This is a genomic window from Nocardia sp. IBHARD005, from assembly GCF_052814245.1.
This window is the reverse complement of the sequence record NZ_CP199935.1, coordinates 3,606,635-3,663,915: the sequence shown is the minus strand read 5'-3', so window position 1 is coordinate 3,663,915 and position 57,281 is coordinate 3,606,635. Positions and strand designations below refer to the sequence as shown.

Here is a 57,281-nt window from a genome sequence, read left to right as displayed (position 1 = left end):
CCGCCAACACAATTCCGCAGGTCATCCCAGCTATCACTGAGATTCGCGGTTATCCCGTGTTCGGGCAACCCGCGCGGGTCTGCAACCCCTCGTTCCGACAACGTTCAGCAAACATCGCAGGTGTGCCGTCTGCCGGGCGGCGGGGTGGGGGAAGGGTGGGGAGCGGTGGGGAGGTGGGGGACCTGCCCTGGCCATGCGCTTCGGCGTCAGCGGGCCACAAACACACGATGGCGGCGCCACACCCGGTGGTGGGTGTGGCGCCGCCAACGTAGTCGGCTAGGTCTGAGCTATTCCTGCTCGAACCGTCGTCGGAATCGGTCTTCCATGCGCTCGGAGAAGCCACCGGACTTGCGCTGGCGACCACCTCGGGCGGTGGGTCCCGTCGTCGGGCCGCTGCCCGCCGCGGGAGACTCGGTCGCATCCGGTCGGGCGGTGCGACGCGAGTTGCCGATCATCAGCAGGACACCAGCGCCGAACATGGCGATGAATCCGACGAGACTGATGATCGGGAAACCGCCCGGCTTGAACGGGGCGGCGATGCCGGCGACGAGCAGAAAGAGGCCGACGGCGAACAACGCCGCAGCCTGGAGTCTGCGTCGACTCGACGTGGAGCGAAGTCGTCCGCCGCGGACGGACGAGGCGAACTTCGGGTCCTCAGCATAGAGAGCGCTCTCGATCTGTTCGAGCATGCGCTGCTCGTGCTCGGAGAGTGGCACGGTACCTCCCCCGGCACTAGGCGTGGCTGGTCGCCTCCGGGTAGGCGACGGGTAGCCGACCTTGGCGGCTATCTGCTCCCCATGATACGAGTTCGATCGGTGGCGTACCACCTACTCGGTCATAACTAAGCGGTCATGTCGCGGCCACGACTCGGCCGCGGGAGGCTCTTAGCCGCGGCTACCAGCGCATCGTCGACGTCGTAGAGGAATGCGCCCACCCGTGAGCAGAACTCGTCAGCTTGTGTGTCGGTGATCGCACGGTCCAATCCGGCCTCCAGCGCGGCCCGTAATTGCGAGTGCGCCTCGAAGTAGTCGGCCCACATCACGAATTCCGGGCTGGCGCGTCTCAGTAACACCCAGGCGCTGCGCGACCGCGCTCGCGGTGCGCGGTCGGCGCCGGTGAGCGCGATCATCGAGCCCGCACCGCGCAGCGCGGCCAGATAAGCGGTGCGGAACCGCTCGCCCGGTTCGTGCTCCCAGGCGGAGTCGGTGAGCAGAGCATCGGCTTGGCGTAGTAGTCCGCCGGCGCGCCCATCGTGGCCCGCGTGCGCTCGACCATCGTTGTGACCAGCCATCTGCTGCCCCTTTCGCCCCTCGCACTGATCGAACTAACATTCGAACGTTTGAATTGAGATTGAATATAGGGACACCCACCGACAACTTTTGCGCGTCCGCGCGCCACCGACGAGAGCCATGACAGCCGTCAAGCCGAATCACACCCCCGCACCCGTCATCGTCGACCTCAGCGTCGCCGACCTGCGCGCACGCCTGCACGACGCCCTGTCGGTCTATGTCGCCGCCATGGATTACCCGCGTGGCACCGAACACCATCGCGCCCCGATGTGGACCGAACACACCACCAGGACGGGCTGGCGGGCGGTCGCCGCGGTGCTGCCCGACGATTCGGGCGGCGTCGACCTGCGCACCGCGCCGATCGTGGCCATCGCCTACGGCTACAGCGGCGCGCCGCGCCAGTGGTGGCATCAGCAGGTGCAGACCGGGATGCGCCGCTGCGGGTGGCCCGATGCCGCTGCCCGCGACCTGCTCGCCGACTACTTCGAGCTCACCGAGCTGCACGTCCACCCGGCCGCGCAGGGGCGTGGGATCGGGGCGCGGCTGCTCGAGCGATTGCTGGCCGACCGCGCCGAGGCGGCCGTGCTGCTGTCGACGCCGGAGGTCCCGGAAGAGGCGAACCGGGCCTGGAAGTTGTACCGGCGGGCCGGATTCACCGATGTGATCCGCAATTTCGTCTTCGCGGGCGATACACGTCCGTTCGCCATCCTCGGGCGCAGGCTGCCGATGCCCCCCGCGCACCGGTGACTACGGTAGTGGTCGGCTCCGGCCACAACGCACTGGTCGCGGCCTGCTATCTGGCGCGGGCCGGACAGCGGGTACAGGTGCTCGAGCGCGACGAGGTACCCGGTGGGGCGGTGTCGACGGTCGAGCGGTTCCCGGGCCATCTCGTTGATCGCGGATCTTCCGCGCACATCATGATCCGGCACACCGGGATCATCGAGGACCTCGAGCTCGAGCGGTTCGGGTTGCGCTATCTCGACTGCGATCCATGGGGGTTCACGCCGTCCGACGGCGTGCGCCCGCCGATCGTGTTCCACCGTGATCTCGGCGAGACATGCGCGTCGATCGAGGCGGCCTGTGGTGTCAAGGACGCTGACGCGTATCGCCGATTCGTCGGGGTGTGGGGCGAGCGCAGCGCACGGGTGATGCGGTCGTTCGGTGGGCCGCCGACGCCGGGCAGGCTCGTTCGCTCGTTCTGGGGGCTGGACGCGCGGGCCGGTGGATCCGCGTTGTCGCGGGAGTTCTTGCAGTCCGGTGACGCGCTGCTGGACTTCTGGTTCGACGACGAACGGCTCAAGGCCTCGCTGGCGTGGTTCGGCGCGCAGTCGGGGCCGCCGATGTCGGAACCTGGGACGGCGCCGATGGCCGGGTTCGCCGCGCTCATGCACACCCTGCCGCCCGGGCGCGCGGTGGGCGGAAGTGGGGCGCTCAGTGCGGCGTTGATCGCGCGCCTGCGTGCCGACGGTGGTGAGCTGCACACCGGCGACGCGGTCAGCTCGCTGCGCCGATCCGGCAGCGGTTGGCTGGTGGCGACAGAGTCGGGCCGGACTCTGCGCGCCGACACGGTGATCGCGGGCTCCCACATTCTGTCGACCCTCGACCTGTTGCGCGCGGGCGATTTCGACCCCGCTGTCCTCGACGACTGGCAGCGCCGCATCCGGGTTGGCCCCGGCATCGGCATGGTGGTGCGCCTGGCGACCGATCGGCTACCCGAATATCCCGGTGTCTCCCCCACCGAATCCGCCCGTGGTCTGCAGTTCCTCGTCTCGGACCGCCGGCAGCTCAGGCTGGCACACGGTGCCGCGCTCGCCGGTTCGCTGCCGCCGCGCCCGGTCGTGCTCGCGATGAGTTTCAGTGCGCTCGACCCGTCCATCGCCCCCGCAGGCGAACATCAGCTATCGCTGTGGGCGCAGTGGCATCCCTACGAGCTCGCCGATGACAGCGACTGGGCAGCGCACGCCGAGCCGGAGGCGGATCGGATCGTCGCCGAGGTCGAACGGTACGCACCGGGTTTCGCCTCGTCGGTGCGTCAGCGATTCGTGCAGACGCCGGTCGATCTCGAGCGCGAGATGGGTCTGCGCGGCGGCAATGTGATGCATGTCGAGATGTCTCTCGATCAGATGATGCTGTGGCGTCCACTGCCCGAGTTGTCGGGCCAGCGCGTCCCCGGCGCTCCCGGCCTGTATCTGACCGGCGCGTCCACCCACCCCGGCGGCGGGGTCTCCGGAGCCAGCGGGCGCAGCGCGGCACGGTTGGTCCTCGGTGATCGCCGCAAGCCACGGTTCATGCTGCCTCGTCAGCGATGAAGACCTACCGGTCGCATCGGCGGAGTCCGCTCGAGTACATTCCGCGGCCGCCCTGCCGCGCCCACTTCCCACACCCGGCTCGACGCGCACTGCCTCGGCCGGTTCGGCACACGGGCGCGGCAGTCCGCCGAATCCACACCGGAGACGTTCATTCGACGGACAGCGCCGGGTCGACTCTTCGGCGGTTCCGGTGAAGAACGCTGGTCTCGATCTGTATACGGTGCTGCGTGGTGTCGCCGGTTGGTTTCGCGCCGATCCCCGCCGGGCGATTCCCGCCGTCACCGCGATCGCCCTGGTGCTCGTGCAGATCACCTACCCGTTGAGCGCGGGGGTCACGCGCGATCGAATCACCGTTGTGGTCGTGGTGCTGTCGGCCGCGACCGCCTTGCTCCACGCGGCGACGACTCGCGGATTGCGGTGGGCCACCGGATTCTTCGTCATCGTGTCCGGTCTGGGGCTCACCGCCGAAATCGTCGGCACCGCCACCGGGTTCCCGTTCGGCAGCTACGCCTATGCCGTCGATCGGCTCGGGCCCTCGTTCGCCGATGTTCCGCTGGCGGTGCCGTTGGCGTGGACGGGCGGGCTGTACCCGATCTGGATCGTCGCGGGTGTGCTCGTGTCCCGTACGCACCGGGCCGCCCCCTCGTACACGCGGAGCCCGAGTCGGTCCGAATCCTCGAATGACCGGCACCCGGCGGTCCACAGCGCATCTAACGCCGGACTGCTCAGCGGCCCGAACGCCCGGCGTGTGGGACTGTTCGTTCTCGGCGCGGTCGGCTGGGATCTGTTCCTCGATCCGCAGATGGTCGCCGACGGTCAATGGGGCTGGGCGGTCACCGACGCCGGGCTTCCCGGTCTGCCCGAGATCCCATACACGAACTACTTCGGATGGGCGCTCGTCGCCGTAGTCATGGCGGTGCTGCTCACCCTGCTCGATCGACTGCTCGCGCCACCGCGTGACCCCTCGGTGGCGGTCCCCGTCGCGGTGTTCGGGTGGACCTGGCTCGGCTCGACCCTCGCGCATGCGGTCTTCCTCGGCCTCCCGGCGTCGGCGATCTGGGGTTTCGCCGGTCTTGGCTTGCTCGGAATCCCCCTGTTTCTGCGGGCGCGGGCCGGGCTACACGTGTTCTGAGCGGCCGACCGTGCCGCGACACACCCCCGATTCGTGGCGAAAACGCCTGATCGGCACGGGTGAGCGGGGCGCGGTGGGCCCGTCGTGTGGGCTCTGAGCCCTGAGCCTGGCACGATGTCAACCGTGCAGCCGAGTCCCGTCGCCGACATGCCCGTTCCCTCGCCGCGTCGTTTCGTGCCCGCGCGGCGCGTAGCGGCGGTTGCCGTCCTGCTGGCACTGCTCGTGCCCGCGCTGGCCGGGTGCCTGCGGGTGCAGGTGTCGATGGGGGTGTCGTCGAACGACCGGGTGTCGGGGCGGATCGTCGCCGCGGTGGTGCCGACGGGTCCCGCGGACAAGGGGCCGCAGCTGAAGGCGCCCGAGCAGCTGGCGGCGAAGGTGCGGGTGGAGAACTACAACCAGGACGGATACATCGGCACCCAGGTGTTCTTCGACGACCTGTCCTTCGGCGAGGTCGGCCAGCTCGGTGGGCTGTCGGATCAGACGCAGGGCATGTTCACCCTCGACTTCCAGCGCAATGGCGATCTGGTGAGTCTCACCGGGCGCGTCGACCTGGAATCGTTGCCACCGCAGGGCTCGGATGTGCAGTTCTCCGTCGCGTTCCCGTCCCGGGTCGCCAAGACCAACGGCACTCGCGAGACCACCGACAGCGAGAACACCGTGTCGTGGAAGCTGCCCGCGGGCGAGGTGTCGACCCTGCGCGCCGAGGTGAAGTACGCCGACCCCAACACCCGTTCGTTCGCTGGCTGGGCGGGCATCGTCGGCGGTATCACCCTCGCGGTGGCCGCGCTGATCGCGGGCTTGGCGTTCCGTGATCGCAACCCCGGCCCGCCGAACGCGCCGCGCGGCGGCTTCTCCCCCTCCGAGATGTGGCGCGAGATCACCAGTCGCAGACTGGGCCGCTGAGATGGGCGCGGCGGCCCGCTACCTGACCTGGGCGGGCACTGGTCTGGCCGCGCTCGGCGCGAGCACCGCCGCCTACAACCTGGTCACCTTGCGCACCCTGCCGCGCGGGGTCGCGGGCGTGATCGAACCGGTCACGGTGTGCGTTCCCGCCCGCGACGAAGCCGCGCGCCTGCCCGCGCTGATCGCCGACCTTCGCGCCCAAACCGGCGTACCCCGCATGAACGTGCTGATCCTCGACGACGCGTCCACCGACGGCACCTACGAAGCCGCACTGGCCGCGATCGCCGGTGACGAGCGCTTCACCGTGTTGCGCTCGGCCGCTCACCCCGCCCCCGGCTGGACCGGCAAGGCCGCCGCGTGCGCGCGCCTGGCCGCCCGCACCGACGCGGCCGCCCTGGTCTTCGTCGACGCCGACGTTCGCCTGGCTCCGTACGCCGTCGCCGCGGCGGTAACCGAATTGCGCAGGCGCGGAGCAGGTTTGGTCTCGGCCTGGCCGGTGCAGGAGGCAGGTTCGACCACCGAGCGCCTGGTCCAGCCGCTGCTCGCCTGGTCGTGGGCCTCGACCCTGCCGGTCGGCCACGCCAACCACAGCCTGCGCCCGTCCACCGCCGTCGCGTGCGGACAGTTCCTCGCCGTCGACGCCGCGGCCTACCGCGCCGGTGGCGGTCACGCGGCCGTAGCAGCCAGCGCCACAGAAGATCTCGATCTGGCGCGCGCCGTGCGCCGAGCGGGCCACCGCACGGCACTGGTGACCGCGGGCCCGGCCGCGAAAACCCGAATGTACACCGGCACAACCGAACTCACCGACGGCTACACCCGATGGCTGTGGTCGGCATACGGCGGCCGTCTCGACACCGGCGCCGCCATCGGAATCCTTGCCGCTCTTGCCTATTGGATTCCCCCACTGGCAGCGATCTTCGGCCGCGGCCGAACCCGCCGTGCGGGAATCCTCGGCTACCTCGCGGGTGTCACCAGCCGCCTCACCGCCCGCGCCATCGAAACCCGCCGCCCTCCAACGAGTTCCGACCTCACCTCAGCCCTGGCCCACCCTGTGGCGGTGGCCCACTACCTGACCCTGTGGACCCGCTCTCACTACCGGCACCAGACCGGCCGCCTCCGCTGGAAACAACGACCCCTGGTCACTCCCGACGACCCCATCGCCCGCCGCGCCTGACCAGGCAGGTCCAGGCGGCGGGAATCCGATGACGCCTGTCGCCAGAGTATCGATTCCTGCCACTCACCGATTGGGTCAGTGCGCCGTGGCGGCGAGGAAAGGTGGTCGATGACGACTATTCGATGTCGAGATCCAGGTCCGCCCAGGGGATTTCGACCTTGACCGGGTCGATAGCCGTCACTGCGATGACGGGGTCCTGGCCTCGTAGGCCGATTCGCTCGGTGACGTATCTGCCGTCGGAAGTGAGACGTAATTGCTCGACGGAGGAGACCAGCCCGTCGTCGTCGACCATCCGAACGATCCAGTATTGGGCGATGCCGAGCTTGGCGTATTCGGCTCGCTTATCGACGCAATCGGCGGTGATCGTGCCAGGTGAGACGATCTCGACCACGAGCAGCGCGTCGGCGGCGGTCGGTTTGCGGCGCCATCGGCCGCGGTCGGCTGCTACGCAGCGGTAGAGGATCGCGTCGGGGCGGCGGAAGCCGAACGGAACTTCGGATACGAGCATGTCGAGGTCCCCGCTGGCGCGCAGGCACGGAGCGTCAGAAGACCGGTCGCGCACGGCGTCCCGCAGCGCGGCTTCGATCACGCGCGCGACGGAGATGTGGTTGGGTGACGGTGACTCGCAGTGCACGAGCATGCCGTCTTTGACCTCGATCGTTCGAGCAAGCTCCGTCGGCATCTCTAGGTAGATGTCCAGGCCGATGACGGGCATGTCGCTCCGCAGCCACGACCAGTCGTAGGCTTCGCTCATACCGCTGAGCCTAACGCTGACCGGCGAGTTTCAGGCGACCTCGGTGATGCCGATGGTCGGGAAGAAGAAGCAGGAGCGGCCTGCGTTGTCGGTGGTGCCGAAGACGGCGGCCAAGACGGTGCCGCGGCCGGTGTCGATGGGGACGGCGCGGACGCCGCCGACGGGGATGGCGGCGAAGAGGAAGTCGCGGATGGCGGTTTCGGCCAGGGGGCGCAGTTCGGCGGGGACCTCGGGCGGGACCATGGCGCGCACGATGTCGGCGATCGGGCCCATCGAGGCCATGCCGCCGCGGCCGGTGCTGATATTGAGCCAGGCCACCTGCATGCCGGAGGTCTTCGTGGCGGCGGTGTCGGGGGCGAGGCCGTAGGGCAGGAAGGTGAACAGGGTCTGGCCCGATTTCACGGCCGAGAGGTCCACGCCGGGGATCGGGAGGGTGTTCGTCGGCCACGGACCCGGTACCGCGCCCGCGACAGCGGGGACAAGGCCCGTGCCGTCACCGGTGCAGTTCGCGGCGACCGTGGGGTAGAGGAAAGGCTGGATACCCATGGCCGTCAGCGTCTCGACGACGGTTTGGTAGGCGCCGAGGAGATCACCCGGGCCCGCGGCAGGCGTGCGGTTCGGTGCGTCCCGGGTGACGGCGGGCGTCACCGGCGCGGCCGGTTCGGCGGCAGCCGGTGAAACGGCCAGCAGTAGCGCGGCGGCGCAGGCCGTCAGCGCGGTCAGTGTGGTGGAATGACGCGGCATGATCACGACGTACTCCTCATCGACGCAGAGAAGGCCGACGCTACCGCGTGCGGTGGGTGAATCCGGACAGGTGAAGTAACCGGCCGTTCGGCGCGTCGCAATCTCGCAGCGAACCCACCGCCGCGGCACAGTACCGGTCCGCTGCCCGGTACCCAGCCCGGCGACGAAGGCACCGGGCCCACCCAGAAGGTTGCCGAGAACACTGGTCACCCTGGCCCCGGCAATTACCTCCAGCCAGTGCCCGCGCGGGTCTGCGACCACACCGAACCGGGGCAATTGTGCCGGTGCCCCCTGCCGGTTCCAAGCTCTGCGCTCACGCTGATTTCTACCGTTGTGCGCAGTCACGCCTGTGCCACATGCTGATTCAGCTCGGGCCCGACAGCCGGGGCACAACCATCCAGAGCAACCGAGAGACCTGGCTCTACGACGTCGCAGCAACCCGCCCCGTTCCGGGGTACGGGTGCTTCCGCCGGGATCGATGGAGGAGATCGTTGTGATGACTGTGGGATATCGCCGCCGGCATATCGACCAGTGCCGGGTTACCGCGACGGCCTGTCCGGCCTGAGCGCCGCCAGATCGCGAACCCGTTGCTGGCCGGGTGGAGGTCACCGTGCCTCGTTCCAGCGCCACCCCACCACACCATCGCCGAAGGAGCACGCGCGTCATGACGATCACCGTCGAGAACCACACCCCCACCACGACATTCGCCGACGACTGGGCGCGCTGGCATCATGCCCGCGAGGACGGCCTGCGCGACCCACTCGGCTGGCTCAGCCTGGCCGGGCTGCACTGGCTCACCGACAGCCCGCAGCGCCTGGACGGCGTCCCCGGCACCTGGTGGGTCACCGACGACAAGGTATTCATCACGGCGCAGCCCGCGGACCGGCTCGATGTGGACGATGAGCGGATCGGCGGCGTGCAGATCGTGACGCCTGTGGAGGGCGCGCCGGGGGTGAGCGTGCTCAACGAGGAGAAGGTCCTCGAAGTGATCCGCCGCTCCGGGCAGTACGCGGTGCGCGTGCACGATCCGGCCGCGCCGACGCTGACCGCGTTCACCGGGGTCGCGGCCTATCCCGCCGACCCGCGCTGGGTCGTGACCGGGCGTTTCACCGCGTTCGGACAGGCACGCACCGTCACCACGGGCGCCGTGGTCGACGGGCTGGAGCACCACCACAGCGCCGCGGGCATCATCGAGTTCCAGATCGGTGACAACCACGAAGCGCTACTCGCCTTCGGCACCCCCGACGACCTGAAGGTGCTGTTCACCGACGCCACCAGCGGCGTCACCACCTACCCGGCCGCCCGCTCGCTGGCCGTCGGAGCGGTCGAGGCCGACGGCACCGTCACCCTCGATTTCAACCGGGCCGTGAACCTGCCGTGCGCGTTCACCGATTTCGCCACCTGCCCGGTGGCACCACGTGAGAACAGGCTGCGCGTGGCGATCGAAGCGGGAGAACAGGATCCGAAGCTATGAGGGTTCCGCTGTCGATCCTCGATCTGTCCCCGATCAGCGAAGGGTCCAGTGCCGCACAGGCATTGCGCAATACTGTCGATCTGGCCCGGCAGGCCGAGCGGTGGGGATACACCGTTCCGGGTGAGGGCATCGATGCCGAGCTGTGGTTGTTCGGTAGTTCGGCGGGCGAAAGTGCCGAGCTCGCAGGCAAATCGGGGCTGCCGTTCGCCGCGGCCTACCATGTCGCGCCGGGCACCGCGCTGGACGCGGTCGCGGCGTATCGGGCGGCGTTCCGGCCGTCGGAACTGCTGGCCGAACCGCACGTCATCGTGTCGGCCGACGTCGTGGTCGCACCCGATAACGACACCGCCCGCCGGCGCGCGAGCACCTACGGACACTGGGTCCACAGCATCCGCAGCGGCGGTGCGGCCGAATACCTGTGCGCGGCGCTGCTCGTTCTCGCCTTGGCCACCACCGCATTCGTCAAACCCGAACGGCACGAGTAGCACCACGAGGGGCCGCGGACTCGTTCCGCGGCCCCCGCGCTCACCCGCTCGTCAAGCCCGCATCAGTCACACTTCCCCCATCTATACGTAGGCGTATATCAGCGGTAGTCTCGACCTATACGCCGCCGTACACATGGAGGTTCCAGCTATGCGACTACCCGAATCGGCCCACACCGACCAACCCTGGCGCATCCACGAGATCGCCCCCGACTTCGACGTCGAGGACATCTGGCAATTCCGCACCCCGGGCGGCGGCGCCGACGACTTCCCCGCCCTGCTGGCCGCCCTCCGAGCCGAACGCGCCTCCGAGTCCACCGGCATCAGCGGCCTGCTGTTCAAGATCCGCTGGAAGCTGGGCGAACTGTTCGGCTGGGACCGCGAGGACGCGGGCACCGGCAAGCGCGTTGCCTCCCTGCGCGACCGCCTGCCCGCCGACCTCCGCGACACCGACATCCCCGACGAGGACGGTCCCCTCACCACCCTCTACGTCCTCGGCAACGAATACGCCGCCGAGATCGCCAACAGCACGATGCACGGCATCATGCACCTGGGCTGGGTCCCCGACACCACCGGCTACCACCTACAAATGGCCGTCTTGGTGAAGCCCAACGGCTGGTTCGGCCGGTTCTACATGGCCCTGATCAAGCCCTTCCGCTACGGAATCGTCTACCCCGCGATGACCCGCAGCTGGGAACGAACCTGGAACGACCTCGCCATCTCGCGGTAGTCAGCACAATAGTTAGGAGCACTCCGCTAAGGACTGTGCTCCTAACTATTGTGCTGAGGGTCTCGCTCGGCTTCGGTACGCGCAAGAGATCGACTGCATCCGCAATCCGCGCGACACACTTCGCGGGGTAGCTGAAGGTCTACCCTGTTGTCAGCGACGACGCGGCGGGCGGGACGAGCGGGGGTTGGAATGGCAGTCACCGGTTGGACCGGCGTCGAGGTTCGCGCAATGCGTTCAGCGGCATTGCGGATCACCCAGGCAGAACTTGCCGAACGCCTCGGGTTCACCGAATCGGTCGTCCGCAAATGGGAAAAGCGCGGTGCGACAATCACACTCACGCACCAGCATGCAGCAGCGATGGACACACTGTTGGTGCGACTCGGCGACGATCAACGCCGGAGATTCGAGTCGGCGTGTTCTGCGGTGCAGCCGCCGCCAATGGTGACCACAAACGTTGATCCATTCGGTCGACCAGACACGGTTGTCGGCCAGCTCCAACAGCCGGCCGAGCTTCGTGGTGATAGCGAACTCGTTGAGGCGCTCAGCCTTGCGCTCGGATCGATAGTCGACCGCTACGAGGCGGAGGGCCCGCGTCACCTGGCGAGCGAAGTTCAGGACCTTCGTCAGCGAGTGAATCTTCTTCTCCAACAGCGTCGTCACCCGGCTCATGTCGAGCAGTTGAATCGGATCGCGGCGCGGTTGTCGGGGGTTCTGGCATACATGGCAGTGAACTGTGGCCGGTTCGGTAGCGCCCGGATGTACTGCCGCGAAGCGCAGGTACTGGCGTCGCTGATCGAGGATCCCGAGATGCTCGCTTGGACCAAAGCTACCGAGAGCTTTTGTGCCTACTATGCGGGCGATTTCGTGCGTGCGGTGACGTTGGCCGATCACCAGAATACTGTTCCAGGCTTGACTCCCGCCTTGACATTCCAGGCCTACGGCACAGCGCGTCTCATGGCCAACACCGCCACCGCGTTCCTCTCAGCTGGTCGATTCGACAAAGCCCTCGAGTTCGGAGGATTGGTCGAGGACCACGTTTCACGGTCTGACTCGGTGTGGAGCCGAACCTTGGTGCACCTGGATGTGGCGACTGCTCTCGTCCTGCAGCGCTCACCCGACGTCGAACACGCGGTTCAGCTCGGCATCGAGGCTCTGGACGTCTCGGCCGATCGCCCCATCCGTTCGGTATGGCAGCGGGCGAAAACTCGGCATGCTGTTGGACTCTCGACAGCGAGCGCCGTCACGTGATTACGCCGAGCACTCGAGGCACTGGCAGCGTTCGGCGCAACCACTGATCGCCCCAGAGAGCAACCGCTAGCCACCAAGAGCAAGGACCGCGCGGGTGTCCCAGCGGTAGCTGTGGCCGTCCCTTCTGAGCACGACCAATTCGACCTGCTTCACTCGAACGCTGACACATCGTGCCCCACGCAACGCTGTTACGGCGGCGATGACGTGAACAGCAGCGCGGTCAGTGTTGTTGTAGGCGATGCCCAAGTGCGGCCGGAAGCGGGAAGGTCCCGACACCGCCCCTGCCGACGAGTTCGGCAACACTGCTGCCGTACAGGTCGACAGAACCTGATGCAGATCGAGCAGCTGATCCCACGGTGCAACCGAGAACCTGATCGCGCTACGCGAGCCGCTCAGCGGGCCGACACTGAGATCGAACGGCTTTGCGTCCGAAAGGCATTTGCCGGCAAGCGAAACCAGGCGATCGATCTGCTCGCTCGAGACGACCGTTGTGGCGCCGATCCCCATCATGGTGATGTGCAGGGCATCCAACGGCACCGGATCGATCCCTCCGATCGCCAGCGCCTTCTGGCAGTCGGCAGCGAGTTCGATCAGTTCGGAGTCGTCGAACGTCAGGTACCAGTAATAGCCGGTATGCCCTGGCGCCCACTGCTTCACGGTCCAGTGGTCGCGAAGGACGTCGATCTCGGAGAAGGCGTTCCAGTCATTCCGTGCGATGGCTTCCGGATCCGACGTCGAGTCCGGCTGCAGCTCGGGGAACGGGCCACTCGATGTCATGACCGGCTGATCTGCCTCTCCATGTCGAAATCCTTGTCGGCGAGTTTGCGTATCGGCGGCCCGGACGCGACACCGAGGCGGAGTGCGTCCGGCCAGACGATCACATCCGTTGCGGTGCCGCGATTCCCAATTGCCCCAGACCGAGTTCCAGAGTGCGAGCAGTCAACTGGCACAGTGCAATTCGATTCGATCGAATCGGTTCGTCAGCCGCGACGACTGGGCACGAGTCGTAGAAGGAGGTGTAGGTGCGGGCGAGATCGTAGAGATAGCCCGCCAATCGGTGCGGCTCCAGCGCGTCAGCTACCTCCTCGAGGACCGTGCCGTAGCCGTCCAACGCCAGTGCCAACTCTCGCTCGGCGGGTTCCAGTGGACCAGCACTGTCGACCGTGGCTCGCGCCGTGGCATCGGCCCTGCGCAGGATCGAGCGCACGCGGGCGTGGGCATACTGCAGGTAGACGCCGGTGTTGCCGTTGAGTGTTGTCATCCGGTCGAGGTCGAAGGTGTAGTCCTTGACCCTGGACGTCGACAGATCCGCGTACTTGATCGCACCGATTCCCGCTTGCTCGGCGATGGTGTCGAGCTCGGCAGTACTCAGGTCCGGGTTCTTCTCAGCGACAACTGCGCGCACGCGCGCGGCAGCCTCGTCGAGTAGGCCCATCAACCGAACCGTCCCTCCCGCACGGGTTTTGAACGGTTTGCCATCGGGTCCAAGGATCGTGCCGTAGGCGACGTGATCGACCCCGATCGCGTCGGTGAGCCACCCGACTCGCCGCGCAGCTTCGAAGATCAGCTGAAAATGCAGAGCCTGCCGGGAATCGGTGACATACAGCAGTCGGTCTGCGTGCAGCGATGCGATGCGGTACCGGATGGTGGCCAGGTCGGTGCTGTCGTAGCCGTAGCCACCGTCGCGTTTGCGGACCATCAGCACGACCGGCTGATCATCAGGACCGTTGACCTGCTCGGACAACACGACGACGGCGCCGTCGCTATCGACTGCTACGCCCTTGTCGATGAGTTCGGTGACGGTGTCGGCCAGTTGGTCATTGTAGAACGACTCGCCGATGTAGTCATCGGGTGTGAGCAGGACCCCGAGCCGGTCATAGATCGCGCCGAAGGCTTTCTCCGACTCGGCGACAATCTCCCGCCACCGCGCAACGGTGTCGGGGTCGCCGGCTTGCAGAGCAACGACCCTGGTCCGGGCTCGGTCAGCGAAGTCAGGATCGGAGTCGAACTGGGCGCGAGCTGCCTTGTACAGGCTGTCCAGCGCCGATACCGAGCTGGTCTCGGAGTCGAGTTCTTCGGTGTGCCAGGGCGATTCGGGGTGCTCATCAATGTATTGGATGAGCATCCCGAACTGGGTACCCCAGTCCCCCAAATGGTTCGCACGCACGACGTCCGCGCCGAGGAACCCGAAAACTCGGGCGAGGCTGTCACCGATGATCGTGGTCCGAAGATGCCCGACATGCATCTCCTTGGCCACATTCGGAGCGGAGTAGTCGATGACCACCCGACGCTCGTTCTCGGTGGCCGGCACGCCGAGCCGATCGTCGGCCAGCCTGGCTGACACACTCTCCCAGATCGCCCGATCGGCCAGTGAGATATTCAGGAATCCCGGACCCGACACCTGCACATCGGCGATCACACCACCGGTGAGATCGAGAGCGGCCGCAAGCTCACCGCCGAGTTGCGCCGGCGGCATTCCAATCTTCTTCGCCAGCGGTAGCGCGGCGTTGGATTGGAAGTCGGCCCGATCGGATCGTCGCACTACCGGGTCCGCATCCGCCATTTCCGGGCGGACTCGGACGATCGCCTCCGACACAGCGGCAGCGACACGTCCGAGCAGCGGCACAATACCGGCAGAGCTCACCTTGGATTCCTTTCGATGGGGATGGTGAGCCCATTGTCGCAGGTGCGCGAACTGGCGGAGCCGCGGCCGACGTGGCACCGGCGGAATCGCGCACCGTCGACGACCTCGACCATGTTCCTGGCGACCAGCGACGCCAGCCCCGCCTGAACCGTCGAACAGAGGTGAGCGCTCCGGGTATAACCCAAGAAGTCCTTGCCCTGGGCACCACCAGGGGAGCAGGTCAGCGCCCGCACCGCGTGGGGAACTGTGATCTCCGGCGTCGCGAGCATCGAGATCGCGAGCACGGCCACAGCCTGTTCCGCTCTCGAGCGATCGGCGCGATATCGTGCCACGTTCCCGCCGAGGAATACATGCTCACTGGTGAGGGCGTTGAGCAGCAGCCGATGCGCAAAGGTGGGCGAATTCAGCCAGCTCGCGTCGACAATCACTGGGTCGGGCCTGAGCACGCCCGCAACCCTCGGGAAGCACCGCAGTCCGACAGCACGGTCGACGTCTGAATAGGTCGCGTAAAGCTTTGTCTCGTAATCTACTTCGGTATCGGTGGCCAAGCCGAAGTCGTCGTGGACGAGCGAAACCGCCCCCACCAGGCCGTCCATGATGGAGCGACCCAGGCGATCACGTCCGACCAAGACGAGGTCGAGATCAGAGTGCGAGTCGCACAAGCTGGCCTGCGAGCCGTAGACCAACCCGTACCCGCCGGGCGGGGTGAAGTTGCGACACACCTGCGCCGCCGCGGCGAACAGTTCAGGAGTCATGACGACAGCCCGATCGGAAGCGACGCATACGGGTGCGCGGCGGCATGGAAGTCGATGAGGTGGACTCCGCTCGGGAGCGCGACACCACCACCTGCGATCTCGTACCGGTCGATGAATTCCTCCACTGCTATCGCGAGCGCGGGATCGTCGAGCAACTGAGGGTGGTGTTTGAAATGGACCCCGAAGAACCAATCACGGGCCGCATCGCGACTCGGCGCCCACGCCACCCCGCCGAGCCGGGTATGAGTCAGCGTGCCATCGCCCTGATTCTCGGCGTCACGAAGTGCGTCGACCAGGATATTCCGGGTGTAGGCGCGGCCGCCGTCAGGGAACGGCGCAACCGCTTCCCATGCTCGGGTCACCAGTTGCTGCTCTGGGCTCTCCGCATCGAACAGCATCGCCAGCAGATGCCCGCCGGGGGCGACCAGTCCAACCAGGTCGAGTACGAACTGCCGTGCTTGTTCTCGGCTACGAACCTGATCGCACCGAGGCCGAACGCCCGCGGGTGAGAGTTCCTCGAAGAATTCCCCGATCGGGTAACTCAACGACCAGAAGGCCGTCACCAGGTCAAAGCTCATCGACCGGCCACCACGCAAAAGCGCGGTCACGGCGTCGCTGGTGTCCGCGCCGATCGTCTGCGATTCGGGAAACTTCTGGGCGACTGCGGTCACCATTGTTTCGCTGTAGTCGACGAGCGCGAGATTGCGCGCGTAGGGCGCGATCGCCTCAGTGATCCTGCCTGTGCCACAACCGAACTCGACGACATCCAATGAGGCAGTCGGTGGCCCTGTGATGTTCGGTGAGCCAGTCCGCGACCAGGTCGACGTCTTCGGTTCCGCCGTAATAGTGACGCAACAGCAGTTTGTCGTAGACACCCGCTATCTCGTAGACCGCGCGAAAAGTCTTGTGCGTCATGCTGTTGCCCCATCCAGGTCGAGCGCGAGGTGGTCGAGATAGGCAAGGACGTCGTGCATGTGGGTCTCAGTGACCGCGGGATTGTTCGCCATGAAGCGCAGTGGGTACACGATCGCTCCCGCGCGAAGACGGCCGAGGTCATCGGGGAGGGTGAACTGGTGCAGGTGCCAGTGGCCTTCGGCAAGCACGCGTAGGTGGATCGCGATGTTGAGTTGGTTGACACGATCTAGCTCCGCGTCGTTCAGATTTCCTGCCTCGATGCCCGCTGGCAGGTAGACGAATACGACCGCGGCAAGATCCGGGTCGTTGAGGCGCACCAACCTGGGGTGCGTGTCGACCAATCCCTCGAACGTACGAGCAACCTCATGTCGGTGATCGGCCAACTCCGCGAGCCCGCGCGTCCGCGCCCGAGCATCATCATCCACAGCTTCAGCGACATCCACCCGAGTAGGTCGAAATCGTCCGCAACGCAGCCGGATCACGCACCAGCAACGCACTCAACCCGTAGGGCACTGCCATGATCTTGTGTGGGTCGACAGTGATGCTCTCGAACCCGGCGATGCCGTCGATCTTGTCCCGCAGGTTCGGGCTGAATGCCGCGAGCAGACCCCAGCACGCATCCGCGTGCAGCCAGATTGTCGGGTCGATTGCTCGGACGAGATCGTGTACGGCGCGCAGGTCGTCGACTGTCTGCGTTCTGCTGTCGCCTGCGTAGGCGACAACCGCCATCACTCGATCACCGTGCTCACGCAGAGTCCGCACGAGTTCGTCTGTGTTGTAACGAAATCCATCGGTGGCGACCTCGATGACGTGCGCGCCGCAACCGATCCAGGTCAACGCCGCCTTCACGCTGTAGTGGCCGACTCCCCTCGGCACGACGACCGCGAATCGGCTCGGGTCAGCCACTCCGGAGTGCATCGTGCCCGGCGCTTTCGCTTCACGAGCGAGCATCATCGCGACGGTGTTGCTGGTAGTCCCGCCGGGAGTGATGATGCCGCCGACGTCCCAGACCGTGTTCACATTCCCGACCATAGGATTCACGTAGCCGAGCAGCTCCCGTAGCCACCGCAACACCGTGATCTCGATGAACGTCGCGCTCGGACTGTCGAACGACTGGTTGATCATGTTCTGCTGCGTCAGCGTTGCGAGCACACTGCCCGCCAGCGCGAGCTGATCATCACCGGTGTCACCGAAGCCCATGAAGCGCGGCGATGCTTCGTACTTGCACAGCGGCAGCACCCGATCGACGAAATCGGCCAACACCGCCTCACCCGCCATCGGCTCGATGGGAAGGTCGGTGACCAGCAGGTCGCGGATCTCTCCCGCGGTGCTCCGCCGCCCGAAGATCTCCGGGCGCGCTTTGAAATGCAGGCCGAGATCGAGGGCCCGATGCGCCAGCCCGTCATGGGGGTCGACAACAACGGGTGGGTTATGTGCGCGAATTGCCTTCGCATGCATGGTGTTTGCCTTCCGAGCGGGTAACAACCTGGTGCACACAACAATCCAGGGAGAAGGACCAGGCTGGAAGCCACGCAACCGCTACGGAACCGCCTCGAAGGCAGAACAGGAGACTGCCGTCATGCCCTGCCTATTTCCCTTCTGAGCACATTCGAGATGGGCAGGGAGACCACCGATGTCTGCGGCCCACCCGCACTGCGAGAACGCAAATGGCGATGCCGAAAGCACTGGGCGGACTCGCGGCGAGTTCTGGATGACGGTCGGCGCGATCGAATGGCGTGGAAGGAGTGAGCCTTCTACGCGCTGATCGGGGCCGCTGTTACTCCGTAGCCGAGGTTGGTGAGGACCTCGCTGGTGGCCTTGGCGAAGTTCAGGGTGATGAAGTGCAGGCAGGGGGCGCCTTCGTCGGTGAGGCGCTGGGCCATTTCGGTGGCGATCTGGATGCCTTCGGCGCGGACCGCCGCGCGGTCTTCTTCCGGGCCGCTACCCGCGGCTCGGGTGAGGCGGGCTACGACGTCGGCGGGGACGGGGCGGCCGCTGAGTTCTTCCGCGCGGGCGACGGTGCGCAGCGAGGTGATGGGCATCAGTTCGGGGATGATCGGCTTGGTGCCCTCGATGGGGTCCATGGCGATCACGCGGTCGCGCAGACGCAGGTAGTGCTCGACGTCGAAGAACATCTGGGTGATCGAATATTCCGCTCCTGCGCGGAGTTTCGCGGCCAGGTGGCGGGTGTCGTGGTCGAGGTCGGGCGAGCGGTGGTGGCCCTGGGGGAACGACGCGACGCCGACGTGGAAGTCGCCGAGGTCGCGCACGATGCGGACCAGTTCCTCGGCGTATTCGACACCGCCGGGATGCTTGGCCCATTCGCCCAGCGGGTCGCCGGGCGGGTCGCCGCGCAGGACAAGGACATTGCAGATGCCGGAGTCTGCATAGGAGCCGATCAGGGAGCGCAGTTCGGCGATGCTGTGGCCGACCGCGGTGAGGTGGGCGACCGGGAGCAGGGTGGTTTCCTGCGCGAGGGCACCGGTGATGCGCACGGTGCGGTCGCGGGTGGAGCCGCCGGCGCCGTAGGTCATCGACACGAAGGCCGGATGCATGCGTTCGAACTCGCGGACCGCACGCCACAGCCGGGCCTCGCCCGCCGCGTCACGCGGGGGGTTGAACTCGACGGAGAAGGGCACGCCGCTGCCCGAATGAGTGCGCAGACTCTGCACCACCGAGGGGGTGTTCGAGACGATCGACGGCCGCTGGGCGGGTCGATCTGGGGTCGAACTTCCCCGTCCATTGTCGAAATCCACCGGCTCAGTCTAGTGGGAGCCGATGACGCCCCGGCACCGACCGGGAATCCGGCCGCCCAGCAGCGGACAATGCGTCAAGTCCAATGGACGTGTCCGGGGCGGCAGAACCCCGCCGAAACGCCGGGTGTGGGCTGCGTCGCAGCGGCCCTGTGCGCCGGGAGCGCGGCCCGCCCACCCGCGTATCGTTCGAGACAACGCTGGTGACCGCACCACCGAGTGCCCAACCGGTCCCGCTGTTCGCCCACTTCGCCCCTGGAGGCCGCCCTGTCCGCCGGAATCGGTACCCCGCTCTCCCGGTCCGCAGCCGACGCTCTGACCTCGGTCGATCTCGTCACGCTGACACCGGGCACGTCAGCCTTCGTCGCCGCTGTCGAACAGGTGCTGACCAGCTTCTTCGCCACCCGGCGTGAGTTCGTCGAGCCGCTGGGGCCCGTCTTCATCGATGCGGTCGAGGCGCTGGAACAGTTCGTTGTCCGTGGCGGTAAGCGGACGCGGCCGGGGTTCGCGTGGACCGGGTGGCTCGGTGCCGGTGGCGACCCGGCAGGGCCCGACGCCGCCGCGGTGCTCACCGCCTGTTCGGCGCTGGAGTTGGTGCAGGCGTGCGCGCTCGTGCACGACGACATCATCGACTCCTCGCGGACGCGACGCGGGTTCCCGACCGTGCACATCGAGTTCGAGGATCGTCATGGGGCGGCGGGCTGGCCCGGCGACGGCGCGGCGTACGGCTCAGCCGTCGCGATTTTGATCGGCGATCTGGCGCTGGCCTGGGCAGATGATCTGGTTCACGAGGCCGGATTGAGCCCGCTGGCGCTGGCCCGGTTCGCACCGGTGTGGGCGCGGATGCGGACCGAGGTGCTCGGTGGGCAGCTCCTCGACATCAACGGCGAGGCCGGTGGCGACGAATCGGTCGAGGCCGCATTGCGGATCAACCGGTACAAAACCGCCGCGTACACGATCGAACGGCCGTTGCATCTCGGTGCGGCATTGGCGGGTGCCGACGAGGCGCTGGTGGATGCGCTGCGGACCTATGGGACCGATGTGGGGATCGCGTTCCAGCTGCGTGACGACCTGCTCGGCGTGTTCGGCGACCCGGTGGTGACGGGGAAACCGTCGGGCGATGACCTGCGCGAAGGCAAGCGGACCGTGTTGATCGCCGAGGCGCTGCGCCGGGCCGATCCGGCGTCCGCCGCCCTGATCCGGACGGGTCTGGGCACGGACCTCGACGATGCTGCCGTCGACGAGCTGCGCACGGTGCTCACCGACCTGGGCGCGGTCGACGAGGTGGAGCGGCGGATCACCGAGCTCACCGATACCGGGCTGGCCGCCATCGCGACCAGCTCCGCGACGCCGCAAGCCGAGCAGTTGCTCCACGCCATGGCACTGGCTGCCACGCGCCGCGCAGCCTGATAGGAAAAGTGTTGTGGGACAAACGAATCATGTCGTCGTAGTCGGAGCCGGGCTGGCAGGTCTTGCGGCCGCGCTGCATCTGCGGGGCGCAGGCCACGAGGTGACGGTGCTGGAACGGGCCGATCATCCCGGCGGGCGGGTGGGTCGCTACCGGTTCGACGACTACGAGATCGACAGCGGCGCAACTGTTCTCACGTTGCCGGCAGTGATCGATGACGCGCTGGCCGCCGTCGGGCACACCCGCGACAGCGTCGGCCTGCGCATCCACCGCCTCACCCCCGCCTATCACGCACGCTTCGCCGACGGCAGCGACATCCGGGTCTTCGACGATGCCGACCAGATGGCCGCCGAGGTCGAAAATGCTTGCGGGCCCGCCGAAGCGCGCAACTACCGGCGCCTGCGCGACTGGCTCGGCCGCATCTACGACGCCGAATTCGACGAGTTCATGAACGCCGATTTCGATTCGCCCCTCGACATGGTGCGCACCCCGCGTGCCAGGGCCGCGTTGACCGCGCTCGCCAAGCTCGGCGGGTTCGGGAAACTGGGGCCGCGCGTGCGGTCCTATCTGCGCGACGAGCGGCTGACCAGGCTGTTCACCTTCCAAGCGCTCTACGCCGGCATGTCGCCGGATCATGCGCTGGCGATCTACGGCGCGATCCCGAACATGGATACCTGCTTGGGCGTCTATTTCCCCGAAGGTGGGATGCGCGCGATCACGGCCGCGCTCGCCGAGGCCTTCACCGCCGCGGGTGGCCGTCTCGTCCTGGACTCCGAGGTCGACGGCATCGACTACGCGACCGGCACGCACCCTGACATCGTGTCGGCAACGCGCTCCAACGGCCGCCTGCCGAACACCCGGAAAGGTGCGGCATCGACCGATGCCGTCGAAGGGGACGCCTCGACACGGGGAATCCGAGCGGGTGCCCCGGCCCGTGCACGCCACGCCGAAGCCGTCCGTACCACCGATGGACGCCGCTACCCCTGTGATGCGGTGATCCTGACCGCCGACATCGGCTCGCTACCCCGGTTCGGGCTGCGCCACCGTCGCGGCCTGCGCGCCTCGCCGTCGGCCGTCGTCGCCCACGGCACCATCCCCGCCGAGATCGCCGCGCGCTGGCCCGTGCAGGCCCATCACACCATCGAGTTCGGCGCCGCCTGGGCGCAGACGTTCGCCGAGATCGCCGCGCGCAAGGGTCGCGGACAGCTCATGAGCGATCCGTCGCTGCTGCTCACTCGGCCCGCGCTGACCGACGCCGACCAGTTCATCGACCGGCCCAGCGGCCGCTTCGAACCGCTGTCGGTGCTCGCACCGTGTCCCAACCTGAGCGCCGCCCCGCTCGACTGGGACCGCCTCGGCCCGGCCTACCTGCGCGAACTGCTCGCGGTACTGGAGCAGCGCGGCTACACCGGCATCACCGAACATTTCCACGTCGACCATCTCGACACTCCCGGCACGTGGGCCGCCCAGGGCATGATCGCGGGCACGCCGTTCTCGATCGCGCACCTGTTCCGGCAAACCGGCCCCTTCCGGCCACGCAATCTGCCAAGGGGTGTGGACAACGTCGTTCTCGCAGGTTGCGGCACCACTCCGGGGGTGGGTGTGCCCACCACGCTGCTGTCGGGCAAGCTGGCGGCGGCACGAATCACCGGCAGCCGGGCACACGCCGGTACCGACCACCGGGTTAGTGTTCCAAGTTGAAGCCGTAAACTGACGGCCGACTTATCAGCTCGCGGTTGCGACCGCCGACCATCCGGGGGGACCGACCGAACATGCCGCCCTCCGAGACGACCGTAGGCACCATGGACAACACGCGCACCCTAGAGCGCCAGCGTCACCTACTCACCGGGACCGATCCCGGCGTCCGGACCTGGCTGCGCACCGCAGGCGAGTTCGCCAGGAGTCCCGAAGGCCACGCGGCCCTCATGGGATTCTTCGGCGCCATGATGATCACCTTCGGTGGCTTCGGTGCGGGTGCTGTCCGCAAACGCGACCCGCTACTCGAGGCGCTGCACCTATCCTGGCTCCGGTTCGGCCACGGGTACGCATTATCGACGATCCTGATCTGGATCGGCGTGCTGATGATGATCACCGCGTGGGTTCGCCTCGGCCGTATCACCATCGGCAAGGGCGACCCGACGGTCAGCCTCAACGAGTTGCGGGCGATCGTCGGAATCTGGATCACGCCACTGCTGTTCGCGGCGCCGATGTTCAGCCGCGACGTCTACTCCTACCTTGCCCAAGGCGCGCTGCTACGCGACGGTTTCGACCCCTATCAGGTAGGGCCCGTTGCCAATCCGGGTGTGCTGCTGGACAACGTGAGTACGGTCTGGACCACCACCACCGCACCGTACGGGCCGATGTTCTTGCTGATCGGCCGCGCGATCACCTCGATCACCGGTGACAATGTGATCGCCGGGACCATCGCCCTTCGCTTCGCGATGCTGCCCGGGCTGGCGCTGATGATGTGGGCCGTGCCGTATCTGACCAAGCATCTCGGCGGTAAGCCGACGGTGGCGTTGTGGTTGGCGGTGCTCAACCCGCTGGTGCTGGTGCACCTGATCGGCGGCGTGCACAACGAGATGCTGATGGTCGGGCTGATGTGCGCGGGCGTCGCGCTCGTGCTCGAACGCCACCATGTGGCGGGCATCGTGGTGGTTGCTATCGGCGTCGCGATCAAGGCGACCGCAGGCGTCGCCTTGCCGTTCCTGGTGTGGATCTGGATTCTGCACGAAAAGGAACGGCGAGCCGCACAGCGTCGAGTGGCAGTGGATTCCGATGCCGCGCTCGCCGAAGAACAGCGACACCCCGACGCTGCCCGACCGTCCGCGGATATGCCGCACCCGCTGTTCGTCTTCGCCAAGATCGCCGGTATCGGTGTGGGCGTGTTCGCGCTGGTGTTCGGCGCGGCGTCGGTGATCGCGGGGGTCGGCTTCGGCTGGGTCACCGCGTTGCAGGGTTCGAACAAGATCATCAACTGGCTATCGCTGCCGACGATTCTCGCGCACATGGTCACCTGGGTGACCCCGCTGGCTCACGATTCGGTGCTGGAAGTGACCCGCCCCCTGTGCCAGATCGCCATGGTGGTGTTGCTCGTCGCGACATGGTGGCGGTTCCGGCACAGCGAACGTGAGGCCGTGATGGGCATCATCATCGCCTTCGTCGCGATCGTGCTGCTCTCGCCAGCCGCGCTGCCCTGGTACTACTCGTGGCCGCTGGCGCTTGCCGCCGCATTCGCACTGTCGACCACGACGTTGATGTGGCTGGTGGGGATCTGCACGTGGTTGATGCTGGTGTTCCAGCCGGACGGGTCGATCGGGCTCTACAACTTCTGGCACGTCGCCCTGGCGACGTTCGCCGCCGTGGTCGCGGCGGTGTCGCTGCGTACCGTAGATCCGCTGCATCTGCGTTCGGCCAGGTCGAAGGCCGCTGCCACGGAATCGGCGCCGCCCGTCCGGGCATGAGCGGTCGAGCGCACAGGCTTCGGAGTGAGATCGTGAACGTGCCTGCCGATGCTGGTGCCCGACCGCCGATCGGCGATCTGGACGCGGCCTATGCGAGTTGCCGGCGGATCGCCGCCGAGCACGGGCGCACCTACTACCTGGCGACCACGCTGCTCTCGCCGGAGCGTCGGCGGGCCGTGCACGCGCTGTACGCGTTCGCACGCATGGTCGACGACATCGTCGACCATGCCGACAACCCCGCGCGCGTCCTCGACCCGGACGATGGTGCCCGGCGCCTCCTCGATCCAGCCCACCTCGTCGCAGCCCCTGGTCGACGTGACCCTGCGCGGCGCACCGAAACGTCCCCCGCCCAGCGGCATGCGCCCGTACCGGATGCATCCGCGCAGGTCGTCGACGTTTCCCCCGCGCAGCACCTCGACCACGTCGAGAAACAACTGCGCCTTGCCCTCGAACACGGCGACATCGACACCATCGACCCGCGCCGTCACCAGATCATCACCGCGGCTGCCGACACCATCGCCCGCTACGACATCGCACACACCCACATCTGGACATTCCTCGACGCCATGCGCATGGACGTCCCCGGCACGGCCACCCACCGCACCCGCTACACCACGATGAGCGAGCTCCGCGAGTACATGCGCGGATCCGCCGCGGCCATCGGCCTGCAACTGCTGCCGGTCCTCGGCACCGTCGTCCCCGTCATCGAGGCCGAACCCGCGGCCGCCGCCCTCGGCGAAGCCTTCCAGCTCACCAATTTCCTGCGCGATGTCGCCGAAGACCTCGACCGCGACCGCATCTATCTCCCCACCGGCGAACTGACGGCTTTCGGCGTGGACGAAGCCCACCTGCGCGGCTGCCACCATCGCGGCCACACCGACGCACCACTGCGCCGCGCGCTGGCCCACCTGATCGCCGTCAACCGCGATATCTATCGGCAAGCCGTCCCCGGTATCGCGCTACTCGCCCCCCGAGTACGCCCGGCGATCACCACCGCCGCCACCCTCTACGCCGAAATCCTCGACCGCATCGAAGCAGCCGACTACCAGGTCTTCACCACCCGCGCCACGGTCCCGAACCGTCGCCGCATCCTGGTCGCCGCCAAGGGTTTGGCCACCCCCACCCGGCACCGCTAGCCGCAGGTCCAGCGCGACGGACCGACCCGTTCGATCCGGTGTGACGATCAGAGGGGTTCGGCGTGCGCGCGGCGGACTACTTCGCGGGCCAATTGGCCGTGCAGAGCGTCGACGGGGCGACCGGGGAGGGTGGGGTCGTCGGTGTAGAGCCAGCCGAGGATGTCCTCGTCGGTGTACTTGGCGTCACGCATGACAGTGATCACGCCGGGCAGCATGCGGACGATCTCGTCCTCGTCGTCGAAGAAGCGGGACGGAATGCCTGCGACGCCGTCGCGGCGGATCGCGAGGACCTGGTGGTCACGCAGCAATTGGTGCACCGAGGTGACCGGGACGCCGAGAATATCGGCCGCCTCCGGCAGCGAGACGATGGTTTCGGTGTCGGGCAGCACGTCGTTGCTGCAGGGGAAGGCACTCACCCGCCCAACGGTAGTACGTGTCGGTGCACACGCATCGTCTGGCATGCCGACACCACCCGGTTACCATCGTGGTGGCCGCACACGGCGGCCGGTTGAATGCCGGAGGACATCACTTGATCGGCCAGATGCTGGAAGGGCGCTATCGCATCGATGCGCCGATCGCTCGCGGCGGGATGTCGATGGTCTTCCGTGGGACCGACACCCGGCTCGATCGCCCCGTGGCGATCAAGGTGATGGACCCGAAGTTCGCCGGCGACCCGCAGTTCCTGAGCCGGTTCGAGTTCGAGGCGCGGGCGGTGGCCAAACTCAAGCATCCGTCGCTGGTCGCGGTGTACGACCAGGGCGTCGACGGCGAGTACCCGTTCCTGATCATGGAATTGGTCGAGGGCGGCACGCTGCGTGAGCTGCTGCGCGAACGCGGGCCGATGCCGCCGCACGCCGTGCGCGCCGTGGCCGAACCGGTGCTGCGCGCGATCGGCACCGCCCACGACGCCGGCCTGGTTCACCGCGATGTGAAGCCCGAAAACGTGCTGATCTCCGACGCCGGCGAGGTGAAGATCGCCGACTTCGGCCTGGTCCGCGCCGTGGCCGCGGCCAACACCACCTCCGCGAGTGTGATCCTGGGCACGGCCGCCTACCTCTCCCCCGAGCAGGTCACCACCGGCACCGCGGACGCCCGCAGTGACGTGTACTCCTTCGGCGTCCTGATCTTCGAGCTGCTCACCGGGCGGGTGCCGTTCAGTGGCGACAACTCGCTGTCGGTGGCGTATCAGCGGGTCGAGAACGACGTGCCCGCGCCGAGCAATGTCATCGGTGGCGTACCGCCCGAATTCGACGCGCTGGTCGCCAAGGCCACCTCCCGCGACCCCGCGCAGCGCTTCGCCGACGCCAACGAGATGGCGGCGAAACTGCAGACGATCGCGATGGAGCTGAACCTGCCGCCGTACCGGGTACCCGCACCACGGGATTCGGCCGAACATCTCAGTGAGAGCTATCAGACCGGCGCCGCGCATCATCCCGGCGAGCGCCCGGCGACCCCGTATTCTGTTGCCGCACACCATTCCCCCGCACCCGAACCGCACCACACCAGGGTGGTGACCGCACAGCGCCCACGGCAGGAGGAGTACTCCCCCGCACCGGTGGCGAGCGCGTTCGGCAGCGGCGACAATCATTCTCGCCGAACAGGTTTGGTGTGGGTGGGCATCGTCACCGCGCTGACCTTGCTGGTCGGCATCGGCGGCTGGTGGCTCGGCGTCGGCCGCTACTCCGCGGTGCCGCCGATCGCGGGCATGGACTCCGAGCGGGCCGTCGCGGTCCTGCACGAGGCCGGTTTCGAGACGGCGTTGCGGCAGAAGGCCTCCGACACGATTCCGGTGGGCGGGGTCGTCGGCACCGATCCGTCGGCCGGTTCGCGGGTGACCAAGAGTTCCACGATCGCGGTACTGATCTCCAACGGCAAACCGCGAGTGCCCGATGTCAAGCCCGGCGACCAGCCCAACGCGACCAATCAGGCGATCCGCGATGCGGGTCTGCAGCCGATCGACAGTGGTGAGGCGGCCAGTACCGCGCCGAAGGGTTCAGTGGCGAAGGTGGAGCCCGCGCCGGGCACGATCCTGCCGATGGGCGCGCAGGTGAAGGTGTACCGCAGCAAGGGATCTCAGCCGGTCAATGTGCCCGATGTGCGCGGGAAGACCGCCGAGGACGCAGCCAGTGCGCTGACCACCGCGGGCCTGGTCGTTCGCGAGACGCGGGTGCAGTTCGACAAGAACGTCGAGGGCGACAAGGCGATCGCCACCGAGCCCGCCGTCGGCACCACCCTGCAATCGGGCGACACCGTGACGCTGATCGTGTCGAACGCGGTGAAGGTGCCCAATGTGATGGGTCAAAGCGTCGGCAATGCCCGTTCCAAGCTGCAACAGCTCGGCCTGCGGGTGGAGGTCAAGTCCCTCACCGGCTCCGACAGTTCCCTGGTCATCGGCCAGGTGCCGGGCATCAACTCGAACGTGGAGGCGGGCAGCGTCGTGACGCTCACCGCCCTGCCTTGAAGGGGTAAGGATCCCGAGAAGGAAAAACCCGGCCGCGGTCCCCGCTGACCTGCGCTCCGGGCACACAAAAGCCCCTTTCCGTCGAAAGTTCGACCGAATGGGGCTTTGTGTGCGGTCAGCGCGGTGCTACTACCGCAACATCTCCGCGACGAGGAACGACAGCTCCAGTGACTGCTGGGTGTTCAGGCGCGGATCGCAGGCGGTTTCGTAGCGACCGCCCAGGTCGAGGTCGGAGATGTCCTGGGCGCCGCCGAGGCACTCGGTGACGTTCTCACCGGTCAGCTCGATGTGCAGGCCGCCCGGATGGGTGCCGAGGGCATGGTGGACCTCGAAGAAGCCCTGGACCTCGTCGACGATGCGGTCGAAGTGGCGGGTCTTGAAACCGGTGGACGCCTCGTGGGTGTTGCCGTGCATGGGGTCGCACTGCCAGATGACCTGGTGCCCGGTGGCCTGCACCTTCTCGATGATCGGGGGCAGCACATCGCGCACCTTGCCGTTGCCCATGCGGGCGACCAGGGTGAGCCGGCCGGGCTCGTTGTTCGGGTCGAGCCGCTCGACGTATTCCACGGCCAGCTCCGGCGTGGTGGTCGGCCCGATCTTGAGGCCGATCGGGTTCGCGAGCAGTTCGGCCAGCGCGATGTGGGCGCCGTCGAGCTGACGGGTGCGCTCACCGATCCACAGGAAGTGCGCGGACAGGTCGTAGAGCAGCGGTTCGCCCGTTTCGGACTCGCTCAGCCGCAGCATGGCGCGCTCGTAGTCCAGGACCAGCGCCTCGTGCGAGGCGTAGATGCGCGCGGTCTTCAGGCTCGGGTCGTTGACCTGACAGGCGGCCATGAAACGCAGGCCACGGTCGATCTCCTCGGCGAGGGTTTCATAGCGCGCGCCCGCGGGCGACTGGGCGACGAAATCGCGGTTCCAGTCGTGCAGGCGATGCAGGTCGGCGGTGCCCGCGCTGGTCAGGGCGCGGACCAGGTTCATCGCGGCGCTGGCATTGGCGTAGGCGCGGACAAGGCGCGACGGGTCGTGGCGGCGCAACGCCTCGTCGGCGACGAGTGAGTTCACCATGTCGCCGCGGTAGGACTTCAGGCCGAGCGCGTCGGTATCGGACGAGCGCGGCTTGGCATACTGGCCCGCGATCCGCGCCACCTTCACCACCGGCAGACTCGCGCCGTAGGTGAGTACCACGGCCATCTGCAGCAGCGTGCGGATATTGCCGCGGATGTGCGGTTCGGTGTTGTCGGCGAAGGTCTCCGCGCAGTCACCGCCCTGCATGAGGAACGCCTCACCGCGCGCGACGGCGGCCAGCTGCGCCTTGAGGTCCTCCACCTCGGCGGGCAGGCAGATCGGTGGCACGCTCTCGAGCACGGTGCGCATGGCGGCGGCCTCGTCGGCGTCCCACGACGGCTGCTGCAGGGCGGGCCGGGCCAGCGCGGCGTCGAGGCGACCGCGCAACTCGGCGGGCAACGGCGGCAGTTCCGGCAGGCGGTCAATGGGTACGTCGACGGTCCAGGTCACCAGATCAGAATACGGACCCGCGCTGGCTGCGCCTACCCCCGGGCCGCTCCGTCCGGCCGTGTCAGCGCTTCCTCGTACAGGCAAACAGGCAGGTTGGTGGACTGGCAGGCGGTCACCCGTACCCGGCTCATCCTGCCCGAAGAAGCTGTTGGTTAGCTGTGAGGGCGAACATTCGCAGTACCCGGACCCGTGCGTCCGGCAGCCCGACGGTCGACATAGGGTTTCGATCAACCATCGTGGTTGCTGCCCCGTGCCGTACCGCCGGACGGCACGAGCACCCCACCAGCACGAAGAGGCGATCTCCCTGCGATATTTTTACGACTCGGAATTCATCGAGGACGGCACGACGATCGACCTGGTCTCGATCGGCGTCGTCTGCGAGGACGGGCGCGAATACTATGCGGTCTCCACCGAATTCGATGCGGGGCGGGCGGGACCGTGGGTCCGCAAGCATGTGCTGCCGAAGCTACCGCCCGCCGGGTCGCCGCTGTATCGCACCAGGGAACAGATCCGCGACGATCTGTTCAAGTTCTTCCTGCCACGGCCCAGCGTGCAGCCGGAGCTGTGGGCCTGGGTGGGCGCCTACGACCATGTCGCGCTGTGCCAGCTGTGGGGTGACATGACCGCGCTGCCCAAGGGCATGCCGCGCTACACCAACGAACTGCGCCAGCACTGGGCTGTCAACGGCAGCCCCGTCCTGCCGCCCATCCCCGACGACGCGCACGACGCCCTCGCCGACGCCCGCCACAACCTGGCCAAGTTCGAGGCCATCGAGACCTACCGGCGCACCCCGCGCCTGTAGCACCACAACAGCGAAGGCCCCGAGTCGAATTCGACTCGGGGCCTTCGTGCTCGGCGCTCTCGGGTCAGTGCCCGAACGGCTCGCTGCTGTTGGCGATCGCCTGCTGCTCGGCGAGGACGGTGAGCATCCGGTGCTCCTCGTTCTCCTCGATCTCGGCCCAGGACTCGCCCTCGGCCTTGGGGTCGGCCGTCAGGAAGCTGCCGCTGCCCGGCTTGCCCGCCGAACCCAGCTTGTTCATCTTCTTGGGCACCGGGGCGCCCTGGTACTCCAGCGGGATGGCGTGGCCGTGTGCGTCGACCCCACCCAGTGGCTGGTGGATCTCGATGTACTCGCCGTGCGGCAGCCGCTTGATCACACCGGTTTCGATGCCGTGCTCGAGCACCGCCCGGTCACTGCGCTGCAGACCGATGCAGAACCGGTAGGTCACGAAGTACGCGATCGGCGGCAGCAACAGCACGCCGATGCGACCGATCCAGGTGGTCGCGTTCAGCGAGATGTCGAACTTCAGCGCGATGATGTCGTTGACACACGACAGCGTGAGCACCACGTAGAACGCGATGGACATGGCGCCGATCGCGGTACGCACCGGCACGTCGCGCGGACGCTGGAGCAGGTTGTGATGCGCCGAGTAATCGTTGGTAAGACGCTTCTCGATCCACGGGTAGGCGATCAGCAGCGTGAACACCAGACCCATGATGATCGCGACCCAGAACACCGCCGGGATCGTGTACCGACCCAGGTAGAGCTCCCACGGCGGCATCAGACGCGCCATTCCGTCGGTCCACATCATGTAGAAGTCGGGCTGTGAACCCGCCGACACCTGGGACGGGTTGTACGGACCGAGGTTCCAGATCGGGTTGATCTGCAGCACACCGCCCATGATGCCGACGATGCCGAGGGTGAACGCGAAGAATGCGCCCTGGTCGGCGGCGAACACCGGGACGATGCGCGCGCCGACCACGTTGTGCTCGGTGCGGGCCGGTCCGGGGAACTGGGTGTGCTTCTGATACCAGACCAGCGCGACGTGCGCGCCGATCAGCGCCAGGATGATGCCGGGCAGCAGCAGCACGTGCGCGATGTAGAGGCGCGGGATGATGATGTCGCCGGGGAAGTCGCCGCCGAACATCAGCCAGTGCATCCAGGTACCCATGATCGGGATACCGATGGTGATGCCCGAGAACGCGGCACGCAGGCCGGTACCGGAAAGCAGATCGTCGGGCAGCGAGTAGCCGAAGAAACCTTCGAACATCGCCAGGATCAGCAGCAGCGAGCCGATCACCCAGTTCGCCTCACGCGGCTTGCGGAACGCGCCGGTGAAGAAGATGCGGAACAGGTGGATGATGATCGACGCCGCGAACAGCAGGGCCGCCCAGTGGTGGATCTGCCGGACGAACAGACCGCCGCGCACCTCGAAGGAGATGTTGAGCGCGGTCTCGTACGCCCGCGACATGCCGACACCGCGCAGCGGCTGGTAGGCGCCGTCGTAGACCACGTGGGTCATCGACGGGTCGAAGAACAGCGTCAGGTACACACCCGACAGCAGCAGGATGATGAACGCGTAGAGCGCGATCTCACCCAGCAGGAACGACCAGTGGGTCGGGAAGACCTTGTTGATCGACCGCTTCATGAACGCGGCGGCGCGATACCGCTCGTCCATCTCATTTGCCTGATTGGCCACAACGCTCATGAACGACGCTCCCAGAAGGCCGGGCCGAGCGGCTCGATGAAGTCGCCCGCGGCGACCAGGAAGCCCTCGGAGTTGACGGTGATCGGCAGCTGAGGCAGTGCGCGGGCGGCAGGACCGAAGACCGGCTTACCCCACTCGGTCGCGAGGAACTGCGACTGGTGGCAGGGGCAGAGGATCCGGTTGGTTTGCTGCTCGAACAGCGAGGTGGGGCAGCCGAGATGGGTGCAGATCTTCGAGTAGGCGAAGTAGTCGCCGAAGTTGAAGCTCTCCTGGCCCTTGCGCTTGATCGCCTTCTCGGCATCTTCGGTGCGCAGGCGGATCATCATGACCGCGTTGCGGATACCGCGCAGCGACTGCAAGGTCTCGTGCGCATCCCCGCGCCACTTCTCTTTCCACGGGAACACGGTTTCCATCGAGCCCGCGTCCAGGTCTTCCGGGCGCACCAGCACGATGTCGTTGGGGCGACCGGTGTCGCGGCGGATGTAAATGGTCTCGCCCGGGTAGTCCGGGGTCCAGCCCGAGACCCACAGCGGCGACTTGTCGCGCTTGGCCCACGGGTTCTTCACCATGCCGCCGATGAACACCAGCGCGGCACCGATACCGAGTACACCGACACCGGCACCCGCGGTACCGAGCATCATCTTGCGACGGCCGAGGGTGGAGGTGTCGAGCGCGTCTTCCAGCTCGGCCGCGAGGGTGCGACGCTCGACCTCGGGCGACGGGCCGTCGTGGCGCTGCTGGATGGAGATCTCGGCCGGGATGAACCGCTTGCGGATCAGCACGACCGCGATGCCGATGACCAGCACCGAGATGCCGAAGGTCAGGCCGACGAGCGGGGTGTACAGCGAGTAGGCGGTATGGCCTTCGTCGCCGTAGCCCTTCCACTCCCACGGCCAGAACAGGAAGACACCGATGAGCGCGGCGGCAGCCAGGCCGGAGATGGCGAACCAGAACGTGACCGCACGTTCGGCGCGCTTCTCGGCCTTGGTGCCAGGCACCGGCCACCGCTCGTTGCGGTAGACGACATCGACGTCGTCGCGATTGGTGCCGAGCTCGACCAGCTCGTCACGCGTCATCGCGTCCAGTTCGTCTTCGGTGGGTTCGCGACCCATGTCGCTGTGCTCCTGTCCACTCATGATCGGGATCCGATCCACATCGCGGCGCCGACAACGGCGGTGATGCCGATGACCCAGATGGCGAGGCCTTCCGTGGCCGGACCGAAACCGCCGAGATCCCAGCCGCCGGGCGCCTTCTCCTCGGCGGAGTTCCTGACGTAGGCGATGATGTCGCGCTTCTCTTCCGGCGTCAGCTGCCGGTCGGAGAACTTGGGCATGTTCTGCGGGCCCGTGATCATCGCGTCGTAGATCTGCTGCTCGTTGGCCTCGGCCAGCGGCGGCGCGAACTTGCCACCGGAGAGCGCTCCACCGCGACCGGTGAAGTTGTGGCAAGAGGCGCAGTTCATGCGGAACAGCTCCGAACCACGGGCGATGTCGTCGCCGCGCAGCGATTCCTGGGCGATCTCACCGTTGGCATCGCGGATCACCGAGGGGCCACCACCATTGGCGGCGACGTAGGCGCCGAGCGCGTCGGTCTGGTGTGCGTCGAACTTCACCGGCTTGCGCAGCGCCTGGGCGCCGTTGACGGCCATCGGCATACGACCGGTGGAGACCTGGAAGTAGACCGCTGCCTCGCCGACGCCGATCAGGCTCGGACCACGATCGGCGACACCCTGCAGGTTCGCGCCGTGGCACGTGACGCAGGAGGTGTCGTAGAGCTGCTTGCCCTCGCGAATGAGCGCGGACTGGTCCTGGTTCGCGGTCGCGACCTGCGGCTCGGGGGTGAGCGCGGTAGCCAGGAAGCCGGCTCCGACCAAGCCGATCATCAGCGCGAGAGCACCCGCGATACGACGGCGGGCGCGGCGCTGTTTACGCGCCTGCTTTGCGGCCTGAGCGGCCTGCCCGGCGCCGTGGCCGGCGGGCTCTTGGGCCGACGGGGGAGATGAACTCATCTGTGTCCCTTTGGAGTAGACGGAACCGACTTGTGCAAATGCTGTGTGCGCCGCGCGCTAGCGGACGAAGTAGATCGTGGCGAACAGCCCGATCCAGACGATGTCGACGAAGTGCCAGTAGTAGGACACCACGATCGCGGCGGTGGCCTGGGCGGGGGTGAACTTGCTCAGCGTGGTGCGGACGAGCAGGAACACGAATGCGATCAGACCGCCGATCACGTGCAGACCGTGGAAGCCGGTGGTGATGTAGAAAACCGAGCCGTACGAGCTGCCGGCGATCGAAGTTCCCTCCTCCACCAGGTGGTAGTACTCGTAGCCCTGCCCGGCGACGAAGAACGCGCCCATCAGCAGGGTGATCGTGTACCAGCGACGGAGACCGAACACATCGCCCTTCTCCGCGGCGAACACACCCATCTGGCAGGTGAACGAGGATGCGATCAGCACGGCCGTCACCGGAATCGCGAGCGTCATGTTCAGCTCGGTCGGCTCCGGGGGCCACGCCCCCTGCGCCTGCGCACGAGCAACGAAGTACATGGCGAACAGGCCGGCGAAGAACATCAGCTCGCTCGACAGCCAGATGATGGTTCCGACGCTGACCATGTTGGGCCGGTTCAGCGAATGCACACGCTGAGTAATGGCCGATCCTGGGGTGCCTACTGCGGTCGTCACGGGGTAAGTATGACTCTTCGTAGTACGACACATGTACCCGGGTACGAAAGTTTGTGGCGCGAGTCGGAAAACCCACGCACAGAGGGGGTCCACGACTTCCGTCGGCGTGTTGGCGACGATCGCGCGACAACACATTGTGGCAGCGTTGGATGTGGATAGGCTGAGACGAGGAGGCGGCGATGGTCGTGGTGCGGATGTGGCGGCGACTGTTCGGTGGGTCGGCGCGGGAGTTGGACCCGAGGCGTGACGATCTCGTCGTGGTCGCATCGAGTTTCGACGATGTCGAGGCGTGTTCGACCGCGCTGGACCGGGCCGGTGAGCTGGATCGGGAAGCCGACGCGGTGTTGCGTCATCATCTGCGGCTGCCCGCCGGGCAGATCGAGGCCGCGTGCGAGATCGCCGGGTACGACGGATACGAACGCGCCGAGGCCGCCGCCCCCGCGCAGGAGCTGGTTCCGATCATCTTGCAGCGGGTGCAACGGCTCGATCCGCTGACCTGTTCGCAGGAACGCTCGCGGATGGCCGGACTCGCGCAGCGCCACGACGGTGTGGCCGACGGCTGGGACGCGCTGCAGCCGCCACGCACCGCCCCGTAAACTTGCCCGACGGCGCAAAAGAGCTTGTGCCACCTCCGCGCGCCCGAGCTACCGTGGCGCACCGGTCTCGTCGAAGGAGAAGCAGAGCAGATGAGCGTGCGCAGCTGGCCCCAGGTGCTCGGAACCCTCGCCGACGGTGGCGACCTGGCCGCGGACGACACCACCTGGGTGATCGACGAGATCTTCACCGACAACGCCACCCCGGCCCAGATCGCGGCCTTCGGCGTGGCCATGAAGATCAAGGGCCCGACGCCGACCGAACTGGCGGGCATGGTGGCCGGGATGCTCGGGCACGCGCGACTGGTTCGCATCGAAGGCGACGCGGTCGATGTCGTCGGCACCGGCGGCGACCGTTCGGGGTCGGTGAACATCTCGACCATGTCCGCGGTGGTCGTGGCGGCGGCCGGGGTGCCGGTGGTCAAGCACGGGAACCGGGCGGCGTCGTCGAAGTCCGGTGGTGCCGATGTGCTCGAAGCGCTGGGGGTCAAGCTCGCGCTCGGACCCGAGTCGGTGGCGCGGTCGGTGCGCGAGGCGGGGATCGGGTTCTGTTTCGCGCCGCTGTTCCACTCGGGGCTGCGTTTCGCCGGTGCCGCGCGCAAGGAGATCGGCATTCCGACCGTGTTCAACGTGCTGGGGCCGCTGACCAATCCGGCACAGCCGCGGGCCGGGCTGATCGGGTGCGCGTTCGCCGATCTCGCGCCGGTGATCGCGGGGGTGTTCGCGGCGCGCGGGGCGAGTGCGCTGGTGGTGCGTGGATTCGACGGGCTCGACGAGATCACCACCTCGGATCTGACCGACGTGTGGGTGGTCAGTGGTGGGCGGATCCGTCACACGCTGATCGATCCGACGCGGCTCGGCATCCCCCGGGTGGATCTGGACGACCTGCGTGGCGGGGATGCCCAGGTCAACGCCCAGGTCGCGCGCGATGTCTTCGCGGGGACGGCCGGACCTGTTCGTGATGCGGTGCTGTTGAATTCGGCCGCGGCGATCGTGGCCTACGACCTCTCCCGCGGGGTCGGCGATGTCGATCTCGACCTGGACGCGGCGCTGGCCGGCGGGCTCGAGCGCGCCGCCGCCGCGGTGGACAACGGCGCGGCGGCCAAGTTGTTGCAGAGCTGGGCCGAACTCACCCAGGTGCTCGACGAGAGCTGAACCGCGGGCTCACTCCCCCAGCGAGAATCCGGCCTCCACGTCGGCGCTGGAATAGGACTTGAAGGCGATGTGGGTGGTGGTGCGGACCACGCCGTCCACCTTGTCGATACCCGCCGTGACCACCTCGGCGATGTGCGCGTGGTCGCGGACGCGCACGATCGCGATCAGGTCGACGTCGCCCGCGCACGAGTACACCTCGGCGACTCCTTCGGTGTCGGCGAGGGCCTGCGCGGTCTCGGGGATGCGAGAGTTCTGCGCTTGGATCATCACGATCGCGGTAATCATGGGATCACTCTAGAACTTCGGGACGCTCGGTGGCCGCTTTGAACCGTCGCATCAGTTCGCGGCTCTTCACACCGGGTGCCGTTTCCACCGAGCTGGACACGTCGACGCCGTAGGGCCGGTGCCGGGCGATGACATCGGCGACGTTGTCCGGGTCGAGGCCGCCCGCGAGCACGACGCGGCCCGCCTGCGCGCGCACCCAGCCGGGGAATTCCTCGAAGACGCCGGAGCCGGCGCTGGCGTCGTAGAAGAAGTACTCGCTGGTCTGCCCCGGCTCCGGGGGGTTCGACGAGCAGAAGGCCAGGTTCGGCAGGTCGGCCCACTGATAGAGCTGCACGATGTCGAACGCGTCGGCCACCTCGGCGACTTCGCCGGCCTCGAGCGCGACGGCGAAGGTGGTGATGCGGCCACGCGCGTAATCGGCGAGGGCGCGCGCCTGTTCGGGGGTGCGGTACCGCTTGCTCTTGGTCGTCAGCATGACGCCGATCGCGGAGTACCCGAGCTCGACCGCCCAGTCGATCTGCTCCTCGGTGGTCAACCCGCACACCTTCACGAACATCCGACGCCGCTCCTCGTTCCCTGCGCCGCGCCACGTGCGCGGAGTCGAGTTCCATGATCCAGGACGGACTCCGCGCCCGTTCGGCCAGCCGCCGCGGCCGAACGGGAGCTGTTGTTCCGGCCCGGGGCGCGGATGTGCCGTTGTCCCAGGTTTCGTCCACGGCCAGGGGTTCGAGATTGTTCTGGATCCGATCGGCGATCTCGAGCTCGCACTCGCCTGCCTCGACGCGGGGTGGCTCGTCAGCGTTCGGCCAGGTACTGCTCCTGTTCGCTCCTGGTGGTCGCGGCTGTGCGCGCGAGCCGCGCCCATCCCACCCAGCGGCCCGCGCCGTGCAGTGGTTCGCGGTATCCGGCACTGGTCCGCACGATTCGCGCGCCGGGTTTGGCGAGCCAGCCCGCGATGACTCCGACTTCCTCCGCTGGGGCACCGCGCAGTGGTGGGATGGCGTCGTCGAGGTCGACGATCGCGCCGTCGAGCCATGCTGCCGCGGCAGGCGAACTCGCGCTGGCGCGGTCACCGGACACGGTGGCGGGGTCGCCGAACGCGGCACCCGCGCTCTCGGACATGGCGGCGGGTTCCACGGATGCGGTGGCGGAGTCGGCTACCCGAGCGTGCGTCGCGCTCCCCGACGACGCGACGCCCAGGTCGGGGATCACTGTTTCGGCGGCGGCGACCAGCTGATCGACGACGGCCATCGGTGGGGTGCCGCGCGCCGCGGTGCCCGCGGCGGCGAGGCGGCCGTAGCGGATGACGGAGAATTCCCAGCCGCCGGCACCGTCGGGGAGGGCGATGATCAATTCCGCGACGCGGGCCAGGGCGGCCAGTCGCTGGGTGCGGTGGAGTGTGGCGACGACGGTGGCAGTGCGGTCGCGTAGGCGGGCGGCGGCCTCGAAATGCTGTGCGGTGGAATGGGTTTCGATGCGATCGAGCATCGCGCGGAGCAGGGTGTCGGCGCGGCCGGTGAACAGGTCGAGGACCGCGTCGACGACCGGGGCGTAGCTTGCCGCGTCGAGGTCACCGTCGTGACGCGCGGCGGGGCAGCCGCCGACGACGGCGGGTGGGCAGGTGTGTTTCGCCGTGCGGGTGAGGCGGGTGGCGCAGGTTCGCATCCCGGCGAATTCGGCGATCGTCAACGCCACATCAACGGCGTCGACACGAGAATTGAACGGCCCCACCGCGATTCGAGTCGGGGTACGCACGGCGATCAGCCGGGGAAAGGCCTCGTCGCTGAGCGTGAGCCACCACCCTCGCTTCGGGAACTTCGAACGGCGGTTGTACGGCGGCGCGTGCGCGGCGAGCAACCGCAGCTCGCGGACCCCGGCTTCGAGGCCGTGCGCGCACACCACATGATCGACCCGGATCGCCAGTGCCACCATCTCTTTCATCCGGCCACGGGTTTCCGAGCCGGTGAAGTAGTTGCGCACGCGACGGCGCAGATTCACCGCCGTCCCTATATAGAGGACTTCCTCCGACGGTCCGCGGAAGAGATAGACGCCGGGCGCGGCAGGCAGATCGGTCGCGAAAGTGCGCTTGGCGCGCTGGGTTCCGGTGACGCCGGGCAGATAGTCGAGCAGCTCGGTCAGGCTGTGCACACCCTGATTGCCGACCCGGCCGATCAGCGCGTGCAGCACGTCGACGGTGGCGCGAGCGTCATCGAGCGCGCGGTGCGTTGGTGTCGTCGACGCACCGAGGATCTGCGCGAGCACCCCGAGCCGCGCCGACGGCGCCTCGTCACGCGTGAGCACCCGCCGCGCCAATTTCACCGTGCACAACACCTGTGGATTGGGCCATGTGATGTCCTGACGCGCCGCGGCTGCTTTGAGAAACGCGGTGTCGAATCGCGCGTTGTGCGCCACCAGCACCGCCCCCGCCGCGAACTCGAAGAACCCGGGCAACACCCCCTCGATCCGTGGCGCGTCGTACACCATCGCCGTGGTGATCCCCGTGATCTGCACGATGGCGGGCGGAATCGCGTACCCCGGATTCACCAATGTCGCGAACTCCCCCAGCACCTCACCCCCGCGCACCTTCACCGCCCCGATCTCGGTGATCGCGTCCCGATCAGCGCTGGTCCCGGTCGTTTCGAGGTCGACGACAACGAAAGTGGTGGCATACAGCGGGGTATCGAGCTCGTCGAAGGCCAACTGCCGAGCGGCAGCCGGGAGCGGAAGGGGATCGGGCACGGCGAGCAGCGTAGGACGGGGGTACGACAAGCTCGCCGCGTCGAGCTCGATTTCCAGCCGGCGGTAACCAACTCGGCGCAGCGCCGGGCGGGCGACTGTGACCAGGACAGGTCAGTCGCGCGGATTCAGCCGCCCGGCGGCGGCGCAGGGGTGAGGTACGGACGCGGTGTCGGCCATCCTGTCGGCCAACGATCCGACGGAAACCTCGGCACGCTCGGCAGCGTAGGCAGCTGCTGAAGATAGCTGGGCGGCAGCCGGTAATACGACCCCGGGTACGGCGTTGTGCGCGAGGTCGATCCGGTCGACGGAGAGTCGGGACCTTCGGCCACGGTCAGCAGGCCGTGCCACGCCAGCATCACGAGCAACAGCACCACCCCGACCAGGTGTTTGCGCTTGACGCCGCCACCACCGCTGCTCGCGCGATACGGCGCCGGAGCGGTCGCCGGTACCGGTGTCGGGTTCTGCGACGGTATCGCAGCCAGTAACGCCCGCACATCCGGTCCGTACGCCGGATCGAGTTCTGCGGCACGCCGCAGCCACTGCTCGGCTTCCGCCCATCGCCGCCGCTGGAAGGCATGGTTGCCGAGCAGGTACAGGGCCTCGACATTCTCCGGATCCCAGCGCAGCGCTTCCTCGACCGCCGCTCGTCCGGCCGCCGCGCGCTTCCCGATCGTGCGGGCGCCATGCCACAGCACACGGCCCCGGACTACGTGAAAGACCGCGTTCTCCGGGTCGATCTCGACGGCGGTATCGATGGCTGTGAGCGCGGCGTCCCGGTCGCGGTGCTGCAGGGTCGTCGCAAGGATTCGATAGCTGTCGGCCGACCACGAGTCGAGCTCGACGCATCGCCGCGCCGCGCGCACGGCCTCGTCCTCGTGGGCGGTGGCGGCGGTCGGGTCCGAGTCGACATGCTCACCCCGGAGCCCGTACTCGCTCAGTGCGAGGATTCTCCACGCGAACACGTTCTCGGGGTGTGATCGCAGTGCGGCCCGTGCGGCATCGGTAGCCGTGGCGTTCGCACCGGATTTCAGCCAGGAGTAGGCCAGCTGGGCATGGGCGTCACTGTTGTCGGGTTCGGCCGCCAGCACCGGCGCCAGCTCTGCTCGCGCCGCGTCGAGCCTGCACAGATCGATCAGGGTGGCGGCACGGTCGAGTCGTTGTTCGCTCATCGACGTACGTCTCAGCGCCGCTTCAGTCGTTTGAGGTACAGCGCCAGGTCGTCATAGCTGCCGTCACCGTTGGCGAATTCGACCACATTGCGGGCGGATTCGAACCAGGCGCCGGTGCTCGGCCGGATCTGGGCCAGCGCCGCCTGGATGTCCGCCATGCCGACCGGGCGTACTTCGCCCGAGCGCATCGAGTCGGCCATGGCCAGCTGGGTGGCCGAGGTGCACACGTGGGCGAGGTCGGCGCCGGAGAGGCCGTCGGTGTGGGCGGCGAGGGCGTTGAGGTCGATGCCCGCCACGGGGCGGTCGCGCAGGTGGTAGTGCAGGATCGACGTGCGGGCCGCGAGATCGGGCAGGCCGACGAAGATCATCCGGTCGAAGCGGCCGGGCCTGCGCAGCGCGACGTCGACATCCCACGGGTGGTTGGTCGCGCCGAGCACGAACACCCCTTCATTGCTGTGGGTGGCCGAATCCATTTCGGTGAGCAGCTGGTTCACCACCGTGCGCATGGTCGTCGACGCCTGCATCTGGCTGCGTTTGTGGCCGAGCGCGTCGACCTCGTCGAGGAACAGCACGCAGGGGGCGTTGCGACGGGCCATCTCGAAGATGCTGTGCACGTTGCGTTCGCTGGCGCCGGTGTAGATGTCGAGGATGTCGGTGATCTCGATCGGGTAGAAGTTGGCGCCGAGCTCGCCCGCGACCGCCGAGGCGATGAAGGTCTTGCCGCAGCCGGGCGGGCCGTACAGCAACAGGCCGCCGCGCGCCGAGGTGCCGAATGCCTTGGCCAGTTCGGGATTGCGCAGCGGACCGAGCAGGGTCAGGTCGAGTTGCTGCTTCACCTCGGACATGCCGCCGACGTCGGCCAGCCGCAAGCTCGGGCGCTCGACGGTGGCGGCGTCCTCGTCAGTGACGAACTCGGAGGGGACGCCGTGCACGAACGCCGGTTCGATGATGTCGCCGACTTCGTCCTCGGCGGCGGCCCAGTCGAAGTCCGGCTGGGCCGCTGAGGCAGCAGCGGTGGAGCCGGGCGCGGGGGTGGCGTCCGGCGCAGGCGCGGGGGAACCGCCGGACAGCGCTGTCGTGCACCGCATCATCAACCCCAGGACCTGGGCATTCCCCGGATCATGGCCGAGCGCCGTCCCACAGTGGGCGAGCGCATCGGCGAATCGCTGCCGCTCGATCAGCAGCTCGATGACGCACACGCGCAGCGCGAGCACCCCCGGACTGCGATCGAGCATTGTCAGCATGTCGGTCAAAACCTGGTCGTCGGCCACCCGCGCCCCCTTCGAACTGCGAACATTCGGCCGTACCCTAACCGGCACTACAGCTTTCCCGCCAAGCGGCGAGCACGCGGATCCACTCGGCGACCCGTGCCGCGACCCGGCACAACTCGGGGCCCGCGATCTTCCGCGCCGATAATTCGGTGCGAGAATTTCGTTCTGGTGCGAACAAAATGACCGGGATCAAACTCAATCGTGACTGGGCTCACATGCTCATGAAATTCACATGAGTTACTCAGATTTCAATGGGTAATCGGCCTTACCGCTCTGAGCGCGCCGCAGCGTACGGCGCGCCGCCCGCGAGGCGGACCGCCCGGCGAACCGTCGATACCACAGCGAGCGCACACCACCTGCGCATTCACCGATCCGGGGCGCGAAAATCGCCCCGCGAGGCTTATTGGCGACGCGCCGGTAGCACTCCGAAATCTCGGTCGACGTGACCTGGCGTTATCGTTTCGTGATCGGGTGTGACCCAGCTCGCATACTTTCCTCGGTGATATCACCCGAAACCCCCTCTGGACCGATGTCCGACTTTACAAACCCCCGTGATGTCTTCGTAACCTTTTTGAGACCTCACGGAGTCCCGCTCACCGGAAACGGCCAAGCGAGACGAAGCCCGCCGCGTCATACGGACACGGCGTCGTGGGGCAGATTGGAAGTTCCGCATCATGGCGAACAACACCGTCAAGCGTCAGGCGCAGCGTGCCGTTGCCGTCGGAGCCGTCGGCGCTGCCACCATCGGCGCGTTCCTCCTGCCGGCCGCCCCGGCATCGGCCACGCCGGTGACCGTGCCCGGCATCGGCACGTTCGAGGTGCCGAACGAGATTCCGCTGCCCCAGGGTATTCCCGGTATCGAGATCCCGGCCGCGCCGCAGATCTTCACCGCGCCGCGCGCCACCGCCGCCGACATCGCCCTCGATGCGGCGCTGAGCAAGATCGGCTCGCCCTACGTCTACGGCGCCGCGGGCCCGAACGCCTTCGACTGCTCGGGTCTGGTCCAGTGGGCCTACGCCCAGGCGGGCATGGACATTCCGCGCACCAGTGGCGCCCAGCTGGGTGCGGGCACCCCGGTCTCGTTCGATGACCTGCAGCCCGGCGACATGGTGTCGTTCTACGGCGGCGGCCACTCCGGTCTGTACGCGGGCGACGGCAACGTCGTGCACGCCTCCACCGCGGGCACCCCGGTCCAGATCGCGTCGCTGTCGTCGATGCCGTTCGCGGGCGCTCGCCGCTTCTGATCCAGCCGGGCACGGTGCGTCGTTCACGGGGAAGGGCGCACCGTAGCCACAGTGATCGTCCGGGTACGTGCGCCGTCCACTGGGTTGGACGGCGCACGTACCGCTACTGGACACGGATGCTTGCAGTTCCGTAACCTGATCGAGACCTTCTCGGCTGACGAGGAGTTCGCGCTCAGGTATTGCGCTACATCGGCGGACAACGAGAGAACGGGGCACGGGCCACTGTGACTGCACACCACCGGAATGCGCACGCAACGCGTGGTTTCGCCGGAACCCTGTCCGCCGCGATGCTGGTGTGCGCGATCTACACCGCCGGTCCCTCCGGCGCCGACCCGGTAGCCCTGCCGACCACCGCGACCGACGCGATCTCCCGGATGGTCGACCTCTCGCGCCAGTCCGAGCAGCTCAACCAACTCGCTCTCGCCGCCCAGATCGATCTCGACGCCAAGCTCGCGCTGCAACGCGAGGCCGACGGCACAGTCGCCGCCACCTCCGCGGTCGTCGAGGCCGCCCGCGCCGAAGTACGCAAGTTCCAGCCGATGATCGACCGCACCGCCGTGGCCGCCTATACCGGCGTGCGCGCCAACAGCATGTTCGCCGTGCTGTCGAGCGGTTCACCGCAGCAGTTACTGGACAAGATGTCGACTCTGGACGTGCTCGCCCAGCAGACCGCCGACACGGTCCGCCAGTTCAAACAGGCCGCCGACGCCGCCACCGCGGCCGACAATGCCGCCCGCACCGCCGCCGAGGCCGCGCATGCCGCGACCACCGCCGCCGACGCGGTGCGCGCCGATGTCGAACGCAAACGCCAGGATCTCGCCACCTCGACCACCTCCGTGGTCGAGGCATGGAGCCAGCTCTCGGCCCGCGACAAGTCGACCCTGGCCGGTTCGCCGTTCCCGCCCGGCTTCGACCGCGATTCACTGCTGGCGGGTCTGGTTCCCGGCAGCGGGACCAGCGCGCTGGCCGCCGCCCTCACCCGCGTCGGCGATCCGTATGTCTGGGGCGCCACCGGGCCCGACCAGTTCGACTGCTCCGGTCTGGTGCAGTGGGCGTTCAAGCAGGTCGGTAAGAGCGTGCCGCGCACCAGTTCCCAGCAGGCGGGCTACGGCACGCTGGTGTCCAAGGACGAACTGCTGCCCGGCGACGTGATCCTGTTCTATCCCGACATCACCCACGTCGGCATCTACGCGGGCAACGGGATGATGGTGCACGCCTCCACTTTCGGCGTGCCGGTCGCTGTCGCGCCGATCAACACCACCCCGTACCACTCGGCCCGGCGATACTGAGCCAGACCGGTGACCGATCCATCCCCCCGCTCGGGCCTGCGTTCGTGGTTCTCGTCGAACGGCCGCCTGGAATTCTGCATCACGCTCGCCTCGGTCACGCTGCTGACCGGGGCATGCGTCGCACTGATCCTGGTGCCGCGCAACGTGGGTCCGTTGCAGCTGGCCACCGACGAGGCCGAGGTGCTCGATACGTCCGAGGGCATCGACAATCCGCGCCTGAGTCCGGTGCGCCGCGAGCTGCAACCCTATGGCCCGATTCTGGTGCGCGAAGTCGCCGACGGTGCCGCGTCCGAGGCACTGCTGGTGGCCCATCCCAGCCATCGTGCCGATCTCGATGTCCTCGAACATCAACTGGGCCAGGCTATTTCGGATGTGAGCGCGGTGTGGGGCACCGACTGGAACCGTGCGCCCGTCGTGGTCGTGGCGAGCACGCCTGCCGAATTCACCGCGCTGACCAGGTCCGCCGGCACCACCGGGGCCGACGTGGCCGCCGTGTCGCTCACCGGGTCCTACGCCCCTGGCACCCAGCCCACCGACCAGCGCATCGTGTTCAACCCCGACGCGCGCCGGCGAGTCGGCAACGAGGGCCTGGCCACCCTGCTGCGCCACGAACTCACCCACATCGCCACCAGAGCCGCCACCGCCGACGGCGCACCGTTGTGGATGCTGGAAGGCTTCGCCGAGTACATCGCTCAGCGAGATCAGGACACCACCTTCTCCCAGATCGCGCCCACGCTGACCACCCGGTTGCGCGCGGGCACCCTGCCCACCGAGCTCGTCGCCGACGCCGATTTCACCGGTGTCGACGCGGCCTACGCCTACGAAAGCGCGTGGAGCACCTGCGCGTTCCTGGCCGATCGCTACGGCACGGGCACGCTCACCACGTTGTACAAGCGGCTCGCGACCGGCCCGCAGTCTCCTGCGACACAGGACGCCGCGTTCACCGCCGTGCTCGGGGCCTCGCGCGCCGAGCTGCTGGACGGGTGGCGGGCCTGGTTGCGCGGTCACGCTGCATGATGGGCGCAGGCGCGCACGGCCGCAGCGAAGGCGCGGGTACGCCTGACCACGTCTGCCCACCCCTGCGCCGACCGATTAGGTTGTTCTCTTATGGCCCGAACTCTGCTGGTTACCAACGATTTCCCGCCTCGGCCGGGCGGAATCCAGTCGTATCTGCAGGCGCTGTCGAATCAGCTGCCGCCCGAGGACCTGGTGGTGTACGCGCCGCGCTGGCGCGGTGACAGCCACGAGAAGTTCGACGCGGCGCAGAAGTTCCAGGTGGTGCGTCATCCGACCACGCTGATGCTGCCGACCCCCGCGGTCATCCAGCGGGCGAGCGCGCTGCTGCGCGAACACGGCTGCGACACCGTGTGGTTCGGCGCGGCCGCGCCCCTGGCGGTGATGGCGCCGATGCTGCGGCGCGCGGGCGCGGAGCGCATCCTGGCCAGCACCCACGGTCACGAGGTCGGCTGGTCGATGCTGCCCGGATCGCGGCAGGTGCTGCGTTCGATCGGCGAGCACACCGATGTGGTGACCTACGTCAGCAAGTACACCCGTGGCCGTTTCGCCTCGGCGTTCGGTCCGCGCGCGGCACTCGAGCACCTGCCGCCGGGCGTCGACCCGACCGAATTCCGGCCCGACCCGGCTGCCAGGGCAGAGCTGCGCGCCCGCTACGGACTCGGCGAGCGCCCGACCGTGCTGTGCCTGTCGCGGCTGGTCCCGCGCAAAGGCCAGGACATGCTGATCGTGGCGATGACCGAGATCCGCGAGCGCGTCGACGGCGCGGTGCTGGTGATCGCGGGCGGCGGACCGTACGAGCCGCGCCTGCGGGCGCTGGCCGAGGCGCTCGGCGTGCAGGACAGTGTGGTGTTCACCGGCCGGGTGCCCTCCGGGGAGCTGGCCGCCCATCACACGATCGCCGACGTGTTCGCGATGCCGTGCCGCACGCGCGGGGCAGGCCTGGACGTCGAGGGTCTGGGGATCGTGTTCCTCGAGGCATCGGCGACCGGAGTCCCGGTCGTGGCCGGTGATTCCGGTGGCGCCCCCGAGACCGTGCGCGAGGGCGAGACCGGCATCGTGGTGCGCGGCCGGTCGGTCCCGCAGATCAGCGACGCCATCGTCGAGCTGCTCACCGACCGGGACAAGGCGGCCGAGATGGGCGCCGCGGGCCGGGCGTGGGTGGAACAGAACTGGCATTGGGACCGCCAGGGTGCCCGCTTGCGGGAACTGCTGCGGTGACACCATGGCCGGGCTCTCTGTGGCGTCCACTACGCTCAGCCGGGTGAGCAGTATCCAGGTCGCAGATCAGACCTTCCTCGCCGCACCGGGCGCCGCGATCGCCGACGTGCTGAGCGCCGCGAACAACTGGCGCCGCTGGTGGCCAGACCTGCGCCTTGACGTGCGCGAGGATCGCGGCGACAAAGGCATCCGGTGGACGGTGGCAGGCGCGTTGACCGGCACCATGGAGGTGTGGCTAGAGGCCGTCCCCGAGGGGGCGATCCTGCACTACTTCCTGCACGCCGAACCCACCGCGGCCGCATCGAAGCCGGCGCGCGCGCTGGCCGCGGCCAATCGTGCCCGTCGGGTCGCGGGCCGGAACATGGCCTTCGAACTCAAGGCACGCCTGGAAGCCGGTCGACCCGCGGGCGTCGCACCCGCGGTCGCCGACGCCCCCTGATGCACGTTCTCGATGTACGTTCTCGGCGCGCCTGCGAGAACCGCGGCGCCAGCCGCCGATAGACACCGAGAACCGCGGCCCCGGCCGCCATAGACACAGAAAGAGGACTGGCTGCCATGGCCGACCGGACTCAGAGATCGATCCTGATCGACGCACCGTCGCAGCAGGTGATGGCCGTCATCGCGGATCTGGAGTCCTACCCGGAGTGGGTGGCTGCCGCGAAGTCGGTCGAGGTCATCGAGCGTGACGCGCAAGGACGCGCGGCCACCGCCCGGTTCGTGCTCGACGCGGGCGTCGTCAAGGACACCTACGTGCTGTCCTACACCTGGCGAGCCGACGGCAAAGCCGTGGCCTGGCGCCTGCTCAGCGGTGAGCTGCAGAAGGCCCAGGACGGCAGCTACGAACTGCTCGACCGGCCCGGTGGCGGTACCGAGGTCGTCTACGAACTCACCGTCGACCTGAACATCCCGATGATCGGCATGTTCAAACGCAAAGCCGAGAAGGTCATCACCGACACGGCGCTGAACGAGCTGAAGAAGCGGGTCGAAGGCTGAGCGCCCCGGGCGGTACCCGCGTCGAACTGTTCGTCGGCAAGGGTGGTGTCGGGAAGACGACGCTGGCCTGCGCGACGAGCATGACCTATGCCCGCTCGGGTCAGCGTGTGCTGATCGCCTCGCTGGATCAGGCCCATTCGCTCGGCGACGCGCTCGGTTTCCGCTTCGCGCACGATCCGGGCACCGTCGCCGGGGTGGTCAGGGTGGCACCCGGTATCGAGGTGATCGAAATCGACTCGCTCGCCCTGCTCGAGGACCGTTTCCGTGATGTGGTGGCGATGCTGGCCAAGGGCGGCGGCCACGATCACGGCGTCGATCTGGCGGCGCTCGACCCGGCCGAGCTGACCGGGCTGCCCGGTGTGCAGGAACTGTTGATGCTGGTCGAGATCGCCGGGTACGCCGAGGAGAACGACTGGGACGTCATCGTCGTCGACTGCCCGCCCTCGGCCGACATGCTGCGCATCGTCACCGCCCCCGACACGATGCTCAACTACCTCGAACGGCTCTGGCCCAAGCACGCGCGCACGATGAGCGCGATCGGCCTCGACCTGCGCAAGGCGGTGCTCGCGGCCGCGGTCGAACGGATCGTGGTCGCGGTGACACAGGTCCGCGACCTCCTCGCCGACCGCACCCGCACCAGCGCCCGCCTGATCACCGGCCCCGAACAGGTCGCCGTCGCCGAGGCTCGGCGGGTGCGCTCGGCGGCCGCGCTGCTCGGCCTGCGGATGGACGCGGTGGTGGTGAACAAGGTGCTCGCCCCGGTGCCGCCGCCCGGCGACAACGCCCACCCGGCCGTGCACTGGTACCTCAACCGCCGCGCCGAGCAGCTCGAAGTGGTGGCCCGGCTACACGAACAACTCACCGATGTCGCGATCCTGATCGCTCAGCACGCCGGTGCCGAACCGGTGGGGGTGAATTCGCTGTCGATGTTCTCGCATTCGGTCGACACGCTGCCCGCCCCGCACGCTCAGGGCGCGGAATCGGGCGAACCGATGGTTCGATGGGAGTCCGGCTCCGGTGTCGACTCCGTGTACGCGATGCGGATGCGGCTGCCGGTGGTCGATCCCGGCACCTTGCGGCTGGGCCGAGTGGAGGACGATCTGATCGTGGGAGCCGACGGGGTACGCACACGTGTGCGGCTCGCGCCGGTGCTGCGCCGCTGCACAGTGGCGGGCGCCGAACTCGACACCGGTCACCTCGTAGTCCGCTTCCGGCCCGATCCACGGGTGTGGCCCGCCGATCCGAACTACACGAAGGCCACCGCAGATGAGCACTGACAGCAAGTCCGAGCGCCACGGCCACGACGGCTTCGCCGAGTTCACCGAGGAGCTGCGTCTACTCTCCGAAGTCCTGCTGGCCCGGGTCGAACCCGTGCTGCGCCGCACCGCCGCCGACGGCCGAGCCGACCTGGGCGGTTGCGCGTGGTGCCCGGTCTGCGCGGCCGCTGCCCTGGTGCGCGGCGACCACCATGACGTCGTCGCTGCCCTGGCCGACCACGGCACCTCCATGGTGACGGTCCTGCGCGAAGCCCTCGCCGGCATCCCCGTGGAACCGCTGCTCCCTCCCGAATGGGCCGAACATGGTGCGGCACACCCGAATTCGACCGACGAGCATGCCGCGGCACCCGGTCCCGCCACCGAGCCCGCGGGTCAGCCCCCACGCCCGAACGCTGCCACGGGTCTGCAGGATCCGGGTTCCAGCCCGCGCCGGGGAGCCACCCACCCGGATCAGTCCGGCGTCCCCCGCCCTCGCCGGGTCGACGAATACACCGCCCCGCGGACCACCCGGACACCGCACATCACGCCCGAACCGGACCTGAGCGGTGCCGCCGCAAGTGCTTCGGGCACAGACGCTTTCGCCGGCACCGCGTCGAGGGCCGACGATTCGTCTCGGCGCCGCCGCCGCCCCGCCTCCGAGGATCGATCGGCCACCCCCCGCACGCCACGCTCGCAGTATCTCGACATTCCGGTGACGATCCGGGGATGACCAGCCGGATCGACCCTCAACACCTGCTCACCGTCGGCATCGACGTAGGTGGCACCAACATTCGCGCCTCGGTGGTCGACGCCGAGGGCGAGGTGCTCGACACCGTGCAGGCGGCGACCCCGCATTCGGCGCGCGCGCTCGAGGACGCGATCGACCGCTCGGTGCGCGAGCTGGCCCGGCGTCATCCGATCGCGGCGGTCGGGCTGGCCGTGGCCGGTTTCATCTCGACGGATCAATCGACGGTCCTGTTCGCCCCGCACCTGCCGTGGCAGAACGCCCCTGTCGCCCAACGACTCACCGCGCGTCTGGGCCTGCCGGTGATCCTCGAACACGACGCGAACGCCGCGGGCTGGGCCGAGTACCGCTTCGGCGCGGCGGCGGGCGGGGGCACGGTGGTGCTCATCGCGATCGGCACTGGCATCGGCGCCGCCCTGCTCATCGACGGTCGGCTCTACCGCGGCAGCCATGGCATCGCCCCCGAACTCGGCCATCTCCAGGTCGTCCCCGAGGGGCGTGCCTGTGCCTGCGGCAAACACGGCTGCTGGGAGCGCTACTGCAGCGGAACGGCACTGGCCGAAACCGCCATCGAAATGCTCGCCACCGACCCCGTACGGTCGGCGCTGGCCCGCGACGTGCTCCGTGATCCCGGCTCGCTCACCGGCCGCCGGGTCGCGGGCGCGGCCCAGGACGGCGACCCACTCGCGGTCCGGGTGATGGCCGACTTCGCCCGCTGGCTCGGCCTCGGCCTGGCATTCGTCAGCGATCTGTTCGATCCCGACCTCGTGGTGATCGCCGGTGGGGTGAGCAGTTCGGCGCCGCTGTTCCTCGACGAGGCCCGCGAGCATTACGCGGCCGCGGTCACCGGCGCCGGGCATCGGCCGCTGGCCCGCCTGCGCACCACGCAGCTGGGTGAGGCCGCGGGCATGATCGGGGCAGCGGGGTTGGCGAGGGCGGCGCTCGACACACCGGTCGTCGGCCGCATCGCGAGATGAGCGTCACATCCATGCACAGCGGCTACCGCGCTGGGTTGGTTGTGATCTGCGACCAGCGGTAAAGTCGTTTTCCGACGAGGCTGCACACCACGATCCCGGTTCCGAGGAAAGGACGCCATGTTCTACTGGCTGCTCAAGTTCGTCTTCCCGGGGCCGTTCATACATCTATACAACCGGCCCGTTGTCGAGGGTGTCGAGAACGTTCCGACCAACGGGCCCGCGATCATGGCGGGTAACCATCTGTCGTTCTCCGACTGGCTGTTCGCGCCGCTGCTGAGCCCGCGGCGGATCAACTACCTCGCCAAGGCGGAGTACTTCACCACCCCTGGCCTCAAGGGACGCCTGCAGAAGTTCTTCTTCAGCGGCACCGGCCAGTACCCGATCGATCGCAGCGGCGCCTCGGCCGCCGACGACGCGCTCAACGCGGCCACCAAGCTCCTCAACGAGGGCCGTCTGGTCGGCCTGTACCCCGAGGGCACCCGCTCCCCCGACGGCCGCCTCTACAAGGGCAAGACCGGCATGGCGCGGCTCGCGCTCGAGACCGGCGTCCCGGTGATCCCGGTCGCGGTGATCGGCACCGACAAGGTGAGCCCGCCCGGACCGTTCAAGTGGCGTCGCCAGAAGGTCACCCTGAAGTTCGGTGCCCCCCTTGATTTCTCACGCTACGAGGGCATGAGCGGCAACCGCTTCGTCGAACGCGCCGTCACCGACGAGGTGATGTACGAGCTGATGCGCCTCACCGGCCAGGAATACGTCGACGTCTACGCGCACAGCCTCAAGAAGGGCGTCGTCGCGACCGACCTCCAGCTCGACGCCACCCGCATCCCCGAAACCAAGGCGAGCTGAGTCGAAACCTGCTGCGCCCCACGATGAGCTGACTCGCAGCGTCAGCACGCGCCCGGACCGCACGCACGATTGCCGGCCGGTACCGAGATCGGCACCGAATGCTCACGGTCACCGAGCGATGATCGGCTCCGCGTCGACCGCACCCCTGCGTAACCGACCGCCGTTGCCCGGACACCGGCGCGCCCGATTGGTAACCTTTGCCGGGCAAGGCCGACGGGCGGGCGGGCCACCAGAGGTGGCAGGCGTCGGCGGACAGCGAGGTTGGCATGGCCGCAGGCGAATCCGACGAAGGTCGTGTCATGCCGTTCGCCCGGCGCGCGGCACCTCGCGACGGCAATCCACCCACCGGCCGGGTAGTGCGCGGCGCCCGCCTGGCCGCGGTACCGGTCGCCTACGCGGGCAGGCGCATCGCGGGCTTGGGCAAACGCGCCGTCGGCCGCGACCCCGCCGATGTCGACCGCGACATCCGCGCCCGCACCGCCGAACACCTCTTCCAGGTGCTCAGCGAACTCAAGGGCTGCGTCGCGAAACTCGGCCAGCTCCTCGGCCTGCTCGAACTCGGCCTGGCTCCCGACCTGGCCGAACCGTACCGCCAAGCCCTTGCCCGACTGCACGATTCGGCACCCGCGATGCTGCCCGGCGCGGTCCACGCGGAACTCGCCACCCACCTGGGCCCGCACTGGCGCTCACTGTTCCTCGAATTCGATGACCGCGCCGCGGCCGCCGCCTCGGTCGGCCAGGTCCACCGCGCCCGCTGGCACGACGGCACCCAGGTGGCGGTCAAGGTCATGTACCCAGGTTCCCGGCACGCGGTACTGGCCGACCTGCAAGCCCTGCGTCGCGCGACACCGCTGTTCACCGCACTGCTGCCCGGTGCCGACACCCGCCCGGTGGTGGAGGCGCTGTGCGCCGAGATCGGCGACGAACTCGACTACGCCCGTGAGGCCGTCAACCAGCGCGCCTTCGCCGCGGCTTTCGCCGAGGACCCCGACGTCGTGGTGAGCCGGGTGATCGCACAGCGCGGCGATGTCCTGGTCACCGAATGGCTCGAGGGTGCTCCCCTGTCCCGGTTGATCATTCGCGGCAACGCAGGCGAACTCGACCGCCTCGGCGTGCTGATCATGCGCTTCCTGTTCTCCGCCCCCGCCCGCGCCGCGATGGTCTACGGCGACCCCCACCCCGGCAACTTCCTTCGCATGCCCGACGGCCGTCTCGGTGTCGTCGATTTCGGCGCCTGCACCCCATGGCCGGCCACCTTCCTCGACGTCGCGAGCGACATCGGCGCCGCGGTCATCGCCGACTCCCCCGCCGACCTCGAGGCCGCCATGCGCCGCCACGGCTTCGTAGCGCCCGCCCGCGACCTCGACATCGCCACCGTCGCCGCCCGCCTCCAACCGGTTCGCGAAGCCCTCCTCGCCCCCACCTACCCCCTCTCCGCCGCCTGGCTGCGCGAACAAGTCCGCCTGGCCACCGACCTGCGCCTGTCGAACGTCCTACGCCAATTGACCATGCCCCCCAGCCACACCCCCATCCTCCGCTCCTTCCTCGGCGGCCTGGCAGTCCTGTGCCAACTCCACACCGCCGTCCCCCTCCGCGCCGAATGCACCCGCTGGTACCCCGAAACCGCCGCCGCCGCAGGGCTCTAGACACACCGCACCCGAGTTCGGCCCGCCGTTCGGCATCGTTCACGCTCCGTTGCCTTGCTAACGACCGCGTGTTAGGACCGGTGGCGCACCGTGAGGTTCATGGCTGTTTCGGATTTCGCGATGTCTCGGCGCACGCTGCTGCGCGCGACCGCTCTCGGTGTGGTGACTGCTCCTGCCCTGGTGGCCTGCGGTGATGACGGGCCTGCGCTGGTGCGGGCCAGGCCCGCGCTCACGCACGGGATCGCCGTCGGTGACCCGCGCAGTGACGGTGCGCTGATCTGGGCTCGGTCGGACCGGCCCGCGACGCTGGTGGTGGAGACCTCGGCGAGCGAGAAGTTCAGTGACGTCAAGCGATTCACCGGGCCGCTGCTCACCCCGGCCACCGATGGCACCGGGCGCGTGCGGGTGAACGGTCTGCCCGCGGGGCAACTCGTGCACTACCGGGTGCGCCTGGACGGCGACGACGGTGCGAGCTCGGAGACCCTCACCGGTGTCTTCCGGACGGCGCCGACCGCGCCCGCCGACATCTCACTGCTGTGGTCCGGTGACGTCGCTGGCCAGGGCTTCGGGATCAACCCCGACCTCGGCGGCATGAAGGTGTTCTCCGCCATGGCCGCTCGCGACCCGCACTTGTTCCTGCACTCCGGCGACTGCATCTACGCCGACAACGCCCTCGAGGAGTCGGTGACGCTGCCTGACGGCGGGATCTGGCGCAACATCACGGCCGAGGCGAAGAACGCCCCGGCGGAAACCCTCGACCAGTTCCGCGGCAACTACGCCTACAACCTCACCGACGACAACTATCGCCGGTTCAACGCCGCCGTCGCCCAGATCGTCCAGTGGGACGACCACGAGACCACCAACAACTGGTCCCCCGGCGGCACGGTGGCCGCCGACAAGGGCTACACCGAACGCAGCATGGACACCCTCACGACGCGGTCCTGGCAGGCCTTCCACGAGTGGATGCCCTTGGAGCCCAAGGAAGCCGTCGACGGCCGCCTCTACCGCAAGATCTCCTACGGCCCGCTGCTGGACGTGTTCGTCCTGGACATGCGTGCTTACAAGGACGCCAATACCGCCAATACCGCACCCAAGGGCCAGATCCTCGGTGCCGCCCAGACCACGTGGCTCACCGACGGTCTGAGGGACTCCAAGGCCACCTGGAAGATCGTCGCCGCCGACCTGCCGCTCGGCGTCATCGTCCCCGACGGCAAGACCGCCTTCGAAGGCCCGGCCAACGCCGCCCCCGGCGCACCCTCAGGCCGCGAAACCGAGATCGCCCAGGTGCTCTCGGCGATCAAGGCGAACAAGGTCAGCGATGTCGTCTGGCTCACCGCGGATGTCCACTACACGGCCGCGCACCACTACTCCCCCGCCCGCGCCGCCTTCACCGATTTCGACGAGTTCTGGGAGTTCGTCTCGGGCCCGCTCAACGCGGGCGCGTTCGGCCCCAACCCTCTCGACCCCACCTTCGGACCCGAAGCCGTGTACGTCCACGCGCCGCCCGCACCCAACACCTCCCCGATGGACCCGGAGTACCAGCATTTCGGCGAGGTCGAAATCGACGGCCGCACCGGAGAAATGACCGTCAACTTGTGCGACGCGACCGGAAAAGTCCTGTTCACCAAGCAACTCGCGCCCACGCGGAAATAGGTGCGAAGTACCCTGCGCGAGAACCGCGCACCTGTGGTTAGCTATGCGGTCATGGGCACGCCGCATACCGTCATCTCCGAAGAATATCTCCCCACCGACACGGCGGATGTCGTTCGCACTGTGCGTGATTCGCGCGGCCGGTCGGAACGGTTGACGGTGCGCGGCGGCGAACAGACCGAAGAGTCCTACGGTCTGACCGATCAGCGCGGGGTGCTCTCGCTGCGCAAGATGAACTCGGTGCTCGACATCAACCTGGGTCGGCGCACCGTGCGCGTGCAGGCGGGCGCGAAGCTGTCCGAGATCGACCGCCGCCTCGGCGCGCACAGCCTCGGCCTGCCGGTGGTCGGCGATCATCGCGACATCACCGCGGGCGGTTTCGCCTCCGTGGGCGGGGTGAGCACCGCCTCGCACCGCTACGGCATGTTCATCGACCAGATCGTCGACCTCGAGTACGTCGACCCCGACGGCCGGATCGGCACCTGCGGACGCGGTCACCACACCGAGCGTTTCCACCGCATCCTCGGCGCGGGTGGACGCGCGGGCATCATCACCGCCCTCACCCTCGATGTGGTCGAGGTCGACAAAGACCACACCATGCTCACCACCGACGCCGACCGCTTCCTCGACTTCGACTCCTTCGTCGAGCACGCGACCAACGAGATCACCAACCCCGGCAGCGCGGCACTCCAGGTCGGCCGGTGGGTCGACACCGCCCCGCTGAAGGTGGCGCGTCCCGTCGGCACCGGCCAGGTGACTCTCGGTGCCGTCCGCTTCGGTCAGTGGTCGAGCCTGTACCCCACCGCCCCCACCCGCGGCCTGCGGGCCCGGCGCGAGGTCGGCACGCGGACCCGGAAGTCGTTGGGCGCCATCGCTTCCGCCGCGGGCGGGCGCGCGGGTATGCCGGTCCGCAACGCGGCGGCGGGCGCGCTGATGTTCGCGCCGAAGGTGCTCACCATGCGCGACGCCGAGTACCTGGCCGACACCGTCATCAACTCCTCCGAGCGCGGCCCCGCCTACCGTGTCGGCGTGTTCGCTCCGCTGGCCAACTACGGTTCGGTCTTCTACGGCCTGCACGACCTGTTCTCGACCCACCGGGAACGCTCGGGCTGCTTCACCGTCATCTCCGCGATGACCTACGGCGTGCGTTCGGAGTATCTGCGCGCCGAAGCCGCCGCCCGCGGCCTCACCCCCGCCGACTACGGCCTGATCACCTTCACCTGCCGCCTGCGCCCCTCGGCCCTGCCCTCGGAGCAGCTGCGCGAGATCGTCGCCGGAATCGACGACATCTGCCGCTCTGAGCAGGCTCTGCGCTACAGCGTCTAGCTGTGTTTGTTGGAGCGCTGGCGGGCTCGAGTTCGCGGCCACGGGTGTCCCGTCGATACGCGGCGGGCATCTCCTCGAGGTCGGGCGTGCGGGGCTGGGTGTACCGGGCGGATCCCGGGTGACCGCGTTGGCCGAAGCTGCTGGCTGATAGGCAACGCAAAGAAGACCCCGACATTCGGCGGGAGCGCTCGGCATAACGCAACCCCGTGGGGCCGACCCCGAGGAGGCATCGCTCGCGCAGCGAGCGTCGCGGCCGCCCCGACGAAGAACGACCCGAGACAATGCACCGCAGGTGCGAGTATCGGGTCGTTCTTCGTCGGGGCAATCAGGGCCGCGACTCGAGCGCGCCAGCGCTCCAATAACTCAGTGCTTCTCGGCACCCAGGTAGTACTCGAACACCAGGCCGGCGGCGGCGGCGAGCACGAGCACCACGCCGAGACCGATCAGCCAGAACTGGAAGAACGCCAGGCCGAGCGCGGTCACCGAGCCTGCACCCGCGAGGAGGATGGGCCAGAAGCTACCGGGCGAGAAGAAGCCCAGGTCACCGGCACCGTCGACGATCTCGGCCTCTTCGTAGTCCTCGGGCCGCAGGTCGATGCGGCGCGCGACGAACCGGAAGTAGGTGCCGATGATCAGCGACAGGCCCGCGGTCAGCACGATCGCGGTGGTGCCCGCCCACTCGATGCCGGTGCGCGACTGGGCGGTGAAGAACCCGTAGACGATGCCCACCAGGATGAAGAACGCCGTGAGCAGTTCGAAGATCCGCGCTTCGATCCTCATATCAGAATCCTCACTTGCTCTCGTTCACCGAAGCGCTCTTGATATCACGCTTGGTGTTGAAGGGGTACGTGGAGGTGGCCACCGGCGATTCGCCGATCGACGCGAGCGCCTCACCGTTGGTCATACCGGACTCACGCGCCTTGATGTACTGGGCGAACTTCTCCGGCGATACCGCGCGGACCTCGAAGTTCATCATCGAGTGGTAGGTGCCGCACATCTCGGCGCAGCGGCCGACGAACGCGCCTTCCTTCTCGATCTCGGAGATCTGGAAGACGTTGTCGGACTGGTTTTCCTTCGGGTTCGGCATCACGTCGCGCTTGAACATGAATTCCGGCACCCAGAAGGCGTGGATCACGTCGGCGGCGGCGAGCTGGAACTCGATGCGCTTGCCGGTCGGCAGCACCAGGACCGGGATCTCTTCGCTGGAGCCGAAGGTCTCGACCTTGTCGTAGTGCAGGTACGAGAGGATGTCGTTGGCCGGCTTGCCGTGCAACGGACCCGGCTGCGGGTGGCCCTTGTCGTTCTTGAGCTCACGGTATTCGGCGAGCTGCTCTTCGTTCAGCAGCTCCCGCTCCGTGTCGATGCCGTTCCAGGTGAGACCGGCGACGTTGTTCACGTTGCGGTAG

54 protein-coding genes, 1 pseudogene and 1 riboswitch (1 of these 56 cut by a window edge) are annotated in these 57,281 nt (G+C 68.0%); of the genes and pseudogenes, 30 read left to right on the top strand and 25 right to left on the bottom strand.

The window, feature by feature from the left end; genetic code table 11:
• Positions 1-287: 287 nt before the first annotated feature.
• A complete protein-coding gene (locus tag ACTWPB_RS17085; RefSeq protein WP_378922615.1) occupies positions 288-716 on the bottom strand; it encodes a DUF3040 domain-containing protein in 429 nt (142 codons plus the stop codon).
• A gap of 125 nt (positions 717-841) precedes the next feature.
• Positions 842-1,291, bottom strand: a complete 450-nt coding sequence (locus ACTWPB_RS17080) for an SAV_6107 family HEPN domain-containing protein (RefSeq protein ID WP_446221635.1) — start codon at positions 1,289-1,291, stop codon at positions 842-844.
• Positions 1,292-1,409: 118 nt separating this feature from the next.
• Here ACTWPB_RS17080 and ACTWPB_RS17075 point away from each other — a divergent pair, with 118 nt between their 5' ends.
• From ACTWPB_RS17075 to ACTWPB_RS17055, 5 genes are all read left to right on the top strand, one after another.
• Positions 1,410-2,036 (top strand): GNAT family N-acetyltransferase, encoded by a 627-nt coding sequence (locus ACTWPB_RS17075; RefSeq protein ID WP_446221634.1) that lies wholly within the window; start codon positions 1,410-1,412, stop codon positions 2,034-2,036.
• The gene (locus ACTWPB_RS17070) at positions 2,033-3,598 is read left to right on the top strand and encodes a phytoene desaturase family protein (protein WP_446221633.1); all 1,566 of its coding nucleotides are present in this window, start codon (positions 2,033-2,035) and stop codon (positions 3,596-3,598) included. The genes ACTWPB_RS17075 and ACTWPB_RS17070 overlap by 4 nt, the downstream gene beginning before the upstream one ends.
• A gap of 268 nt (positions 3,599-3,866) precedes the next feature.
• Complete coding sequence (locus tag ACTWPB_RS17065) at positions 3,867-4,730, top strand: carotenoid biosynthesis protein (RefSeq protein WP_446226379.1); 864 nt, start codon at positions 3,867-3,869, stop codon at positions 4,728-4,730.
• Positions 4,731-4,877: 147 nt separating this feature from the next.
• Positions 4,878-5,633 (top strand): LppM family (lipo)protein, encoded by a 756-nt coding sequence (locus tag ACTWPB_RS17060; RefSeq protein WP_446226378.1) that lies wholly within the window; start codon positions 4,878-4,880, stop codon positions 5,631-5,633.
• Between the two features lies 1 nt (position 5,634).
• Positions 5,635-6,807, top strand: coding sequence for a glycosyltransferase family 2 protein (locus ACTWPB_RS17055; RefSeq protein WP_446221632.1), 1,173 nt, complete (start codon positions 5,635-5,637; stop codon positions 6,805-6,807).
• Positions 6,808-6,922: 115 nt separating this feature from the next.
• Here the strand turns inward: ACTWPB_RS17055 and ACTWPB_RS17050 are convergent, their stop codons facing one another.
• A complete protein-coding gene (locus tag ACTWPB_RS17050; protein WP_446221631.1) occupies positions 6,923-7,561 on the bottom strand; it encodes a Uma2 family endonuclease in 639 nt (212 codons plus the stop codon).
• Between the two features lie 30 nt (positions 7,562-7,591).
• Positions 7,592-8,305 carry a hypothetical protein gene (locus ACTWPB_RS17045; RefSeq protein WP_446226377.1) on the bottom strand — a complete coding sequence of 238 codons (714 nt, stop codon included), beginning with the start codon at positions 8,303-8,305 and terminating at the stop codon, positions 7,592-7,594.
• 390 nt (positions 8,306-8,695) lie between these two features.
• Positions 8,696-8,790: riboswitch (SAM riboswitch) on the top strand.
• Between the two features lie 179 nt (positions 8,791-8,969).
• On the opposite strand from ACTWPB_RS17045, the gene ACTWPB_RS17040 reads away from it, so the two are divergent.
• From ACTWPB_RS17040 to ACTWPB_RS17025, 4 genes and pseudogenes are all read left to right on the top strand, one after another.
• Positions 8,970-9,779, top strand: coding sequence for a DUF1684 domain-containing protein (locus tag ACTWPB_RS17040; protein WP_446221630.1), 810 nt, complete (start codon positions 8,970-8,972; stop codon positions 9,777-9,779).
• 113 nt (positions 9,780-9,892) lie between these two features.
• Positions 9,893-10,195: pseudogene (locus ACTWPB_RS17035) on the top strand (LLM class flavin-dependent oxidoreductase); the annotation flags it as partial.
• A gap of 217 nt (positions 10,196-10,412) precedes the next feature.
• Positions 10,413-10,991, top strand: coding sequence for a DUF2867 domain-containing protein (locus tag ACTWPB_RS17030; RefSeq protein WP_446221629.1), 579 nt, complete (start codon positions 10,413-10,415; stop codon positions 10,989-10,991).
• 189 nt (positions 10,992-11,180) lie between these two features.
• Positions 11,181-12,239, top strand: coding sequence for a helix-turn-helix domain-containing protein (locus ACTWPB_RS17025; protein WP_446221628.1), 1,059 nt, complete (start codon positions 11,181-11,183; stop codon positions 12,237-12,239).
• 66 nt (positions 12,240-12,305) lie between these two features.
• On the opposite strand, the gene ACTWPB_RS17020 is transcribed toward ACTWPB_RS17025, so the two are convergent.
• From ACTWPB_RS17020 to ACTWPB_RS16985, 8 genes are all read right to left on the bottom strand, one after another.
• Positions 12,306-12,896: a 2'-5' RNA ligase family protein gene (locus ACTWPB_RS17020; RefSeq protein WP_446221627.1), complete on the bottom strand. Its 591-nt coding sequence runs from the start codon at positions 12,894-12,896 to the stop codon at positions 12,306-12,308.
• A 220-nt stretch (positions 12,897-13,116) separates the two neighbouring features.
• Positions 13,117-14,883 (bottom strand): arginine--tRNA ligase, encoded by a 1,767-nt coding sequence (gene argS / locus ACTWPB_RS17015; protein ID WP_446221626.1) that lies wholly within the window; start codon positions 14,881-14,883, stop codon positions 13,117-13,119.
• Positions 14,880-15,479, bottom strand: coding sequence for a hypothetical protein (locus tag ACTWPB_RS17010; RefSeq protein ID WP_446221625.1), 600 nt, complete (start codon positions 15,477-15,479; stop codon positions 14,880-14,882). The genes argS and ACTWPB_RS17010 overlap by 4 nt, the downstream gene beginning before the upstream one ends.
• Positions 15,480-15,634: 155 nt before the next feature.
• Positions 15,635-16,408, bottom strand: a complete 774-nt coding sequence (locus ACTWPB_RS17005) for a methyltransferase (RefSeq protein WP_446221624.1) — start codon at positions 16,406-16,408, stop codon at positions 15,635-15,637.
• On the bottom strand, positions 16,365-16,553 hold the full coding sequence (locus tag ACTWPB_RS17000; protein WP_446221623.1) for a hypothetical protein: 189 nt from the start codon (positions 16,551-16,553) through the stop codon (positions 16,365-16,367). Before ACTWPB_RS17000 ends, ACTWPB_RS17005 begins: the two co-directional genes overlap by 44 nt.
• A complete protein-coding gene (locus ACTWPB_RS16995; RefSeq protein ID WP_446221622.1) occupies positions 16,550-16,996 on the bottom strand; it encodes a hypothetical protein in 447 nt (148 codons plus the stop codon). Before ACTWPB_RS16995 ends, ACTWPB_RS17000 begins: the two co-directional genes overlap by 4 nt.
• Complete coding sequence (locus ACTWPB_RS16990; protein ID WP_446221621.1) at positions 16,983-18,011, bottom strand: pyridoxal phosphate-dependent decarboxylase family protein; 1,029 nt, start codon at positions 18,009-18,011, stop codon at positions 16,983-16,985. The genes ACTWPB_RS16995 and ACTWPB_RS16990 overlap by 14 nt, the downstream gene beginning before the upstream one ends.
• 296 nt (positions 18,012-18,307) lie before the next feature.
• A complete protein-coding gene (locus tag ACTWPB_RS16985; protein ID WP_446221620.1) occupies positions 18,308-19,309 on the bottom strand; it encodes a methylenetetrahydrofolate reductase in 1,002 nt (333 codons plus the stop codon).
• A 252-nt stretch (positions 19,310-19,561) separates the two neighbouring features.
• On the opposite strand from ACTWPB_RS16985, the gene ACTWPB_RS16980 reads away from it, so the two are divergent.
• The 4 genes from ACTWPB_RS16980 (at position 19,562) to ACTWPB_RS16965 (ending at position 25,314) form a co-directional block, all read left to right on the top strand.
• A complete protein-coding gene (locus ACTWPB_RS16980) occupies positions 19,562-20,716 on the top strand; it encodes a polyprenyl synthetase family protein (RefSeq protein ID WP_446226376.1) in 1,155 nt (384 codons plus the stop codon).
• 13 nt (positions 20,717-20,729) lie between these two features.
• On the top strand, positions 20,730-22,415 hold the full coding sequence (gene crtI / locus ACTWPB_RS16975; protein ID WP_446221619.1) for a phytoene desaturase family protein: 1,686 nt from the start codon (positions 20,730-20,732) through the stop codon (positions 22,413-22,415).
• A gap of 101 nt (positions 22,416-22,516) precedes the next feature.
• Positions 22,517-24,178: an alpha-(1->6)-mannopyranosyltransferase A gene (locus tag ACTWPB_RS16970; RefSeq protein ID WP_446221618.1), complete on the top strand. Its 1,662-nt coding sequence runs from the start codon at positions 22,517-22,519 to the stop codon at positions 24,176-24,178.
• A 32-nt stretch (positions 24,179-24,210) separates the two neighbouring features.
• Entirely contained in the window at positions 24,211-25,314 is a 1,104-nt protein-coding gene (locus tag ACTWPB_RS16965) for a phytoene/squalene synthase family protein (RefSeq protein WP_446221617.1), read from the top strand.
• A gap of 47 nt (positions 25,315-25,361) precedes the next feature.
• Here ACTWPB_RS16965 and ACTWPB_RS16960 read toward each other — a convergent pair whose 3' ends face one another.
• Positions 25,362-25,730: an Rv2175c family DNA-binding protein gene (locus ACTWPB_RS16960; protein WP_446221616.1), complete on the bottom strand. Its 369-nt coding sequence runs from the start codon at positions 25,728-25,730 to the stop codon at positions 25,362-25,364.
• 92 nt (positions 25,731-25,822) lie between these two features.
• On the opposite strand from ACTWPB_RS16960, the gene pknB reads away from it, so the two are divergent.
• Positions 25,823-27,775, top strand: a complete 1,953-nt coding sequence (gene pknB / locus ACTWPB_RS16955; protein ID WP_446226375.1) for a Stk1 family PASTA domain-containing Ser/Thr kinase — start codon at positions 25,823-25,825, stop codon at positions 27,773-27,775.
• A 129-nt stretch (positions 27,776-27,904) separates the two neighbouring features.
• On the opposite strand, the gene ACTWPB_RS16950 is transcribed toward pknB, so the two are convergent.
• Positions 27,905-29,290, bottom strand: a complete 1,386-nt coding sequence (locus tag ACTWPB_RS16950) for a class II 3-deoxy-7-phosphoheptulonate synthase (RefSeq protein WP_446221615.1) — start codon at positions 29,288-29,290, stop codon at positions 27,905-27,907.
• A gap of 304 nt (positions 29,291-29,594) precedes the next feature.
• Here ACTWPB_RS16950 and ACTWPB_RS16945 point away from each other — a divergent pair, with 304 nt between their 5' ends.
• Positions 29,595-30,092: a polyadenylate-specific 3'-exoribonuclease AS gene (locus tag ACTWPB_RS16945; RefSeq protein ID WP_446226374.1), complete on the top strand. Its 498-nt coding sequence runs from the start codon at positions 29,595-29,597 to the stop codon at positions 30,090-30,092.
• 64 nt (positions 30,093-30,156) lie between these two features.
• On the opposite strand, the gene qcrB is transcribed toward ACTWPB_RS16945, so the two are convergent.
• The 4 genes from qcrB to ctaE are packed head-to-tail and all read right to left on the bottom strand — an operon-like array spanning position 30,157 to position 34,456.
• Positions 30,157-31,779 (bottom strand): cytochrome bc1 complex cytochrome b subunit, encoded by a 1,623-nt coding sequence (qcrB, locus tag ACTWPB_RS16940; RefSeq protein ID WP_446221614.1) that lies wholly within the window; start codon positions 31,777-31,779, stop codon positions 30,157-30,159.
• On the bottom strand, positions 31,776-32,915 hold the full coding sequence (qcrA, locus tag ACTWPB_RS16935; protein ID WP_446221613.1) for a cytochrome bc1 complex Rieske iron-sulfur subunit: 1,140 nt from the start codon (positions 32,913-32,915) through the stop codon (positions 31,776-31,778). The genes qcrB and qcrA overlap by 4 nt, the downstream gene beginning before the upstream one ends.
• Positions 32,912-33,787 (bottom strand): cytochrome bc1 complex diheme cytochrome c subunit, encoded by an 876-nt coding sequence (gene qcrC / locus ACTWPB_RS16930; RefSeq protein WP_446221612.1) that lies wholly within the window; start codon positions 33,785-33,787, stop codon positions 32,912-32,914. Before qcrC ends, qcrA begins: the two co-directional genes overlap by 4 nt.
• 57 nt (positions 33,788-33,844) lie before the next feature.
• The gene (gene ctaE, locus ACTWPB_RS16925; RefSeq protein WP_446221611.1) at positions 33,845-34,456 is read right to left on the bottom strand and encodes an aa3-type cytochrome oxidase subunit III; all 612 of its coding nucleotides are present in this window, start codon (positions 34,454-34,456) and stop codon (positions 33,845-33,847) included.
• A gap of 179 nt (positions 34,457-34,635) precedes the next feature.
• On the opposite strand from ctaE, the gene ACTWPB_RS16920 reads away from it, so the two are divergent.
• Positions 34,636-35,052: a hypothetical protein gene (locus ACTWPB_RS16920; RefSeq protein WP_446221610.1), complete on the top strand. Its 417-nt coding sequence runs from the start codon at positions 34,636-34,638 to the stop codon at positions 35,050-35,052.
• 90 nt (positions 35,053-35,142) lie between these two features.
• Positions 35,143-36,204 carry an anthranilate phosphoribosyltransferase gene (trpD, locus tag ACTWPB_RS16915; RefSeq protein WP_446221609.1) on the top strand — a complete coding sequence of 354 codons (1,062 nt, stop codon included), beginning with the start codon at positions 35,143-35,145 and terminating at the stop codon, positions 36,202-36,204.
• Between the two features lie 9 nt (positions 36,205-36,213).
• On the opposite strand, the gene ACTWPB_RS16910 is transcribed toward trpD, so the two are convergent.
• From ACTWPB_RS16910 to ACTWPB_RS16890, 5 genes are all read right to left on the bottom strand, one after another.
• Entirely contained in the window at positions 36,214-36,489 is a 276-nt protein-coding gene (locus tag ACTWPB_RS16910; RefSeq protein ID WP_387217382.1) for an Lrp/AsnC family transcriptional regulator, read from the bottom strand.
• Between the two features lie 4 nt (positions 36,490-36,493).
• A complete protein-coding gene (gene trpF, locus ACTWPB_RS16905; protein ID WP_446221608.1) occupies positions 36,494-37,045 on the bottom strand; it encodes a phosphoribosylanthranilate isomerase in 552 nt (183 codons plus the stop codon).
• A gap of 239 nt (positions 37,046-37,284) precedes the next feature.
• Complete coding sequence (locus ACTWPB_RS16900; protein WP_446221607.1) at positions 37,285-39,228, bottom strand: DEDD exonuclease domain-containing protein; 1,944 nt, start codon at positions 39,226-39,228, stop codon at positions 37,285-37,287.
• 125 nt (positions 39,229-39,353) lie between these two features.
• Complete coding sequence (locus tag ACTWPB_RS16895) at positions 39,354-40,397, bottom strand: tetratricopeptide repeat protein (protein ID WP_446221606.1); 1,044 nt, start codon at positions 40,395-40,397, stop codon at positions 39,354-39,356.
• Between the two features lie 11 nt (positions 40,398-40,408).
• Positions 40,409-41,668, bottom strand: coding sequence for an ATP-binding protein (locus ACTWPB_RS16890; protein ID WP_446221605.1), 1,260 nt, complete (start codon positions 41,666-41,668; stop codon positions 40,409-40,411).
• A gap of 674 nt (positions 41,669-42,342) precedes the next feature.
• Between ACTWPB_RS16890 and ACTWPB_RS16885 the strand changes: the two genes are divergently transcribed.
• The 13 genes from ACTWPB_RS16885 to ACTWPB_RS16825 all read left to right on the top strand — a co-directional run bounded on the left by ACTWPB_RS16885 (position 42,343) and on the right by ACTWPB_RS16825 (position 55,875).
• The gene (locus ACTWPB_RS16885) at positions 42,343-42,912 is read left to right on the top strand and encodes a C40 family peptidase (RefSeq protein WP_446221604.1); all 570 of its coding nucleotides are present in this window, start codon (positions 42,343-42,345) and stop codon (positions 42,910-42,912) included.
• A 224-nt stretch (positions 42,913-43,136) separates the two neighbouring features.
• Positions 43,137-44,201 carry an NlpC/P60 family protein gene (locus ACTWPB_RS16880; RefSeq protein ID WP_446221603.1) on the top strand — a complete coding sequence of 355 codons (1,065 nt, stop codon included), beginning with the start codon at positions 43,137-43,139 and terminating at the stop codon, positions 44,199-44,201.
• Positions 44,202-44,210: 9 nt separating this feature from the next.
• The gene (locus ACTWPB_RS16875; RefSeq protein ID WP_446221602.1) at positions 44,211-45,218 is read left to right on the top strand and encodes a peptidase MA family metallohydrolase; all 1,008 of its coding nucleotides are present in this window, start codon (positions 44,211-44,213) and stop codon (positions 45,216-45,218) included.
• Positions 45,219-45,308: 90 nt separating this feature from the next.
• A complete protein-coding gene (locus ACTWPB_RS16870) occupies positions 45,309-46,436 on the top strand; it encodes a glycosyltransferase family 4 protein (protein ID WP_446221601.1) in 1,128 nt (375 codons plus the stop codon).
• Positions 46,437-46,479: 43 nt separating this feature from the next.
• A complete protein-coding gene (locus tag ACTWPB_RS16865) occupies positions 46,480-46,875 on the top strand; it encodes a polyketide cyclase / dehydrase and lipid transport (protein ID WP_446221600.1) in 396 nt (131 codons plus the stop codon).
• A 116-nt stretch (positions 46,876-46,991) separates the two neighbouring features.
• Positions 46,992-47,429 (top strand): SRPBCC family protein, encoded by a 438-nt coding sequence (locus ACTWPB_RS16860; protein WP_446221599.1) that lies wholly within the window; start codon positions 46,992-46,994, stop codon positions 47,427-47,429.
• Positions 47,426-48,706 carry an ArsA family ATPase gene (locus tag ACTWPB_RS16855; protein WP_446226373.1) on the top strand — a complete coding sequence of 427 codons (1,281 nt, stop codon included), beginning with the start codon at positions 47,426-47,428 and terminating at the stop codon, positions 48,704-48,706. The genes ACTWPB_RS16860 and ACTWPB_RS16855 overlap by 4 nt, the downstream gene beginning before the upstream one ends.
• Entirely contained in the window at positions 48,696-49,415 is a 720-nt protein-coding gene (locus tag ACTWPB_RS16850) for a hypothetical protein (protein ID WP_446221598.1), read from the top strand. The genes ACTWPB_RS16855 and ACTWPB_RS16850 overlap by 11 nt, the downstream gene beginning before the upstream one ends.
• Positions 49,412-50,407, top strand: a complete 996-nt coding sequence (locus tag ACTWPB_RS16845) for an ROK family protein (RefSeq protein ID WP_446221597.1) — start codon at positions 49,412-49,414, stop codon at positions 50,405-50,407. The genes ACTWPB_RS16850 and ACTWPB_RS16845 overlap by 4 nt, the downstream gene beginning before the upstream one ends.
• 117 nt (positions 50,408-50,524) lie before the next feature.
• Positions 50,525-51,253 (top strand): lysophospholipid acyltransferase family protein, encoded by a 729-nt coding sequence (locus ACTWPB_RS16840; protein WP_446221596.1) that lies wholly within the window; start codon positions 50,525-50,527, stop codon positions 51,251-51,253.
• A 266-nt stretch (positions 51,254-51,519) separates the two neighbouring features.
• Complete coding sequence (locus ACTWPB_RS16835; protein ID WP_446221595.1) at positions 51,520-52,899, top strand: ABC1 kinase family protein; 1,380 nt, start codon at positions 51,520-51,522, stop codon at positions 52,897-52,899.
• A gap of 99 nt (positions 52,900-52,998) precedes the next feature.
• Complete coding sequence (locus ACTWPB_RS16830) at positions 52,999-54,552, top strand: alkaline phosphatase D family protein (RefSeq protein WP_446221594.1); 1,554 nt, start codon at positions 52,999-53,001, stop codon at positions 54,550-54,552.
• A gap of 51 nt (positions 54,553-54,603) precedes the next feature.
• A complete protein-coding gene (locus tag ACTWPB_RS16825; RefSeq protein ID WP_446221593.1) occupies positions 54,604-55,875 on the top strand; it encodes an FAD-binding oxidoreductase in 1,272 nt (423 codons plus the stop codon).
• A 363-nt stretch (positions 55,876-56,238) separates the two neighbouring features.
• On the opposite strand, the gene ACTWPB_RS16820 is transcribed toward ACTWPB_RS16825, so the two are convergent.
• Positions 56,239-56,655: a cytochrome c oxidase subunit 4 gene (locus ACTWPB_RS16820; protein ID WP_056816603.1), complete on the bottom strand. Its 417-nt coding sequence runs from the start codon at positions 56,653-56,655 to the stop codon at positions 56,239-56,241.
• A gap of 10 nt (positions 56,656-56,665) precedes the next feature.
• On the bottom strand, positions 56,666-57,281 hold the 3' portion of the coding sequence (gene ctaC / locus ACTWPB_RS16815; protein ID WP_446226372.1) for an aa3-type cytochrome oxidase subunit II. The gene runs 374 nt beyond the window's last position; the window shows 616 of its 990 coding nt (coding positions 375-990); the start codon falls outside the window, past its right edge; it ends in the stop codon at positions 56,666-56,668.

What these genes read in the sequence shown, in the direction of transcription:
- ACTWPB_RS16860 (WP_446221599.1), top strand. Translation starts at nt 46,992, where the DNA reads ATGGCCGACCGGACTCAGAGATCGATCCTGATCGACGCACCGTCGCAG.
- ACTWPB_RS16820 (WP_056816603.1), bottom strand. Translation starts at nt 56,655, where the DNA reads ATGAGGATCGAAGCGCGGATCTTCGAACTGCTCACGGCGTTCTTCATC.
- qcrB (WP_446221614.1), bottom strand. Translation starts at nt 31,779, where the DNA reads ATGAGCGTTGTGGCCAATCAGGCAAATGAGATGGACGAGCGGTATCGC.
- ACTWPB_RS16835 (WP_446221595.1), top strand. Translation starts at nt 51,520, where the DNA reads ATGGCCGCAGGCGAATCCGACGAAGGTCGTGTCATGCCGTTCGCCCGG.
- ACTWPB_RS17000 (WP_446221623.1), bottom strand. Translation starts at nt 16,553, where the DNA reads ATGACGCACAAGACTTTTCGCGCGGTCTACGAGATAGCGGGTGTCTAC.
- ACTWPB_RS16840 (WP_446221596.1), top strand. Translation starts at nt 50,525, where the DNA reads ATGTTCTACTGGCTGCTCAAGTTCGTCTTCCCGGGGCCGTTCATACAT.
- qcrC (WP_446221612.1), bottom strand. Translation starts at nt 33,787, where the DNA reads ATGAGTTCATCTCCCCCGTCGGCCCAAGAGCCCGCCGGCCACGGCGCC.
- trpF (WP_446221608.1), bottom strand. Translation starts at nt 37,045, where the DNA reads ATGTTCGTGAAGGTGTGCGGGTTGACCACCGAGGAGCAGATCGACTGG.
- ACTWPB_RS17040 (WP_446221630.1), top strand. Translation starts at nt 8,970, where the DNA reads ATGACGATCACCGTCGAGAACCACACCCCCACCACGACATTCGCCGAC.
- ACTWPB_RS16990 (WP_446221621.1), bottom strand. Translation starts at nt 18,011, where the DNA reads ATGCATGCGAAGGCAATTCGCGCACATAACCCACCCGTTGTTGTCGAC.
- ACTWPB_RS16870 (WP_446221601.1), top strand. Translation starts at nt 45,309, where the DNA reads ATGGCCCGAACTCTGCTGGTTACCAACGATTTCCCGCCTCGGCCGGGC.
- ACTWPB_RS17010 (WP_446221625.1), bottom strand. Translation starts at nt 15,479, where the DNA reads ATGGACGGCCTGGTGGGGGCGGTTTCGCTCGTCCACGACGACTTCGGC.
- ACTWPB_RS16845 (WP_446221597.1), top strand. Translation starts at nt 49,412, where the DNA reads ATGACCAGCCGGATCGACCCTCAACACCTGCTCACCGTCGGCATCGAC.
- ACTWPB_RS17030 (WP_446221629.1), top strand. Translation starts at nt 10,413, where the DNA reads ATGCGACTACCCGAATCGGCCCACACCGACCAACCCTGGCGCATCCAC.
- ACTWPB_RS17050 (WP_446221631.1), bottom strand. Translation starts at nt 7,561, where the DNA reads ATGAGCGAAGCCTACGACTGGTCGTGGCTGCGGAGCGACATGCCCGTC.
- ACTWPB_RS16825 (WP_446221593.1), top strand. Translation starts at nt 54,604, where the DNA reads ATGGGCACGCCGCATACCGTCATCTCCGAAGAATATCTCCCCACCGAC.
- ACTWPB_RS16920 (WP_446221610.1), top strand. Translation starts at nt 34,636, where the DNA reads ATGGTCGTGGTGCGGATGTGGCGGCGACTGTTCGGTGGGTCGGCGCGG.
- ACTWPB_RS16895 (WP_446221606.1), bottom strand. Translation starts at nt 40,397, where the DNA reads ATGAGCGAACAACGACTCGACCGTGCCGCCACCCTGATCGATCTGTGC.
- ACTWPB_RS16970 (WP_446221618.1), top strand. Translation starts at nt 22,517, where the DNA reads ATGGACAACACGCGCACCCTAGAGCGCCAGCGTCACCTACTCACCGGG.
- ACTWPB_RS17080 (WP_446221635.1), bottom strand. Translation starts at nt 1,291, where the DNA reads ATGGCTGGTCACAACGATGGTCGAGCGCACGCGGGCCACGATGGGCGC.
- ACTWPB_RS17045 (WP_446226377.1), bottom strand. Translation starts at nt 8,305, where the DNA reads ATGCCGCGTCATTCCACCACACTGACCGCGCTGACGGCCTGCGCCGCC.
- qcrA (WP_446221613.1), bottom strand. Translation starts at nt 32,915, where the DNA reads ATGAGTGGACAGGAGCACAGCGACATGGGTCGCGAACCCACCGAAGAC.
- ACTWPB_RS17025 (WP_446221628.1), top strand. Translation starts at nt 11,181, where the DNA reads ATGGCAGTCACCGGTTGGACCGGCGTCGAGGTTCGCGCAATGCGTTCA.
- ACTWPB_RS17075 (WP_446221634.1), top strand. Translation starts at nt 1,410, where the DNA reads ATGACAGCCGTCAAGCCGAATCACACCCCCGCACCCGTCATCGTCGAC.
- ACTWPB_RS17060 (WP_446226378.1), top strand. Translation starts at nt 4,878, where the DNA reads ATGCCCGTTCCCTCGCCGCGTCGTTTCGTGCCCGCGCGGCGCGTAGCG.
- ACTWPB_RS16850 (WP_446221598.1), top strand. Translation starts at nt 48,696, where the DNA reads ATGAGCACTGACAGCAAGTCCGAGCGCCACGGCCACGACGGCTTCGCC.
- trpD (WP_446221609.1), top strand. Translation starts at nt 35,143, where the DNA reads ATGAGCGTGCGCAGCTGGCCCCAGGTGCTCGGAACCCTCGCCGACGGT.
- ACTWPB_RS16885 (WP_446221604.1), top strand. Translation starts at nt 42,343, where the DNA reads ATGGCGAACAACACCGTCAAGCGTCAGGCGCAGCGTGCCGTTGCCGTC.
- ACTWPB_RS16830 (WP_446221594.1), top strand. Translation starts at nt 52,999, where the DNA reads ATGGCTGTTTCGGATTTCGCGATGTCTCGGCGCACGCTGCTGCGCGCG.
- ACTWPB_RS17055 (WP_446221632.1), top strand. Translation starts at nt 5,635, where the DNA reads ATGGGCGCGGCGGCCCGCTACCTGACCTGGGCGGGCACTGGTCTGGCC.
- ACTWPB_RS16910 (WP_387217382.1), bottom strand. Translation starts at nt 36,489, where the DNA reads ATGATTACCGCGATCGTGATGATCCAAGCGCAGAACTCTCGCATCCCC.